At 46.3% G+C, this 57,671-nt stretch carries 43 protein-coding genes (1 of these 43 running past the window's edge); 8 read left to right on the plus strand and 35 right to left on the minus strand.

Translation table 11 applies throughout. The features are described from left to right. Nucleotides 1–215: 215 nt before the first annotated feature. Genes mfd through pheT form a run of 3 tightly spaced genes read right to left on the minus strand, consistent with a single transcriptional unit; the run spans nucleotide 216 to nucleotide 6,798 of the window. Entirely contained in the window at nucleotides 216–3,542 is a 3,327-nt protein-coding gene (mfd, locus tag IX315_RS02565; RefSeq protein ID WP_211837129.1) for a transcription-repair coupling factor, read from the minus strand. Between the two features lie 57 nt (nucleotides 3,543–3,599). Continuing rightward, a complete protein-coding gene (locus IX315_RS02570; protein ID WP_018358141.1) occupies nucleotides 3,600–4,322 on the minus strand; it encodes a YebC/PmpR family DNA-binding transcriptional regulator in 723 nt (240 codons plus the stop codon). 22 nt (nucleotides 4,323–4,344) lie between these two features. Then, a complete protein-coding gene (pheT, locus tag IX315_RS02575) occupies nucleotides 4,345–6,798 on the minus strand; it encodes a phenylalanine--tRNA ligase subunit beta (protein ID WP_211835740.1) in 2,454 nt (817 codons plus the stop codon). A gap of 701 nt (nucleotides 6,799–7,499) precedes the next feature. On the opposite strand from pheT, the gene IX315_RS02580 reads away from it, so the two are divergent. From IX315_RS02580 to IX315_RS02590, 3 genes are all read left to right on the plus strand, one after another. Continuing rightward, complete coding sequence (locus IX315_RS02580; RefSeq protein ID WP_244973061.1) at nucleotides 7,500–8,798, plus strand: acetyl-CoA hydrolase/transferase family protein; 1,299 nt, start codon at nucleotides 7,500–7,502, stop codon at nucleotides 8,796–8,798. Between the two features lie 6 nt (nucleotides 8,799–8,804). Then, on the plus strand, nucleotides 8,805–9,461 hold the full coding sequence (locus IX315_RS02585; RefSeq protein ID WP_134849820.1) for a cytidylate kinase-like family protein: 657 nt from the start codon (nucleotides 8,805–8,807) through the stop codon (nucleotides 9,459–9,461). Between the two features lie 67 nt (nucleotides 9,462–9,528). Further along, nucleotides 9,529–11,679 (plus strand): ATP-dependent Clp protease ATP-binding subunit, encoded by a 2,151-nt coding sequence (locus IX315_RS02590; protein ID WP_211635221.1) that lies wholly within the window; start codon nucleotides 9,529–9,531, stop codon nucleotides 11,677–11,679. A gap of 81 nt (nucleotides 11,680–11,760) precedes the next feature. On the opposite strand, the gene IX315_RS02595 is transcribed toward IX315_RS02590, so the two are convergent. The 18 genes from IX315_RS02595 to IX315_RS02680 all read right to left on the minus strand — a co-directional run bounded on the left by IX315_RS02595 (nucleotide 11,761) and on the right by IX315_RS02680 (nucleotide 32,189). Next, a complete protein-coding gene (locus IX315_RS02595; protein ID WP_156808656.1) occupies nucleotides 11,761–12,126 on the minus strand; it encodes a TfoX/Sxy family protein in 366 nt (121 codons plus the stop codon). A gap of 76 nt (nucleotides 12,127–12,202) precedes the next feature. Further along, nucleotides 12,203–14,611 (minus strand): family 20 glycosylhydrolase, encoded by a 2,409-nt coding sequence (locus IX315_RS02600; RefSeq protein WP_211635219.1) that lies wholly within the window; start codon nucleotides 14,609–14,611, stop codon nucleotides 12,203–12,205. 227 nt (nucleotides 14,612–14,838) lie between these two features. After that, entirely contained in the window at nucleotides 14,839–17,058 is a 2,220-nt protein-coding gene (gene pnp, locus IX315_RS02605; RefSeq protein WP_211635257.1) for a polyribonucleotide nucleotidyltransferase, read from the minus strand. A gap of 39 nt (nucleotides 17,059–17,097) precedes the next feature. After that, nucleotides 17,098–17,547 carry a GatB/YqeY domain-containing protein gene (locus IX315_RS02610; RefSeq protein ID WP_018357881.1) on the minus strand — a complete coding sequence of 150 codons (450 nt, stop codon included), beginning with the start codon at nucleotides 17,545–17,547 and terminating at the stop codon, nucleotides 17,098–17,100. Between the two features lie 12 nt (nucleotides 17,548–17,559). Then, nucleotides 17,560–18,918 (minus strand): cell division protein FtsZ, encoded by a 1,359-nt coding sequence (gene ftsZ, locus IX315_RS02615; protein ID WP_018357880.1) that lies wholly within the window; start codon nucleotides 18,916–18,918, stop codon nucleotides 17,560–17,562. An 11-nt stretch (nucleotides 18,919–18,929) separates the two neighbouring features. After that, nucleotides 18,930–20,432, minus strand: coding sequence for a cell division FtsA domain-containing protein (locus tag IX315_RS02620; RefSeq protein WP_018357879.1), 1,503 nt, complete (start codon nucleotides 20,430–20,432; stop codon nucleotides 18,930–18,932). Nucleotides 20,433–20,677: 245 nt separating this feature from the next. Continuing rightward, nucleotides 20,678–22,066: a sodium:proton antiporter NhaD gene (nhaD, locus tag IX315_RS02625; protein WP_244973063.1), complete on the minus strand. Its 1,389-nt coding sequence runs from the start codon at nucleotides 22,064–22,066 to the stop codon at nucleotides 20,678–20,680. Between the two features lie 169 nt (nucleotides 22,067–22,235). Further along, nucleotides 22,236–23,897, minus strand: coding sequence for an Rne/Rng family ribonuclease (locus tag IX315_RS02630; RefSeq protein ID WP_018357877.1), 1,662 nt, complete (start codon nucleotides 23,895–23,897; stop codon nucleotides 22,236–22,238). Between the two features lie 355 nt (nucleotides 23,898–24,252). Further along, nucleotides 24,253–24,537 carry an HU family DNA-binding protein gene (locus IX315_RS02635; RefSeq protein WP_018357876.1) on the minus strand — a complete coding sequence of 95 codons (285 nt, stop codon included), beginning with the start codon at nucleotides 24,535–24,537 and terminating at the stop codon, nucleotides 24,253–24,255. 178 nt (nucleotides 24,538–24,715) lie between these two features. Further along, complete coding sequence (locus tag IX315_RS02640; protein WP_134849741.1) at nucleotides 24,716–26,701, minus strand: DUF4954 family protein; 1,986 nt, start codon at nucleotides 26,699–26,701, stop codon at nucleotides 24,716–24,718. Nucleotides 26,702–26,726: 25 nt separating this feature from the next. Next, nucleotides 26,727–27,248 (minus strand): nitroreductase family protein, encoded by a 522-nt coding sequence (locus IX315_RS02645; RefSeq protein ID WP_240704067.1) that lies wholly within the window; start codon nucleotides 27,246–27,248, stop codon nucleotides 26,727–26,729. After that, nucleotides 27,235–28,503, minus strand: coding sequence for a nucleoside permease (locus tag IX315_RS02650; protein WP_018357873.1), 1,269 nt, complete (start codon nucleotides 28,501–28,503; stop codon nucleotides 27,235–27,237). The genes IX315_RS02645 and IX315_RS02650 overlap by 14 nt, the downstream gene beginning before the upstream one ends. 20 nt (nucleotides 28,504–28,523) lie before the next feature. Beyond that, nucleotides 28,524–29,444 (minus strand): 4-hydroxy-tetrahydrodipicolinate synthase, encoded by a 921-nt coding sequence (dapA, locus tag IX315_RS02655; RefSeq protein ID WP_134849740.1) that lies wholly within the window; start codon nucleotides 29,442–29,444, stop codon nucleotides 28,524–28,526. 361 nt (nucleotides 29,445–29,805) lie between these two features. Continuing rightward, nucleotides 29,806–30,258, minus strand: a complete 453-nt coding sequence (locus IX315_RS02660; RefSeq protein ID WP_018357871.1) for a DUF2141 domain-containing protein — start codon at nucleotides 30,256–30,258, stop codon at nucleotides 29,806–29,808. Nucleotides 30,259–30,298: 40 nt separating this feature from the next. Then, on the minus strand, nucleotides 30,299–30,583 hold the full coding sequence (locus IX315_RS02665) for a winged helix-turn-helix domain-containing protein (RefSeq protein ID WP_018357870.1): 285 nt from the start codon (nucleotides 30,581–30,583) through the stop codon (nucleotides 30,299–30,301). Continuing rightward, on the minus strand, nucleotides 30,580–31,200 hold the full coding sequence (locus IX315_RS02670) for a hypothetical protein (RefSeq protein ID WP_018357869.1): 621 nt from the start codon (nucleotides 31,198–31,200) through the stop codon (nucleotides 30,580–30,582). Before IX315_RS02670 ends, IX315_RS02665 begins: the two co-directional genes overlap by 4 nt. Nucleotides 31,201–31,329: 129 nt before the next feature. Beyond that, on the minus strand, nucleotides 31,330–31,932 hold the full coding sequence (locus IX315_RS02675; protein WP_018357868.1) for a LysO family transporter: 603 nt from the start codon (nucleotides 31,930–31,932) through the stop codon (nucleotides 31,330–31,332). Further along, nucleotides 31,929–32,189, minus strand: coding sequence for a LysO family transporter (locus tag IX315_RS02680; RefSeq protein WP_018357867.1), 261 nt, complete (start codon nucleotides 32,187–32,189; stop codon nucleotides 31,929–31,931). Before IX315_RS02680 ends, IX315_RS02675 begins: the two co-directional genes overlap by 4 nt. Before the next feature lie 131 nt (nucleotides 32,190–32,320). Here IX315_RS02680 and IX315_RS02685 point away from each other — a divergent pair, with 131 nt between their 5' ends. From IX315_RS02685 to IX315_RS02695, 3 genes are all read left to right on the plus strand, one after another. Beyond that, entirely contained in the window at nucleotides 32,321–33,856 is a 1,536-nt protein-coding gene (locus IX315_RS02685) for a THUMP domain-containing class I SAM-dependent RNA methyltransferase (RefSeq protein WP_211641031.1), read from the plus strand. 6 nt (nucleotides 33,857–33,862) lie between these two features. Next, complete coding sequence (locus tag IX315_RS02690) at nucleotides 33,863–35,548, plus strand: DEAD/DEAH box helicase (protein ID WP_211837130.1); 1,686 nt, start codon at nucleotides 33,863–33,865, stop codon at nucleotides 35,546–35,548. An 87-nt stretch (nucleotides 35,549–35,635) separates the two neighbouring features. Then, nucleotides 35,636–36,976, plus strand: a complete 1,341-nt coding sequence (locus tag IX315_RS02695; protein WP_018357864.1) for an MATE family efflux transporter — start codon at nucleotides 35,636–35,638, stop codon at nucleotides 36,974–36,976. On the opposite strand, the gene IX315_RS02700 is transcribed toward IX315_RS02695, so the two are convergent. Together IX315_RS02700 and IX315_RS02705 are read right to left on the minus strand one after the other, a co-directional pair. Next, the gene (locus IX315_RS02700; RefSeq protein WP_244973064.1) at nucleotides 36,967–38,700 is read right to left on the minus strand and encodes a DUF4091 domain-containing protein; all 1,734 of its coding nucleotides are present in this window, start codon (nucleotides 38,698–38,700) and stop codon (nucleotides 36,967–36,969) included. The genes IX315_RS02695 and IX315_RS02700 overlap by 10 nt on opposite strands. After that, nucleotides 38,681–41,197: a glycoside hydrolase family 84 protein gene (locus IX315_RS02705; RefSeq protein WP_244973065.1), complete on the minus strand. Its 2,517-nt coding sequence runs from the start codon at nucleotides 41,195–41,197 to the stop codon at nucleotides 38,681–38,683. The genes IX315_RS02700 and IX315_RS02705 overlap by 20 nt, the downstream gene beginning before the upstream one ends. 678 nt (nucleotides 41,198–41,875) lie before the next feature. On the opposite strand from IX315_RS02705, the gene IX315_RS02710 reads away from it, so the two are divergent. Further along, nucleotides 41,876–43,135: an ATP-binding protein gene (locus tag IX315_RS02710; protein ID WP_211635208.1), complete on the plus strand. Its 1,260-nt coding sequence runs from the start codon at nucleotides 41,876–41,878 to the stop codon at nucleotides 43,133–43,135. A 182-nt stretch (nucleotides 43,136–43,317) separates the two neighbouring features. Here the strand turns inward: IX315_RS02710 and IX315_RS02715 are convergent, their stop codons facing one another. From IX315_RS02715 to IX315_RS02750, 8 genes are all read right to left on the minus strand, one after another. Further along, nucleotides 43,318–43,695 carry a RidA family protein gene (locus IX315_RS02715; protein WP_018359277.1) on the minus strand — a complete coding sequence of 126 codons (378 nt, stop codon included), beginning with the start codon at nucleotides 43,693–43,695 and terminating at the stop codon, nucleotides 43,318–43,320. A 28-nt stretch (nucleotides 43,696–43,723) separates the two neighbouring features. Beyond that, nucleotides 43,724–44,443 (minus strand): 23S rRNA (guanosine(2251)-2'-O)-methyltransferase RlmB, encoded by a 720-nt coding sequence (rlmB, locus tag IX315_RS02720; protein ID WP_026215788.1) that lies wholly within the window; start codon nucleotides 44,441–44,443, stop codon nucleotides 43,724–43,726. Between the two features lie 288 nt (nucleotides 44,444–44,731). After that, nucleotides 44,732–46,396 carry a DNA repair protein RecN gene (gene recN / locus IX315_RS02725; protein ID WP_211833409.1) on the minus strand — a complete coding sequence of 555 codons (1,665 nt, stop codon included), beginning with the start codon at nucleotides 46,394–46,396 and terminating at the stop codon, nucleotides 44,732–44,734. Next, nucleotides 46,393–47,286, minus strand: a complete 894-nt coding sequence (locus IX315_RS02730; RefSeq protein WP_134849072.1) for a type IX secretion component PorD family protein — start codon at nucleotides 47,284–47,286, stop codon at nucleotides 46,393–46,395. Before IX315_RS02730 ends, recN begins: the two co-directional genes overlap by 4 nt. Further along, on the minus strand, nucleotides 47,287–48,501 hold the full coding sequence (gene coaBC, locus IX315_RS02735; protein ID WP_211837131.1) for a bifunctional phosphopantothenoylcysteine decarboxylase/phosphopantothenate--cysteine ligase CoaBC: 1,215 nt from the start codon (nucleotides 48,499–48,501) through the stop codon (nucleotides 47,287–47,289). It lies immediately after the preceding gene. Continuing rightward, nucleotides 48,498–49,265, minus strand: coding sequence for a 3'-5' exonuclease (locus IX315_RS02740; protein ID WP_211638074.1), 768 nt, complete (start codon nucleotides 49,263–49,265; stop codon nucleotides 48,498–48,500). The genes coaBC and IX315_RS02740 overlap by 4 nt, the downstream gene beginning before the upstream one ends. 5 nt (nucleotides 49,266–49,270) lie before the next feature. After that, nucleotides 49,271–50,401 (minus strand): DNA polymerase III subunit beta, encoded by a 1,131-nt coding sequence (gene dnaN / locus IX315_RS02745; protein ID WP_018359283.1) that lies wholly within the window; start codon nucleotides 50,399–50,401, stop codon nucleotides 49,271–49,273. 149 nt (nucleotides 50,402–50,550) lie between these two features. Further along, a complete protein-coding gene (locus tag IX315_RS02750) occupies nucleotides 50,551–53,754 on the minus strand; it encodes a TonB-dependent receptor (RefSeq protein ID WP_211635709.1) in 3,204 nt (1,067 codons plus the stop codon). A 432-nt stretch (nucleotides 53,755–54,186) separates the two neighbouring features. Between IX315_RS02750 and IX315_RS02755 the strand changes: the two genes are divergently transcribed. Beyond that, nucleotides 54,187–55,281, plus strand: coding sequence for a tetratricopeptide repeat protein (locus IX315_RS02755; protein ID WP_211837132.1), 1,095 nt, complete (start codon nucleotides 54,187–54,189; stop codon nucleotides 55,279–55,281). A 59-nt stretch (nucleotides 55,282–55,340) separates the two neighbouring features. On the opposite strand, the gene IX315_RS02760 is transcribed toward IX315_RS02755, so the two are convergent. The 4 genes in view from IX315_RS02760 to IX315_RS02775 are tightly spaced (each overlapping or abutting the next) and all read right to left on the minus strand, a layout consistent with a single transcriptional unit that may run on beyond the window. After that, on the minus strand, nucleotides 55,341–55,847 hold the full coding sequence (locus IX315_RS02760; protein WP_211837133.1) for a 3'-5' exonuclease: 507 nt from the start codon (nucleotides 55,845–55,847) through the stop codon (nucleotides 55,341–55,343). Further along, the gene (locus IX315_RS02765) at nucleotides 55,834–56,214 is read right to left on the minus strand and encodes a dihydroneopterin aldolase (RefSeq protein WP_134849076.1); all 381 of its coding nucleotides are present in this window, start codon (nucleotides 56,212–56,214) and stop codon (nucleotides 55,834–55,836) included. Before IX315_RS02765 ends, IX315_RS02760 begins: the two co-directional genes overlap by 14 nt. Further along, entirely contained in the window at nucleotides 56,214–57,278 is a 1,065-nt protein-coding gene (locus tag IX315_RS02770; protein WP_211835343.1) for a bifunctional 3-deoxy-7-phosphoheptulonate synthase/chorismate mutase type II, read from the minus strand. The genes IX315_RS02765 and IX315_RS02770 overlap by 1 nt, the downstream gene beginning before the upstream one ends. Further along, nucleotides 57,271–57,671 carry the 3' portion of a DHH family phosphoesterase gene (locus IX315_RS02775; protein ID WP_211635715.1) on the minus strand. It continues 625 nt past the right edge of the window, so 401 of the gene's 1,026 nt are visible here — the last part of the coding sequence; its start codon lies beyond the right edge, outside the window — the gene reads right to left on this strand; its stop codon occupies nucleotides 57,271–57,273. Before IX315_RS02775 ends, IX315_RS02770 begins: the two co-directional genes overlap by 8 nt.

The following is a 57,671-nucleotide window of genomic DNA, read 5'->3' on the forward strand; positions in this document are numbered from 1 at the left end:
AACCCTCGACCTTTTCAAACAAAACCCTCGACCTTTTCGAACAAAACCCTCGACCTTTTCGACCAAAACCCTCGACCTTTTCGACCAAAACCCTCGACCTTTTCGACCAAAACCCTCGACCTTTTTTTCGTCTATGGTAAACCAATAGGAAAAAGCATCTCTGATTTCTTCTCTTTCGACCTTCCAATAGTCTTTGCTACAAGGGGGCGCTCTGGTTACTGCACGAGCTTCTCTACAATGTGATAGGCTTGGGTAACCGTGGTAATGCCTTTGACGGAGATAGACCGTCGCCCTTGCTCTTCTTTGAACCGAAGCTCCCTACCCCACGCAGTAGCATTGGCTAAGATGCGGCTAAAGACAGCACTTCGGTAGTAACTGCTATTGAGATCGGAGACCAAATACAGCTTGAGCAAGCCCTGCTTCTGCACCACTCGCTCGATACCCGAACGCTTTCCGAGCAACCTAAGCTCCACCACCTTGAGGAGCTCCTCGGCCTCCTGAGGGAGTGCGCCAAAGCGATCTTCGAGCCTCAGACGGTAGGCCTGAATGTCTAGGCTTGTGGAGAGACGCTCCAACTCCCGATAAAGCGTGATGCGCTCATTATCACCCGGCACATATAGCTGAGGGAAATAGGCTTCGGCATCGGTCTCTACCACAGTCTCGTACACGAAGTCTCGGGGCTGAGGGGCGTCGCCCTGCAGGGTATTGAGCTCTTCTGCGAACTCGGAATCTTTGAGCTCCATCACCGCTTCCTCTAGAATGCGCTTATAGGTCTCAAACCCGAGGTCGGCAATGAAGCCACTCTGTTCGCTTCCTAGGAGGTTCCCAGCACCACGAATATCCAGGTCTTGCATGGCAATATGGATGCCCGAACCAAGCTCGGAGAAGGAGGTGATGCTCTGCATACGTCGCTTGGCATTGGGGGTAAGCTCCTCTATCGGAGGGGTTAGGAGCAAGCAATAGGCTTTGCGATCGCTTCGCCCTACCCGACCTCTGAGCTGGTGCAGGTCACTAAGCCCAAACCTATGGGCGTCATTGATAATGATGGTATTGGCATTGCCTACGTCTATTCCGTTCTCCACAATAGTGGTAGCGAGGAGCAAATCTGTCTCATGATGGACAAAACCGAGGAGCACTTTCTCCAGCTCCTTTGCCGACATCTGCCCATGCCCTATAGCTATCCTTATCCCTGGCACTGCCTTGGCAATATCTCGGGCAATGTCATTCATATTGTGGATACGGTTGTGGATGAAGTACACCTGACCCCCTCGAGCCAATTCGGCATTGATAGCCTCGGCAAGCACATCTATATCGTAGAGCAAATGCTCTGTTCGGATAGGGTAACGATTGGGCGGAGGGGTGAGAATATTGGAGAGATCGCGCGCACCCATCAGTGAGAACTGAAGGGTACGTGGGATAGGTGTGGCGGTCATGGTAAGGGTATCGATATGGGCACGTAGCTCGCGGAGGCGCTCTTTGATAGCGACACCAAACTTTTGCTCCTCATCTATAATCAGCAACCCTAGGTCTTTGTACTCTACACCCTTGCCCGTTATCGTATGAGTGCCCACCACAATATCAATTTTTCCCTCCCTGAGCCCCTCCAATACCTCTTTGCGCTCCTTGGCACTCCTCGCCTGACTGAGGTAATCGACCCGAACCGGGAACGCCTTTAGTCGCTTGCTGAAGGTACGAAAGTGCTGATAAGCCAATACAGTAGTGGGGACTAAGACTGCCACTTGCTTGCCATCTGTGGCAGCTTTGAAGGCAGCTCGGATGGCAATCTCTGTCTTGCCAAAGCCCACATCCCCGCATATCAATCGGTCCATAGGTATGGGGCGCTCCATATCTGCTTTGACCTCCTTGGTCGCTTGCTCTTGGTCTGGAGTGTCTTCGTACATGAATGAGGCCTCGAGCTCTTTCTGCAAGTAGCTATCTTTGGAGAAGGCAAAGCCCTCTATCCTCAATCTTTCGGCATAAAGCTTAATGAGGTTGCGCGCAATATCCTTGACCTTTTTCTTGGTGCGCTCCTTGAGGTTGTCCCAAGCAGAACCTCCTAGCTTGCTCAGTCGTGGGGGCTCTTCGTTGTCTTTGCTCTTGTATTTGGAGATATGATGCAGAGAGTGGATGGAGACATAGACCGAGTCACCGCCCTGAAAGTTGAGCCGCACGGTCTCTTTCTGCTTGCCATTCTGCGCAATCGTAAATAGTCCGCCGAAGGTAGCGATGCCATAATTATGGTGCACCACGTAGTCTCCATATTCGAAGCTCTGTATGTCTTTGAGCGTCATCACCGCTCTCGACTTACGAATCTTATCGCTCTTGAGCTTAAAATTATGGTAGCGCTCGAAGATAGAGTGGTCGGTAAAGAGCGCTATCTTCAGTGTGTCATCGATAAAACCACTGTGTAGTGTGGGGGTAATGGGCTGGAAAACGACGCCCTTAGCCTGCTCTGAGAATATCGACTGTAGCCGCTCTATCTGCCCCTCCTGGTCACTCATGATGATTGTATCGTAGCCTGAGGACTGATACTTGAGTAGGGCTTCGGAGAGAAGGTCGAAGTTTTTGTGGAAGATAGGTTCGGGCAACTGTCCGAAACGGACCACTTTCTCTGCCACCTTGGGATTGGTCAAAAGGCACTGATGCTCGTCGATTTCTGCCAAAAGGCTCGTGGGTTCGACCAGAGAAGCTTGAAGGTCTTGGAGGGTTGCGAACTGGTTGTCCTCGGGATGAATAGGCGCAGTGGTATAGGTCGTCTGGAGGCTATCGGGGAGAAAGGCTGCCTGATCTACATAGATGAGTGTATCCTTTGGTAGCAAACTGATCAGGGAGTGACCGGCTCGCTCTTCAGGTTTGAAGGAGGAGAGAATGGTAATCTCCCCTATTTGCTCTTGGGATAGCTGGCTCTCGGGCTCAAAAAGACGTATGCTCTCTAGCTCGTCATCGAAGAAATCGAGACGCGCTGGGTACTCCGCAGCGAAGGAATAGATATCGATAATACTACCACGGACGGCGAAATCGCCAGGGGCATAGACGTAATCCTTCTCCTCGAAGCCCATCTCCCAGAGCTTCTCTCGGAGGGCTTTGCGATCCATCTGAGCGCCCACTCTCAGCTCCAATCTACCTGCCTCGTATGCCTCTGCCTCCACAACACCCTCTATCAATGCTTCGGGATAGGTGACAATGACCTTAGGAAGCGCCGCATCACGGATGAGCTCCAAGAGTTCGCTTCGGATAACCTCATTGGCTAGGTCTTTATGACCGTAGCGTATCGCCTTTTTATAGAGAGAGGGGAAGAATGATACCTGTTCATCGCCAAGGAGAACCGCTAGGTCATTTTGCAGATACGCAGCAAGCTCTCCCTCTCGAGCTATTGCAAGAATGGGACGCTGAGCATCGGTCAATGCGTGTAATAAAATAGCTGTAGCGGAGCCTTGCAACCCCTCTACAGCTATACTTCTGGTTCCCTTGGAGAGCGCTTGCTTCAAGGAAGCGAGTGACTTACCCTCTGAAAACCTCTTGACTATCTGATCAATATTCATCCATTATGGGTGCGAATATGGGCAATAGCTACACCTATTACCCATATTGCAACGTCTTTATTCCTCTTCGTCAGCCATATTGTGGAAGACATTCTGAACGTCTTCGTCCTCCTCTAGCTTATCAAGAAGCTTCTCTACATCGGCACGCTGCTCTGGAGTCACCTGCTTGTAGTCCATTGGGACACGTACAAACTCCGAACTAGTGATCTCATAACCCATCTCCTCGAGGTGCGCTTGGAGTGCAGCATTCGAAGCAAAGTCTGCAGAAATCACGAGCTCCCCTTCGTCCTCATCAATCTCTTCTACACCGTAGTCGATAAGCTCAAGGAGCAATTCCTCTAGGTCTGCATCCTCTTTCTTTACCACATGGAAGACGGCTTCATGAGAGAACATGAATTCTACACTACCTGTGGTGCCCATAGAACCACCGGTTTTATTGAAATAACTACGCACATTGGCAACCGTACGAGTATTGTTATCCGTAGCCGTCTCAACGAATATGGCGATGCCATGAGGTGCATAGCCCTCAAAACTCACCTCCTTGTAGTCGGCAGTATCCTTGTCCGTGGCTTTCTTAATAGCACGCTCCACGTTGTCCTTAGGCATGTTTTCCTTCTTAGAGGTCTGAATAAGCACTCTCAGACGTGGATTGGTGTCGGGATCAGGGCCGCCTGCTTTGACCGCCATAGTGATCTCTTTGGATAGTTTGGTAAACACGCGAGCCATATTTCCCCAGCGTGCCAACTTACGAGCTTTACGATATTCAAATGCTCTTCCCATACTTATTACTTGTGTGTGTAAATTATCTTAGTGTAGCACCCAACTGCTTATTGAGCGCTTCGTAAATCTTATTCATCGTCTTCTCTATCACCTTATCGGAGAGCGTCTGCTCGGCATCTTGCAGACCGAACGCCACTGCATACGATTTCTTGCCCTCTGGCAGGTGCTTTGGGTCTTCGTAGACATCAAAGAGGGTCACCGTTTTGAGTAACTTACCTCCTACCTTCCTCGCTGTAGCCTCTACATCGGCAAAGGTAATGCTCTTATCTATCAGCAAAGCGAAGTCACGCTTCACCATAGGGAAGCGAGCAATGCTCTTCATCTTTATGTCCTTTCGGAGGATACGCTCCATGATTGGTCGCCACTCGAGCTCTGCAAAATAGACGGGTACATCTATGTCATGGAGTTTGAGGGTCTCCTGACCCACGAGTCCCCATGTAGCAATCGTTGCCCCACCCTTTAGAGCTATTCGCTCAGCCGCCTCAAAGCCAGTGGTATCATCGGCACGCTCTACGAAGTATTCGCCCTCATTAAGTCCCATACGGCGGAGGATATTGAGGACAATAGCCTTGAGCTCGAATACACTAGCACCATACTCAGCGCGTGCCCAATGGGTAGGTTCGGCATCGCCAGTCATCCAGATACCCAGGCGATAGCTCTCTTTATACCCCTCAAGGACAGTCTTTTCCCCCTCCTCAGCACGACGGTAGGTATTGCCAAACTCATAGAGTCGCAGACCATGGGCTTGACGATTGAGGTTGTAATTAATGACCTCTAGACCACCATGAAGCAGGGTCATGCGCATGGTAGATAGGTCTTGCGAAAGAGGATTCATCACCTGCACAGCCTTGCCCGAGGCGATTTCCTCCTTATAATAGCTTGCGCTGGATAGAGAATTATTGAGGATCTCATTGAAACCTGCACCAGTAAGCTGCTCACTGATACGCTTCTGCATCGCCACACTCATATCGGTAGGCGTCTTGACACTAATCGTACTGCGGAGGTTCTCATCCTCGGGGTACTCATTATAGCCGTAGATACGGAGGATATCCTCAATCACATCTATATCACGAGTAACGTCAAAACGGTAGCGTGGCACGAGTAGTTCGAGCTTGCCTGCCTTATTCTCCACCACCTTAATCTCGAGTGCCTCCAGAATCTCTATAGCCTTTGCCTCTGGAATATCTAGCCCGGTCAACTGATGAAGTTTCTCCATTGTGAGCGTTACCTCATAAGGCTTCTGCACCTCAGGATACTCATCGTATATCTTACTCTCGACCTTTCCTCCTGTAAGCTCTGTGATAAGGGCTACTGCTCTCTGCATTGCCTCTGGCAACTGAGCAGGATCTAGACCACGCTCATAGCGGAAAGAGGCATCGGTATTGAACCCATGTCTTCTTGCACTCTTGCGGATATAGGTAGGATGGAACGTAGCTACCTCTAGGAACATATCGGTGGTTCCCATTGTAACCCCCGAGTCTGCACCACCCATTACACCAGCTAGACAAAGTGGTTTGGTCGCATCAGCGATAACAAGATCCTTATCGGTAAGCTTGAGTTCGCTTCCATCAAGAGCAATCAAGCGCTCTCCCTCAGCGGCAAGACGCACATGGATTTCGTTGTTCTGAATCTTGGATAAATCGAAAGTATGCAGAGGCTGTCCGAGCTCAAATAACACATAGTTCGCAGCATCTACTACACTATTGATAGAGCGCTGTCCGATGGTCTCAAGAGCATCACGGAGCCACTTTGGGCTCTCTGCCACCTTCATACCCTTAATCACCACACCCATATACCTTGGTGCGGCTACTGGAGCATCGAGAAATAGCGCTATAGGTTCGTCATTCGTAGCCTCCACTTTGGGGCATTCTGGCTTACGGATTGCAGTACTGTAACCATGTGTCTTGAGAAAAGCATACAAGTCTCGTGCTACACCGTAGTGAGAAGTAGCATCGACACGATTAGGGGTAATGTCTACCTCTATTACATAGTCGCTTGTAATACCAAAATATTCGGCAGCAGGCATACCTGGCTTTATGCCCTCCTCAAGCACCATAATTCCAGAGTGGTCACCACTGAGACCTATTTCCTTGGCTGAGCAAATCATGCCTACCGACTCCACACCACGGATCTTACCCTTCTTAATGGTAAAGCTCTCATCACCATCGTAGAGCACTGTCCCTACCGTAGCGACCACAACAGTCTGCCCCGCAGCAATATTAGGAGCACCACAGACAATCTGAAGTGGCTCACCACTGCCGATATCAACGGTGGTGACGTGGAGATGATCAGAATTGGAGTGCTCTACACATGTAAGCACCTTACCTATTACCAGACCTCGCAATCCGCCACGTACGGACTCACGCTCCTCTACGCCACCTACCTCCAAGCCAATAGAGGTAAGCACCTTGCCTACTTCATCTGGAGTTAGATCGAAATCGACATACTTCTTCAACCACGAAAATGATATATTCATATAGTCTCCTATCTATTGATTATCAACCGAAAAGGAGCAAGCCTTACACCTCAGATGTAAGACCCACTCAAAAACTCCTACAAAGGTAACAAAATAAGGCGATATAGCTAAAATGGCTCGTACCCTCTCGCCCTACAATCTAGTCTCGTTTCTTGAGGGTAAAATGTGAATACCAACAGCGTTTCATTTACCAATGCATATCCTTCTTCATAGAATTGAAAATACTCCTTCTTATAAGGGTTACTGTAGTTAGTCGAGGAAACATTACTCTTATCCTCAAACCTCTCAGGCTAAAACATCGCCAACACCTGATGATTAGCCTTGCTATAAATGAGTTGTTAGGAGGCTAGCATAGGGCTCATCCCTCAGGGTGTGTACACATTTAGGATTGCAAAAAAGAAGTGTATACAATAACAGGAATAACAAACAAACTGTGTACTATTTTCAGGAATACCATATTTTCCAAAATATTTTCCATGCTTGGAAAGAAATCTTTCCAAGCATGGAAAACTTCTGTTCCCTCCTTGGAAACTTTCCTTTCCAACGTAGGAAACTTTGGGCTCTATCCCAAGAAGCCAAAGGGAGTTAGGCTTATTCTGAAGTGTTTGTTGCACACGATAGCCAATTTTGGTAAATTTGTGGGTGGAGAGGGAGTACAACCTAACCTATAATAATTTTTGGATACCGAATTAAGTAGTAATATGCAAAGAGCTAAAGTAATGCCACTCAGCGAGGCAGTAGCAGAGATTAAGGATGGCGAAAAGCTAGTGCTCGGACATGGAGCAGTAACCCCCAATTGTGTGGTAGAAGAGATTGTAAGGCAAAAAGAGCGCTTTACGAACCTTAGGCTATTCCACTTGATATACCTAGGTACACCAGTGCACTTGGAGCCAGGGATGGAGAAGCACATAAGGGTTTGCTCACCTTTCATGAGTGGCAAAGCGATGCGCGATGCAGTGAATGAGGGACGTGCTGATTTTATCCCACGTCACTTCTCTCAGGTACCATCTCTATTTGCTCCTGGTGGTACTTTTGAGCCGGACTGGGCTATCCTACAAGTAACACCTCCAGACAATCAGGGCAGATACAGTTGCAGCCTTTCTAGCGACTTTGGACTTCCAGCTGCAAGATATGCCAAGAAGGTAATGGCAGTGGTCAATAATCAACTTCCTTTTGTAGGTGGAGATAATTTCCTTACCGCTGATGAAATAGATGTCATCGTGGAGCATAGCTCACAGCCACACCTTGTTCCTAGTGCTGAGCAAAGCGATTTAGACAAGAAGATTGCGGCATTCTGTGCAGAACTCGTACCCGATAGGGCTACCCTACAGATTGGTATTGGGGCGCTACCTGATGCGGTACTATCGCTACTAACCAACCACAGCGACCTTGGTATTCACACTGAGCTACTCACTCCAGGTGTGCTAGGGCTATTCAAGAGTGGTGCAATCACTGGTAGATACAAGGGCATACACCAAGGCAAGATGACTGCTGCCTTTACGATGGGAGACCAAGCACTGTATGACTTCCTAGATGGCAATGAGCTTTTCGAGCAATATCCTGTAGACCTGATGAATGACCCTTATATTATTGGTAAGAACCCTCGCATGATCTCTATCAACTCATGTATTGAAGTAGATCTGTATGGACAGGTATGTGCCGAGAAAGTAGGTGGCAAGATGTTTAGTGGCTCGGGAGGTCAGTTTGACTATGTCCGTGGTATACGCATCTCTGAGGGAGGTAAGAGCATCATCGCTATTCAGTCTACAGCAAAGGGTGGTGAGATATCCCGTATCGCCCCTACCCTAAGTAATAGAAACGTAGTCACTACCCTACGCAATGATATTGACTACGTGGTAACTGAGTATGGTGTGGCAGAGCTTTCGGGACGCACCGAACTAGAGCGTGCAGAAGCACTAGTGAGCATCGCCCACCCTAAGTTTAGAGAAGAGCTAGAGCGCTCTGTAATGGAGCAATTCCCTGCCAAGAAGTTTTTTTGATGAATTATGGAGAATGAGATGATTTACCCAGACAATACCTTCGCCATCTGTATTGGACGCTCTTTCGGAAGCGGAGGCTATAAGGTTGCATGTGAGCTACAGAGGAGACTCAAGGTAATGCTCTACGACAAGGAGATACTAGACAAGGCTGCCGAGGACAACAATATCCGCAAAGAACTCTTCGAGAAGGCAGACGAAAAGAATGTCTACGAGCTTCCCCTAGTAGTAGGCAGTACTCTATGTATGCCTAATCCCTTCTATATGTACACCAATAACTACCTCTCCAATGATCATCTCTTCACACTCCAGGCTGAGACCATCCAAAAACTAGCGGCGAAGGGTTCCGCCATATTTGTCGGCAGATGTGCAGACTATGTACTTCGCGAACATCCCCACTTGCTGACTGTTTATATTGCAGATGATATAGAGCTGAGAGCTAAGCATATCCAAGAGCGTCTCGGAATGGAGACTATAGACGATGCTACAGCAGAAGTGGAAAAGGTGGACAAAGATCGTAGAGAGTACTACAACTATTACACCTCTCGGAACTGGGGCAGGGCTGACAATTATGACCTGTCTATTAAGCTATCGTCTGTTGGCATAGATTATGCGGTAGATATGATAGTAGGACTCATGAGGAGACGTGGTTTCCCTATGGAATAGGATGATTTCATAATTATACCAATCCCCTCATGAGTATACGTTGATACTTATGAGGGGATTTTTAGATATGAAAGATAGAGCAAGACAATATAGACTAGATATGATGGCATCGATGCCCAATTATCCTGACGATGACCTCGGCGAACTATTCAGCAAGGACGAGGGCAAAGGTGAGGAGCATGAGGGCAACAAGGAGCCAAGTAAGGATAAGGGCACCACAGGCGGAGGTAAAGGCAAGTCGGATACCCCTACCCTAGACCAATATGGCACTTGGCTCAATGACCTTGCGAAGAAAAATAAGCTCGACCCAATATACGGACGTGATGGAGAGATCCAACGCGTAGCACAGATATTAGCACGGAAAAAGAAGAATAACCCAATTCTTCTAGGAGAGCCCGGTGTGGGTAAGACAGCTATTGTGGAGGCTTTAGCCCAAAAGATAGTAGCCAACGATGTACCTATTACCCTACTGAATAAGCGCATCATATCTATAGATTTGGCAAGTATGGTAGCGGGCTCGATGTATAGAGGTCAGTTCGAGGAGCGTATGAAAGGGATGATCAAGGAGCTAAGGGCTAATCCCGATATTATCCTCTATATCGATGAGATACACACGCTCATGGGTAGCGGCAATAGCCAAGGTGGGCTCGATGCAGCTAATATTCTAAAACCAGCTCTCTCTAGAGGCGAGATAAAGGTAATAGGTGCTACAACTTTGGAGGAGTACCGCAAGACTATCGAGAAGGATGGTGCTATGGAGCGCCGTTTCCAAAAGATTGTCGTGGAGGCTCCTGATACTAAAGAGACCCTGGAGATACTCCACAAGCTACGCCCTAGATATGAGGAGCACCACCACGTAACTTATTCCGACGATGCCCTATTGGCAGCGGTAAAGCTCACCGATCAATATGTAACGGATCGTTTCTTCCCCGATAAGGCTATCGACGCTATCGATGAAGCTGGGGCTTATGCCTTCATGGCAAACCAAAAGCCGGTTGACCTCTCTCACTTCGAAGCAAAGATTAACGAGGCACGTGCCCTTAAGCAAAAAGCCGTAAGTGAGAGCGACTACGAGCTAGCTATAAGGTACCGCGATGAGGAGAAGGAAGCAATAAGTGAGTTTGACCAATACAAGGCTAGACTGGAGCGTGGCGAGATGCTTACACAGAAGGTAATGGTCGGTGTGGAGGAGATACAAAAGGTGGTATCGCTCACAAGCGGAGTGCCAGTGGAGTCATTTACCAAGGACGATCTGGCATCGCTAGCAGGGCTGGCTGATAGGCTCAAAGCAAAGGTAAAGGGTCAGGATCATGTAATCGATGCCATAGCTAGTGCTATCCAGAGAAATAAGATAGGGCTACGTAATCCGAAGAAACCAATTGGGTCATTCTTATTCCTTGGCTCTTCAGGTGTGGGCAAGACCCACCTAGCCAAGAACCTAGCTAAGGAATTATTCGGAAGTGAGGATGCCATGATCCGAGTGGATATGAGCGAGTTTATGGAACGACATACGGTTTCCCGTCTTGTAGGAGCACCTCCAGGATATGTAGGTTATGACGAGGGTGGTGAACTTACGAAAAAGATTAAGCGTAGGCCATACTCTGTGGTTCTCTTTGATGAGATTGAGAAAGCTCATGCCGATGTCCACAATATCCTCCTGCAATTGCTGGACGATGGTGTGCTCACCGATAGTAATGGTAGAAAGGTCAATTTCAAGAATACCATTGTCATCATGACTTCCAATGTAGGTACCCGCCAACTCGATGACTTCGGTACGGGCATAGGATTCCGTGATGCAAGCGCAGAGGAGATGAGCAAACTATCTCAGGAGGTAATACAGAAGATGCTTAGGAAGAGCTTTGCTCCTGAGTTCCTTAATCGTATAGATAAGATTGTAACCTTCAATGCTCTGAGCCCTGAGGTTATCCGTTCGATTGTGGACATTCAGCTGCAAGAACTTGCGCCTAGACTGGATGCCTTGGAGATTACAGTTGAGTACAGCGAAAAGGCACGCGCATTTCTTGCTAAGAAAGGATATGACCCTAAGCTCGGTGCCCGACCTCTCAACCGAGCCATTGCTCAGTATGTAGAGGACTTGATTACCCAAGCTATTATCGATGGTGAAGCTATCCCTGGTGGGCGCTATCTTATCGACGTAGATCATGGGAAATCGCCTGAAAAACTACGGTTGCTACAACCAGAAATAGCAGCACAGTAAGAAGATGAAAGGACTACGCAAAAGCAAGATTTGCGTAGTCCTTTTATGTTGCACATAGGCAAGGTCTCAACCATTTTACCACTAGCGTTCATTGATAATCTTCTCAAGTCCATCGCCTTTTATAGGTTTCTTAGGTCTTTTAGGCTTGGGCATAGGGAGTGCTTCGTATGTAGCCCGTACGATATCCGACATGTACCGATGATTATCAATATCTGTAATACAGAAGAAGCCCTTGGAGCCTGGGAATAGCTCCTTCTCCTCCACCTCTTTGAGTAGCGGACGAACCGCCTCGGTAGGCTTGAGCAAAAACTCATCGTGAACAAGAAAAGCCACTACCTTATCATTGCAATATAGGCAATAAGCTCCAAACATCTTGCGCAGCCTTATCTCTCCAGCGCCAGAGCACTGATCGGCTACAAAGCTTGCATATTCTTCTGATACATTCATACGGCAAAAGTAATAATAAAGGCGGGCAGCACCAAATGGATACTGCCCGCCTTTATCATTAAGCACAAAACACTAGTTACTTCACTGAATGAAAGAAATCTTCATCTGGAATAAAGTCGAGAGCCTCGCCCTTATCCATACGAGACCAACGGAGACGAACATCGTTCCAGAAAGTAGGCCATCCGCCTTGGATCTCTCCAATAGTCACAATCTTAATCTTATGTAACCCCTTACCAAGCGCTACAGAAATATCGTGGCGAGCGGTCTTCATCACTTCTCCTTCATTATTGACGACTAACTGATCATTGAGCCAGAGCTTGTGGTGCAATGAACAAAAGCGGTACACGCCGTCTTCTGGGATATTGATATAGCCCTCATAGATTCCGCCAAAGTGATTTACATTAGACATAAGGTGCTCTAGTCGATCCTCGATATAGAATGGCTGACCTGTCTTAGAGAAGGCAATACCCTCCGTCCAGTCTAGACTATCAGTAGGAAGTGCTAGTACCTCATCGGTATTAGTGAAGCGACCATGCTTGATACCGAAGTTAATACCCTTGGCGATTCCAGCATCCTCTGGCTGAGCAATAGCTGGTTCATAAGACTGCTTGAGAATATTGATCTCACGTACTGGGCTCATCTTGCCCCCTAACACAAGCGACCTTATCTTTAGAGTAGCATCATCTGTAAAGGTGAGTGGCTTCGTGTACTCGGTACCATTATCTGCGGTTGGCTCCGAACCATCGAGGGTATAAATGATCTTGTACACATGTCCACTGGTCTTAAACTCCTGGGTAGTGCTATCCACAAATGCTACTGTATTGATGCTTCCGCCCAATCCTTGTTGCTCAGGCTGTGGGATGTAATACATCATATCGTGGTAGTCGAGTCGCTTCTGCATATTCTGAAGTCGACGCTCAAAGTCGGCGAAGTCTTTTTTCTCTAGCGGAGTCCAACCTACTTCTGCGACAGCTATCTCACGAGGGAAAGCGTGGTACTCGTTCTGCCAACTCTCATAGAAGTACTCTGCCCATAGGTTCGCCTGCACTCCAAGCACATGGTGACGCTTATCTGCATGAATAGCTTCAGGGATTGGATTGTAACTATACACCTTCTCTAGGGTAGAGAATCCGCCAATAGCTTGTGGCTCAATAGCTGGATCTCCCTGATAATGATCGACATACAGTCCTGCGCTCGCAGGAGTCATTATTACGTCATGTCCCATATTTGCAGAGGTGATACCACCCTGTTCACCAGTCCAACTCATCACGATAGCACTAGGAGCGAGACCGCCCTCGAGAATCTCCTCCCAGCCTATCATCTTTTTACCGTGTTTTAGTACGATCTCCTCTATTCTATGGATAAAGTAGCTCTGTAGCTCATATTCATCCTTGAGACCTTCGGCTTTGATACGAGCTTGGCACTTAGGACACTTAGCCCAAATACGCTTTGGTGCTTCATCACCACCGATGTGGAAATACTCACTATCAAATAATGGTATAATCTCATCTAGAATCTTCTCGGCAAACTCAAAGACTTTGTCATTACCTGCGCATAGAACCTCGTCGGAGATACCCCAGATATTACGCACCTCATAAGGGAACTCCTCTCCCCAGCACCCTAGTTCAGGATATGCAGTAATCACACCTACATTGTGCCCAGGGAACTCGATTTCGGGAATTACCTCTACATAGCGCTCCTTGGCATAAGCCACGATGTCTTTAATCTCTTCTTGAGTATAGAAGAATGGTCCGTAGGTACTGCCATCGCCCTCTATACGTTTGCTTGCAATCTCGTTCAGCTTAGGGAATACCTTGCTCTCGACCCTCCAACCTTGATCATCAGTGAGGTGCCAGTGCATTTTATTGATCTTGAGCATAGATAGTACGTCGATAAACTTCTTGGTCTCCTCTACAGTAAGGAAGTGACGGCATGGATCAAGGTGCTGTCCTCTATATCCAAATCGAGGCTCGTCTATGACAGACACATAAGGAATCTTCCAATCCACGTTACGAATCACATCACGATTCTCAATCTCGGCAGGAAGGAGTTGGAGTAGTGTCTGCATACCCCAGAAAATACCTCTAGGTGTCTGAGCTTGAATCTTGATACCCTCACTAGATACATCCAGTGTATACCCTTCCTCAGCTGGTACAATATCGGCACCAACAAGAGCAAAAGCAATCTCCTGCTTTGGGTTCTTACTTGCGGGAATTGTCTGTAGCTCAAAACCAGTAGAGCCCTTAATTTTCAAAGCAAAGAACTTAGCAATCTTCGTTAGCTCTTCACCATCAGCAACGAAAGAGACATTTTTGGTTAGCTCGAAGCCACCCTCACCTTTAGCCTCTATAGATGCAGGCATAGGTATGACGTTGATCCCAGCATTATACGGGTGATCCACGATAGTGCTAGAGCCTTTACCACAAGCTACCAAAGCGATAGTAGTTGTCGCAACAGCAAGCACAACCTTCAATACATTCTTCATATCAAAACTATATTTAATGTTGATTATTAGTTACACTCTTACCCATCACAAAGTTACTAAATATTTTTAGGAGAGAGCATTATCATCCGTTCTACTTGAGTATCAATAAAATCTCCACTACAGAGGAGACAAAAGCCCTCTATAGCGGAGATATCTCAAATACTTAGAGTGATTATGAGGTCTCTAAACCTACAAATAATCACTCATTAAGTTTATATGGAAGACGATTAGTCGTTGTTGCGATGGTTATTGTTACGATCACCACGGTCGCCACGTGGACGGTCATTACGAGGACGATCGTTGCGAGGGCGCTCTGGACGGTCTACCCACCCCTCTGGCTTCTCCAAGAGAGACTTACGAGAGAGACGGAACTTGCCTGTCTTTGGATCAATCTCAAGAAGTACTACATTGAGCTTCTGACCTTCCTCTACACCTGTCTCCTCGATGGTATCGAAGCGCTTCCAATCCCACTCAGAGATATGAAGTAGACCTTCCTTGCCAGGCAAGAACTCAACGAAAGCACCGTAAGGCATAACGCTCTTTACCTTACCCTCGTATACCTTACCAACCTCTGGAATAACTACGATAGCATTGATCATCTCAAGTGCCTTATCGATAGGAGCCTTACCTGCAGCGGCAATCTCGATGAGACCTACATTGTCTACCTCCTCGATATTTACACTAGCGCCACTCTCCTCCTGTATGCTCTGGATAATCTTACCACCAGGACCAATGACAGCTCCAATAAACTCCTTAGGTATACGCATAGTCACGATACGAGGAGTCTGAGGCTTGAAGTCGGCACGTGGCTCAGCAATTGTTGAGGTAATCTTATCGAGGATATGCATACGTCCTGCCTTAGCCTGAGCCAATGCATTCTCCAGAATCTCATAGCTAAGACCATCTACCTTGATATCCATCTGAGTAGCAGTGATTCCATCACGAGTACCAGTTACCTTGAAGTCCATATCACCAAGGTGATCCTCGTCTCCTAGGATATCGGAGAGGATAGCATAGTTCTGACCCTTATTCTCTGAGATCAGACCCATAGCGATACCGCTCACTGGCTTCTCAATCTTCACACCTGCATCCATAAGTGCTAGGGTTCCAGCACATACAGTTGCCATTGATGATGAGCCATTACTCTCTAAGATATCACTAACGATACGGATAACGTATGGATAGTCGGCAGGAATTACTGCCTTGAGTGCACGCTGTGCAAGGTTACCATGACCAATCTCACGACGACCTACACCACGCTGTGGGCGTGCCTCCCCCGTAGAGAATGGTGGGAAGTTATAGTGGAGTAGGAAACGATCCTTTCCATAATTAAGAACATCATCGACAAGCTTCTCATCGCTCTTAGTACCTAGGGTAACAGTTGCTAGAGCCTGTGTCTCTCCACGGGTAAAGATAGATGAACCATGAGGTGCTGGTAGTGCGTCCACTTCACACCAAATTGGACGGATGGTCTTGGTATCACGACCATCAAGGCGCTTGCCTTCGTCTAGAATCATACGGCGCATTGCCTCTTTCTCTACAGCATGGTAGTAACGGTTAATCATACCCTCTTTCTCAGCTAACTCTTCCTCAGTAAACTGAGCCTTGAAGTCTGCTACAATCTGCGCGAAAGCATCGGTACGCTCGTGCTTAGAAGTACCTGAAGTTGCTACAGCGTATGCCTTATCGTAGCAGAACTCATGTACCTTATTCCTTAGCTCTTCGTCGTTATCTTCGTGGCTGTAGGTACGCTTCTCGTTAGTACCACACTCATTCATCAAGTCGATCTGAACCTGGCACTGCTCCTTGATAGCCTCGTGAGCAACCTTGATAGCCTCGAGCATATCTGCCTCCTGAACCTCTTTCATCTCACCCTCGACCATCATGATGTTGTCCAGTGTGGCTGCCACCATTAGATCCAGATCAGCTCTATCGAGTTGCTCCTTAGAAGGATTTACTATGAATTTACCATCAAGCCTAATCACACGCACCTCAGAGATAGGTCCTTGGAAAGGCACGGTACTCACTGCGAGTGCGGCTGAAGCTGCCAAACCAGCTAACTGATCAGGAAGCTCATTCTCGTCTCCACTAAAGAGGATGATATTAACAAATACCTCGGCGTGGTAATCCTCTGGGAATAGTGGACGGAGTGCCCTATCTACCAAACGACAAATCAAAATCTCATAGTCGGAAGCCCTACCCTCTCGACGAGTAAAACCTCCAGGGAAACGACCAATAGCGGAGAACTTCTCCTTATACTCTACCTGAAGAGGCATAAAATCTACCCCAGGATTAGCATCCTGTGCAGCAGTAACCGTTGCCAACAATACGGTGTTGCCCATGCGAACAGTTACGGCACCATCGGCTTGCTTAGCTAGCTTGCCAGTCTCAATTGTAATGGTGCGTCCATCACCCATTGTGATGGTCTTAGTGATTACATTCATGATAAAAAACGTCTATATAAAACAGCTTATAATATGTCTCGCTTATGATAATAGCTTCTTTACTATTTGTGAGATTACCTTACCCTCTGCCGAAGCTCCTAACTCCTTTGTAGCAGCGCCCATGACCTGACCCATTCCCTTGATATCGGTTACACCAAGACGTGCAATAATCTCTTTTACTTTTTCCTCTATCTCAGACTCGGAGAGCTGTGCGGGGAGGAACCCCTTAAATACTTCTGCCTCTGCTTCCTCTGCTTCGGCAAGTTCTAATCGGTCAGCATCGCGATAGAGACTAGCGCTCTCCTCTCTCTGCTTCACCAGCTTAGCCACAATCTTAAGTGCTTGATCGTCACCTAGCTCATGCGTGGCACCTTTGGCAGTCATTGCCTCGAGAAACTCTTTCTTCATAGCACGCAGAGCCTCTAGTCTTACCTTGTCACGGCTCAGCATTGCCTGCTTAATTCCTTCGTTTACTTGTTCTACAAGTCCCATATATTCTATTATTTAATCGTCACCAAACTTAATTACTCCACCGGTAGTAGCACCAGTATTTGACTTTGTTACAGGCTTATTCTCCCTTGGATAGGAGATTACTGGTTGTGCACTCCAATTACCAAATCCATTATCCCCATCAAGGAACTGCTTGATAGTCTCAAGCTGCTCCTTAGAGCGGGTAAGTGTAGGGCGCTGATTAACAAGTGAGATAAAACCATTATTGACCATCAGTTCGTCAGTGAAGATCACAGTCTCATACTCCTTGTAAGTATTAGCTTGCGATAGGTCACTACCGTAGTAATTACCAATCGTCTTCTCCTCCTCCTCTTTGCTTCTACGAGGTATCTCATCCTGATATTCATCTGCAATCATGACACTATCGTCGAAGCCTGAAGCAAGCAATATGAAGCCCAGGTCATTCTCCATCGTATCATCATTACGCTCACTCATACCCCAGATAAAGTCGAACTTAGTCGTCACCTTGGCAGTCATATCCTTGAGCTCCTCCGCCATCTTGGTCGTTGGCTCATGATCATGTTTATAGGTCACTTGTATCAGCAACCTAGTAGCCTGGCTAAAGTTAGAAGTATTGAGAAGTGGAGAGTCTAGAGCCTCTTGCATCGCCTTTTTGAGACCTTCCTCCTCGCTAGCGAAGCCGCGAGTAATAATCGATACCCCGCCCGACTCCAAAGTAGTCTTAACATCATTAAAGTCGAGGTTCACGATACCAGGAATAGTAATCATCTCAGAGATAGAACGGGTACTCGTGGTAAGTGTCTCATCCGCCTTACGAAAGCCCTCAGTCATCCTTAAGTCGGGATAAATCTTATTCAACAACTCGTTATTGACCACAAGTATGGCATCTACATTCTTCTTAAGCTCCTCTACGCCATCGATAGCCTGAAGAATCTTACTACGTCCCTCAAACAGGAAGGGAATTGTCACGATACCTACCGTAAGGATACCCATACTCTTAGCGATGCGAGCAATTACAGGAGCTGCTCCCGTACCTGTGCCACCTCCCATACCAGCCGTAATAAAGACCATCTCAGTACCATCGCTAAGTGCTTCACGCACCTTTTGCTCGCTTTCTTCGGCAGCATCATGTGCTAGACGAGGATTATTGCCAGCACCAAGACCTTTAGTTGTCTTTTCTCCGAGGCATATAGTATGAGGCACATCACAGGCATTGAGATGCTGCTGGTCGGTATTACAGAGCAAATAGGAGACATTCTCCACATCCTGCTTATACATATAGTTCACAGCATTGCCACCACCGCCACCTACGCCAATTACCTTGATGATTGTACGCTGGTTCTTAGCTTTATCCTTTATTGGCAATACGCCTTCTACAAAATCTCCCATCATATTCTCCTCTATCAATCCTCATCATCAGACAGTTGTGACTCATCACCTTGCATTGCAAAGAGGTCTGTTATCCCCTTACCAATAGACCCCCAAAAGCTACCCTTCCTTGCAGCTTTCTTCTTTGTCTTCTTCGGTGTAGGCAGAACCTCTTTTACTGGAGTTTCATCCTCTATCATCTCCTCCATCTCCTCTTCGTCGAATAGAGTAGCAGTTTCTATAACAGTAGGAGCCTTTTCATTGTTTTCAGTCTCGACCGGTGTAACTACAATTGGCGTCTCTGGCTGAGTCACATGGGCAGGTCGTTCTACCTCCACAGCCAATGTTGCATCCTCATCGGCTTGGTATAATAGTGCATAGACAGAATGGAACTCGGGATTATTGATAAGCTCCTCATTATTAGCATCAGGAAAGAAACCTGTTCCTACCTGCTTTACACTCAATTCTCCTCCGAACTGTTCCTTAACATACTCTACAAGTCCTGCAAGTCGAGAAGCACCACCCGTAATAACAATACCTCCAGGCAGTCTATAATCGTCATCGGCGCCCTTTGCACGAGCGATAATAGCCTTTACATTATCAATAATCTCTCGTGTGCGCGCCTCGATAAACTGGTTGACCTTATAGCGAGAAACCCTCTTATCCGTACGCATATCTGGAGCCTTAACCGTTAGCTCCTCTTTATCGCTGGTATCCAATGTAAGCGAACCACTAGTAAGCTTGATGCGCTCCGCTTCCTCAGGACTAATATCCAGTGATGTAAGGTCATATGTCAATTGATTACCACCCATCGGTAGCACTCTTAGTGACTCTAGTACTCCGTGATTGAAGTAACAAACAGTAGTAGTCTCTGCACCGAAGTCTATCATAGCCGAACCTATCCTCTTTTGTTCTGGCGTAAGAGCTCTCTTGCTAAGTTCAATAGCGCCTACAAGAAAAGGAGGTAATCCAAGCCCTAGCTTTCCTGATACGACTTCCTCCACGTTGTCTCCTACAAAAGACTCTGTCACTACAGCCTGAATACTCATCTCCAGTTTCATAGCCTTAACACCCACTGGACGCTGCACAACACTACCATTGACTACGAAACGAGCAAAAGCAGGATCAGAATAGAGATAAAGCTTACCTGGTTCCTCGTCCAGAGCACTCCAGATATTCCGAATATCCTCATCAGTTATCTCGTGAGGTGATGAATACTCCTCCGACATCTTTGCCAGAAGCGAGTGCAAACCCTGACCTGAAATATTAGCATGCACATTGGTAATCTTAACCCCTATCTCCTCCTCGGCACGCACCAATAGGTTACGCACCTTCTCAGAAGTCTCAGAGAGATTAAATACTACGCCACGCTGCACAGCACCTTCAGAGGGCTCTGTATCAAGATAAATCACCTTGAATCTATCTCTTGGAATCTTTGAGTCTCCCGACAGCTCCTTCTCTGCAACAGCCAACTTGATAGCACTACTACCGAAGTCTAGCACCGCTACCACCATTTTCTTATCCTTGCTATCCATCATCAATTATATATCCAACTACCACAAAGCTACCTCTCCCAATAGCCGAGCACTATAATTCCCACAAAATTACAAATTTATCCCCACCTATCCTACACTTTTTGGCACAAATAACGAGTGGAAATAGGTGATTATCAAATTTGTAATCACGATATAAGCAATTACTCCTCAATAGAGATGTATCAACGTCGCTATTGAGAAGTAATAAGTGACCTAAATGTATCGTATTCTCCCTAGACTAATCTGCTTCACACTAACATCAAAGCGACCATAGCCCCTGCTATGTAGCCAACCAGAGCGAGACCGGAAAAGCGTTTTAGATAATAGCCAAAGGTCACGCCCTCTAGTCCCATCACAGTAACTCCAGTAGCAGAACCGATAATCAGCAAACTACCACCCGTGACCGCTGCATAAGCAAGGAAGAGCCAAAATGAGCCATCCACGACCATAGCGGCATTATATCCAGTAGGAAACATACCCATCGTAGCGGCGACAAGAGCCACATTATCTACTGCGGAGCTCAGTACACCTAAGATAGCAGCGAGAAATGAAGTATCAGCAAATTGGTTTCCTGATAGAGCAGTAACTCGCTCTAAATACCCACCAGCTACTGCCAATTGCCCTCCAGTGATAAGAGCTGCCACAGACATAAGCACCCCGAGGAAGTAGAAGAGAGAAGAGAGATCGGCATCCTTGAGCAAGTGAACTACCTTTAGATCCTCTGCATTCTCCAAACGAAGCTGCATCCGATCGGTGTAGATCCAGAGGATGATTAGACCAATGATAGCTCCCATATATGCTGGTATACCAAATAGCACTTCATAGACTGGCACCATAACGAGCGACAAGAACCCAATAATAAAGACGGTTACTCGAGTAGTGCCTGGCAATTCTACTTTGTGCTTATTGGCAAAGAGAGGAGGAGTCACTTGACGTAGCTGATCACCTTTTCTAAACAACCAGAAGTGACTAATAGTAAGAGGGACTAGTAGATTGACTAAAGCTGGAATAAACAGACGACTAATCTGTACAAAAGGAGTGATATATCCGCTCTGCCAAAGGAGCAATGTGGTCACGTCACCGATTGGGCTCCAAGAGCCTCCTGCATTACACGCGATTACAGAAATACAAGCATACTTCATGCGATCTGTCTTATCCGGCACCAGTTTTCGAATAATAGCAATAACCACAATGGCAGCTGCAAGATTATCCAAGAGAGCTGAGAAGAAAAAGGCAAGAAAACCAATATGCCATATAAGCCTACGCTTATTGGCTGTAGCAAGCTTCGCAGCAATCTCTTTGAATCCTCCATATCGGTCTACGGTATTAACAATAAGCATGGAGCAAAGAACAAAAAACAAAGTCCCCGCCACATCGCCCAAGTGGATGTTAAGAGACTCTGCAACATAAGCCTGAGCCTTATCTATCCGAGAGGCATCGGCAAGAGCAGGATTGTGCTCTAGGAAAGTACGAAAGAGTTCGTTAGAATAATTCCCATGGTAAGTTACAATAAGCAGCCCCCAAAGAATAACGCACATAAGAAGCGCTATTGCGCTCTTATTGATATGCAGTTTATCCTCAAAAGCGATACCTATAACACCTAGCACAAAAACAATTGGCATTAATATAAAAGTCATAACCAACAGTATTAATTGTAATTTAGAGCCGCAAAGGTACAAAAAGAGCATCAGCAACCAAGCACAATATCAAGAAGAAGTGGAACTGTCGGTGATCTCCGATAGCTCCACTTCGAGTAGTTACGCTTAAATTCTCCCTATGGGAGAAGGTTGGAAAAGCGATAATTATCTATTTTCCTAAATCCTCTTTGTCCTCTCTCTCATTGTCATCCTCAGGCTCAAGGAGATAAGAGAGTTCGTTTTTATCAGAGTCGTAGAACTCATAATCAAGCATCCCCAATGACTCATCAGGTATCACATTAATACCCTTGCCGTACTTCGAACGCCATGATGTGAGTATCGACCCACCTAGGAAACCTTTTTTCTTAGTAAGATAGGCAGCCACATATGGATGGAGATGGAGGGCAAACTTATTGATCTTCTCTTCATTAGCCAGCTTACGCACCATCTCTTCTACCTGATCGGTAAAGAAAATAGTGGGCTGTACTTGTCCCTTACCATGGCAGGTAGGGCATACCTCCTCTGTCTCAATCTTTGTAGCTTGGCGCACACGCTGTCGTGTAATCTGCATCAGACCAAACTTAGTAATAGGCAAAATAGTATGCTTTGCACGATCATTTCGCATGTACTCATTCATATGCTCAAATAGCTTCTGCCTATTGGCGGCTTGAGCCATATCGATAAAGTCGATAATAATGATACCACCTAGGTCTCGCAGCCTCATCTGACGAGCAATCTCCTCTGCTGCAGAGAGATTGACATCTACCGCAGTCTCTTCCTGTTCTTTAGAACCTCGAGAGCGATTGCCACTATTTACATCGACTACATGCATCGCCTCTGTCTGCTCTATCACAAGGTATGCTCCACTCTTGTAAGTAACAGTCTTACCAAATAGATGCTTGATTTGTCGGCTTACCTCATAGTAATCAAAGATGGGCTTCTGTCCCTCATAGAGCTTTACGATATTACCGTGCCCTGGATCGATTAGATCAATGTAATCAGCTGTCTCTTGTACGAGCGATTTGTCATTGATCCATATCTCCTTAAATGACGAGCTATAGGTATCCCTCAATAGACTCAGAAGGCGAGTGCTCTCCTGATGTAGCATCCACACTGCAGGCTTATTATTCTGCTTCCCCTTCTTGCCCTTGGGTTGCTCCTGCTCTGGTTCTTTACCTAAGTTCTCTACCGTAGTCTGCCATTTCTTGACAAGCGAACGCAATTCGTGGTCAAGCTCTGCCACCTTTACGCCCTCAGCCGATGTCCTTACTATTACGGATACATTGGTGGGCTTAATACTGAGGATTAATTGCTTGAGCCTTTGCCTCTCCTCAGCTGCTCTTATCTTTTGTGAGACCGACACCTTGTCGGCAAATGGGATAAGCACGAGGTATCGACCCGCAAACGACAGCTCCGAAGAAACTCTTGGTCCCTTGGTCGAAATTGCCTCTTTGGTAATCTGCACCATCAGCTCATCACCCTGCTGAAGCATATCTGCGATAGCCCCAGCCTTGTCAATCTCCTTTTCCAACCTTACCCTCTCGGGAGAAAAGCCCTTGCCATACTTCCTCTGTGCCTGGATAAAGATCTTTGCAGTCCTGAAGCTAGCTCCTAGATCACGGTAATGGAGAAAAGCCTCCTTCTTGTGCCCGATATCTACGAAAGCCGCATTCAGACCTGGCATGATCTTCTTCACCCTGCCGAGGTAGATGTCGCCCACGGAGTAAGCAATATTTTGCTTCTCCCTCTGGAGCTCCACCAGTCGCTTATCCTCCAGGACAGCAATGGAGACCTCCTTAGGTCTAACATCTATGATTAGTTCACTTTTCACGCGAGTTTTGGTAAATAATAAATTAATAAACTTCAGTTCTCCAGTATATTCCCTTTCCCCAATAAAGCAGATAAGCCCTTGGAGTCGTCGCTGTACCTAATACAAGTAGGCGGCAACCTCTCCAAGAGCTTATGCTTTCTTAGCATGCCTGTTGTAGCTTCATAGCCACCAATCTATGCCCAGTTGGGTACTCATGCTGGAGTCACACCATATTCAAAAGTGTTATTACTTCTTCTTATGGCGGTTCTTACGCAGTCTCTTCTTACGCTTGTGCGTGGCCATCTTATGACGCTTTCTCTTCTTTCCGCTTGGCATATTACAAATCTATATTAGTTGTTATCAATTTTGCCTAGTCTTAGGCATTCTTCTTATCTACCTTTACAGACAATGTCTTAGAAGGCTTAAACGCTGGTACCTTACGTGCAGGCAATTGAATCGTAGTATTCTTAGTGATATTACGAGCGGTCTTAGCTGCACGCTGCTTGATGATAAAACTTCCAAAACCACGGAGATATACCGGCTCACCCGCTGAGAGGCTATTGCTCACTACATCCATCAGGGTCTCTACGGTATCCATCACCTGCTTTTTCTCCAGACCTGTCTTTCTTGAGATCTCTCCTACGAGCTCTGCTTTAGTCATGATATCTATGTCTTTACAATCGTTATATACTTCCCACCGCTCCCATTCCGAGCAGCGTTATTCTCGTCCACAAAGTAATCGGATTGCAAAGATAGCATTTTTAATTGGCTTTCCGAAATCTTGAGCTATATTTTTGTGCCGTAACACTCTAATTCCCTTTATATTGGTAGAAAATTAACTAGCATAATCCGGATAATTGAGCCAAAACAGCCGAAGCTAGGGCTCGCTTGCGCTCAATATGCTCTTGTACTGAGAGCACAATAGAATTGTGACTAAACTCCTCTTCTATCTGCTCTCCATAAGATCTATTCATCTCATTATCAGGCTGAATACCAAGGTTTACCCTACCTATGATATTATACTCCTTATGCGCATCATTCAGTAGTGCCTGGTCTATCGCAACCACAGCACGAAGCCACTTTTCTATTATCTCCACTACCTTAGAAGCTGACAATGGTTCTCCGAACCACCGGCACAGCAGTTCATAGCTCCAGTCCCATTCCAAATCGTAGTACCGACTGTGGAGATCACGCACCGCACTATTTACTTCCGGAAGTGTGGCAAGGGCGCCAGACTTTATCTTACGAATAATCTCGTGTATCCCCTGGATAGGAGCTATCATACCACTCATATCTATCCATTCACCTGTTCCTTCTGTATGATCGGGGCGAAGGGCTGTGAGCAACTCCTCTTGGGAGGAGATGGCTTTATCTCCAAATTTATCTTGTATTCTCTGGATAAGGGAGTTCCCGACAAACTTCTCAATACCCCAGCGATAAGTCTCCAGACCTCGCTTTAGGCTACTCGACTTGATGAAGATATTATTAAAAGCATAGACGTGGTCGTGTAGTCCAAGAAAGTCTTGAAGACTTTTTAGTTTGTTGTAGGCACACTCCATCTTGCCAATGGTAAAGGGGCTAAGGAGGTTGTAGTTGATACAGTCTGGACGAGAGCTCTTGGGGCGTTTATCTCTTGCTGGCCACTTCTTAGCGTCACGCATTGTACCCACACTAAGTAGGCTACGACCAGGAACAAGGAAACTCTTATTTTCCGACTCTATCAGATAACTAAATGGGAAGTCGGTTGTATCTACATTATGTACGTGTCGCCCCATAACCAAGGTGAATGCACCAATCCGAGAGGGCCATAAGACATACGAATCCGAACTTGTCTTGGAACCACGCTCTACTACGCCCTGATGGATAGGACCTAGTTTATAGAGGTGATTGCTCTGATTGGAACCACTACCTGCATTGAGGAACGAGAAGTGCCCAGCTATCAGCAAGCTACTCTTGTGGCTGGAGACAGTAAATGGTCCAGCGAAGATAGCACAAGCCTCACCGTTCTCTAGATTACAATTGGCAAATATCAACGAATCATGAGCCGAAAATAAGTGGTCTATATGGCACGATTGACCTACAAAGCAGCGCTCTACAATGGAGCTACCACCAATCATTGCGCCCAAAGAAGCAATAAAATCACGCCCCTGAACATTGTATCCTATACGTATCGGGTGCTCCACACTACTACATAGACTACAATTTTCCAGTTTAGTAGCGCCTTCAATTGTGGCATAAGCCCCCACGAAAGCATTAACAATGGAACCCGTGTTTTTTATCTCCACATGTTCCTCGATTATCCCCCTAGTAGAGCGCACCGCTTCAGACTCTGCATCAATCAGCTCTATTAAGCGCACTCTCAACGCTCTATCTTGGAAGCTCATCAAGGTAAGCATATAGGCTGTTTGGGCATTTAAGTTCCGAGAGATAGGCACCTCGATACCGCCTGTCTCATTTAGCACAGAAGCTCTTACACCTACACCGAAAGAACTCTCTCCCTTCATTGCCACCACATCCACATTGGTTATGGTTACATGGTCTCCAATATCATAGCGAGACAAGCAGTCGTGTATATGGTCAATACATACACCATCACCAATAGTACACTCATGAATACGTGCCGAACGGATTCCATTAGGTATAGGCACGCCGTATTCATTGGTTCGGCTCCCACTTAGGTCTCCGATAGTACACTGCCCTATGAATACAACATCCCTACAGCACATAGGGTCGAACCCCTCTGCCACTGTTATCAGAGTCCAATCATCGGAGTGGCAGTTATTGTGCTCCAATACTACCACTTCATCTTTTGTCAATGCTCTCATAAGTATTAAATTTATATGGTGTGTTTTAGAGTATGGTTAGGATCTCCTCCATTTTTTTCCGCTTGAAAGGCAGTGTAGAAGTATCCTCATCGGGGTAGCCTATAGCGAGGAAACTTATCGGGCGTCGGCTATTGACATCCAGCCCAAACAGCTCACAGCACTTAGGTCTATCAAAATTACAGATCCACAAGGTCCCTACCCCTTCGGCTGTTGCCTGTAGCATCATACTAGTTGTTGCAATAGCACAGTCGGTATAGAGTGATGTATCGCCTAATCCATCGGGATAAGTCCAACACTGATCCACCTCGCCTGTAATCAAGACATAGGCATAAGCATCCTGTACCCATGGTCGATCATAGCATGCCCATACCTTTTCCCTAGCCTCCTGACTCTTGATCAGATAGAAATGCCAAGGCTGTTTATTGCATGCCGAAGGTGCTATATGCCCTGCCTCTAAGATGCGTTCTAGTATTTCGTCTGGCACAGCCCTACTCCTATCAAACTTACGGATGGAGCGGCGTGTCCTCAATAATTCAAGCATGTTCATACGCTATTTTGTCTTTGGATTTATCTTGAAATAAGAAATAAAATGCAATCGTAATTGTCAGCGCATAGGCAGCAAAAATGTACCACGAGTAAGGATAACCCCACTTATCTACGACCCATCCTGCCACATACGAACCTATAAACGAACCAAATCCATTGGTCATCATCAGGAATACGCCTTGGGCACTACTGCGCAGGCTTACATCCGTATTCTTGTCCACATAGAGTGAACCAGAGATATTGAAGAAGTCAAATGCCACTCCATAGACGAGCATGGAGAGGATAAGTAAAATCACCCCGCTTCCAGGATTACCAAACCCTAGGAAGCCAAACCTCAAAGCCCAAGCGAATAAGCTTATCAGCATCACTGCCTTGATGCCATATTTCCTAAGAAAGAAAGGAATCATCAAGATGCACAACGCCTCGGATATCTGAGAGATGGATATCAGTGTACCTGAATACTTCACCCCAAAGCTATTGGCATACTCGGGCATCTTGCCAAAGTAATTGGTGAGGTAGTCGTTGGCGTATCCATTGGTTATCTGCAAGCAAATCCCCAAAAGCATGCTGAAGATAAAGAAGATAGCCATCCTCCGCTCCTTAAAGAGCGCAAAAGCCTGCAAGCCGAGCTTCTCTACAAGCGTGCGATTGGCTTTTTCCACTTTGTCGACTATAGGAGTAGGTCTGAAGGTAAGCATAAATAACGCCAGCACAAAGGAGAGTCCAGCTGAGATATAAAACTGAATATTGGTCATCTTCACACCACTCCAGTCTACTACGAGCATCGCTACAATAAAACCAATAGTACCAAATACCCTAATTGGGGGAAAGTGCTTCACGGTATCAAGATTGGCTTCATTGAGCTTGCTATAGGCAACCGCATTGGTAAGCCCCAGTGTGGGCATATAGAAGCAGACACTAAGTAGGACAAAGGTGTACAGCCCGAAATAGTCTACTCTCTGAGCAGCGTACACCATTAGCACGCCTGCAAAAAGATGACAGATGGCAACCAATCGCTCAGCAGGAATCCATTTATCTGCAATTATACCCATCAGAGTAGGCATAAAGAGAGCCGCAATACCCATCGTAGCAAAGAAGCTACCAATCTGTATTCCACTAAACTGTAGTGTGCCTCCTAGGTATGCGCCCAAAGAAATAAGCCAAGCCCCCCAGACTGCGAACTGCAAGAAATTCATCGCTATCAACTGTAGCGTTACGCCCCCCGCTCCTGTCTTTTTTGTTGTAGTGTGATCCATTTAATCTTGTACCAAATTAATTATTCTCCTTTAATAATCTCCGAAGCACATAGTAACTTCATCTCCTCCACCATCTTCTCTCTATTAGGGCTTTGCATCTCCACAAGTGGCAATCGCAAAACTTCCTCTAGAAGTCCCAACTGAGCCATAGCGCACTTCACCCCCACAGGATTACCATCCACAAAAAGTAGTCCATAAAGCTCCTTAAAGAAGTGATGAATCACCAACGCTTCCTCATATCGCTTCTCCTGCATTAGGTGCACCATGCGCCCAAATTGCTTTGGGAATACATTGCCAATTACAGAGATGACGCCATCTACACCCATCGCCATAAGTGGGAATGTGATGGTATCATCTCCCGCAAGCACAAAGAAGTCCTTAGGGCGTTGCTTAGACACCAAGTCTATCTGCCCTACAATCCCACTGGCCTCCTTAATTCCTATAATATTAGGGCACTCTGTAGCCAATCGCAGGGTAGTGGCTGGAAGCATATTCACCGCTGTACGTGCAGGCACATTATATAATATAACAGGAAGCGGAGAAGCCTCAGAGACAGCCTTGAAGTGCTGAAAGAGTCCCTCCTGAGAGGGCTTGTTATAGTAGGGGCATACAACGAGCACAGCATCGACGCCCTCTGTTGGCATGGTCTTGAGCCTATCAATTGTCCTCAAAGTGCCATTGGACGAAGCCCCAACGACAAAAGGAACTCGCCCATTATTGACCTTTACACAAGTATGGATAATGACATCTTGCTCAGCCGTGCTAAGCGTGGGAGTCTCAGCAGTAGTACCCAAAACGACGAGGAAGTCGGCACCACACTCTATTTGTCGCTCTACTAGAGCCTCTAATGTATTATAATCTACACTTTTATCTTGCTTAAAAGGGGTTACGATAGCCGTACCCATTCCCTTGAGGAATAATCTCTCTCTCTTGTTGCTCATATATTAATATATATAATGTGTCACCCTCTCACCCGAGCAAAATTACAAAAAACTAAGCATCTGCCCTACTTCACCTCTTGGAAAACATATCTTGCGGTAGTCTAGAGAAATAGACACGGATGAATACTCTCGGTTCATCCACTCAGGAAGAAGCACAATCATTCCCCACCCCAGTGGATTAGAAGAGAGTTCAAAAGGAACTCATGCCATGCTAGTTCCCTGAAAAGACATCACGGCTCGCGCAAGTAGAAAAATTTATTCCTAGGAATAAATAAAATTATCTGTACAAATAAAAATATTTATTCCTAGAGATAAATAAATTTATTTGTACAGATAAATTTTGGTCTGACGCCTGATATTGCTATCTCATAGATATCATGACGGTAGTGTCTTCCTCTATTTCAAAGGAACAATCCTTAAAACTAGGCGGACCCGTCACAGGTTCAACATCATTGCTAAAACCATACTTCTCTGTAGGGATACCGTTGTTTCCAATATCTAATATTCCGTTGTTATTGGCGTCCTGAAATAGTGCGATAGCATATATTCCTCTAGGAAGATTTAGTGATACTGGGATGGAAGATATACTATCTGCAGGAATAGCAATTGCTTTGATTGGCTTCAGGAGAAAAAATTCTGGGGAATCAAATACCGCTATCATAATTTGCCCCTCATTACACTCAAGACCTTTTAGAAAAATCTTAAGATTAGCTTCGATAGTCTCCTGCTCACTTTGAGCGAAAACTTTGGCAACACCTCCTAGGCACATAGCTAAGATAGCCAGTGGGAAGATCATTCTTTTTATCGCATTCATATTATTATCAAACTTACATTACTGATTTCTTATTATTTTACTACATAGGGAAGTAGTCCTCCTTGAGCACCCTGATATAAGTCTCTAGTGCGGCACGACCTTTAGCTGTTAGGCGACAACTAGTGCGGCTAGATCGCCCTGCATTTTCCTTCTCCACCTCTATATAGCCTGCCTCGGACAGCTTATCGAGCTGCACACTGAGGTTTCCGCTGGTGGCTCTTGTCTTCTGGCGGAGATAGACGAAGTCTGCCTCGACTACACTCAGCAAGATAGAGACAATAGAGAGCCTCAACTGAGAGTGTAGTAGTGGATCCAAATCTCTCATAACTTACGTCCCTTCCTTCTATTGTAATAACTCCCTGGCACCAAGAATAGAAGTCCCAAAAGCACACCCGTTGATAGGTGTAGGACAGGAGAAAAGTGAGGCAGCGACAGTACAACCTTGCTCATCAGTAAGATACCTGCAATCAGTATCACCATCGAAAAGATAAAGTAGCCTTTCTTCTTCGCTAAGCTCCACACTTGCATAGAGGTATGCGCCACAATTATTACAGATAATGGTGCCATCAGCTGAAAATGACATTCCCCTTTGGCAAATAACGTAATAAAGAATGCCACACTAATGGCAGCGAAACAGAAGCCCATCGCACCTAGCACTTTGGAGACACTCTCCTCTAGGTAGGTAGTGACATGCTCACTATTTCCTTTACCACGAGCCGCAGGGATAAGTAGCAATAGAAATAGGAGGAACCACAGCATATTCCACCAAGGACTGGTAAAATAGGTAGTGGCAAAAAAGGCACCTAAGCCAAGTAAGAGACAGGCACTGCCCCATACCCTAAAGCTCGCACGGATACCGCGTACATCGTCACTCTTTGTAGCCTGTAGCATTTGTTCTATCGTCTTCAGGCTCTCATACTCGTTCATCTTCTTATCATCCATAATCTCACATAGTCAAAGTAAGTTTATATTATAAACCATTCACACAATAAAAAAGGGTGCGCACCACCTTTCTCGATGCAAAGGTATATAAGTTTATAATATAAACCAAATGTTTGGAGGATTATTTTGCTACACTAATCCTACGAAGAGTGTGACAAGGATAGGCACACTAAAGTCACAGACAAAACCATGGTATATCGAGGGCACTAAGTATTCAGCGCCTGATGCTCTGAGGATCGGCGCAAGCGTAACATCCATGGTAGTAGCTCCACCTGCTGCAATCGGAGCCAGAGGTCCGATATACTTAGCCAACATAGGGGCAAGTACAATGGTCAATAGTTCGCGTATCACATTAGCCAGAAGTGCAATGGCGCCTAGCGCTATCCCTAATCGCTCAGTGATGATGATGCTGGAGAGAGAATAATAGGCTTGTCCCGAAGCTATCGCCATAGTGGAGAAAAAGCTACCTCCGAGGATAAGCGCAGCCGCTACGCCCCCTAGTAAGCTACCTACAATAGAGAGAAATGGTAGTGTTACGATGCGCTTTGGCAGTTTGCGAAAGCCCTTGAGTGTTTCGGCATCATTACCAACACTCATCCCCACTGTGAACATCAGAAGATATAGAAGGTAATTGCTAAGGTCAGACTCTATAACCTGGGGTGGAATTAATTCGTAAATACCTAGTACGAGTCCGAGGAAAAAGCAACCTAGGAGTATAAAGTTGTCTCTCATTTCTGCTCCTTCCTGTGCAATATATGGGTAAGCAATACGCTACCAGTTATGCCAAGAACGGCAACAAGGAGTGCACTACCGACCACTACAAATACGTTGTCAATACCATCTCTAGACCAACCGACTTCTGCTCCGAGGACAATGAGTAGTAAGCAGATAAGCAACATGGTTACCTGACTAATCCACTTCATCCTCCATCGTCTGAGTAGCCAACCAGTCCCCACGCCTAAGAGCATAAATGCTACGACTTTGAACATATATTCTACCTTATATAGTTTTGCAAATTAGTGACAAAGATACTCAATCTCGCTGTATGCTATTGATATTCCCCTGATTATTTGTACCTTTGTGCCCGAAATTGATTTTAAGAGTCTGTTAGGAACCAAAAATGGTGAACGAAGTGATTACTGGGGAGTTTGATATGCTTGCCAAGACCATGTATGGTCTGGAGGATATCTTGGTGGATGAGCTTAAAGAGTTAGGCGCAAAGGATATAGTACCAGGAAGGAGAATGGTAGCTTTTAGAGGAGATCAAAAGATGCTCTACAAAGCCAATATCCACCTCCGAACAGCGCTTAGGATACTCAAGCCTATTGCTCAATTCGAAGCAACCAATCCCGATGAAATCTACCAATACCTCTACGATAATATAAAGTGGGATCAATACCTCACTCCTCGTACTACATTCGCAGTAGACACAGTCGTTTACTCAGAGCAGTTTACTCATAGTAAGTTTGTAGCCTATCGAGCTAAGGATGCTATTGCAGACTATTTCAATGATGTCGCAGATCGCCGTCCGAATGTATCGGTAGCGGATCCTGATGTGCTATTCCATATACATATAGCGGATACTACTGTAACCCTGGCTCTCGACTCTAGTGGGGAAAGTCTGCACAAGCGTGGCTATCGTCTAGGACAAAACGATGCGCCTATCAGTGAGGTGCTAGCTGCCGGTATCTTATTACGAGCTGGCTGGGAAGGACAGTGCGATTTCCTAGACCCCATGTGTGGTAGTGGGACATTCCTAACAGAGGCTGCGTTGATTGCGCTAGGCATACCTCCAGGTATATTCAGAGCTCAGTATGCCTTTGAGCGCTGGACAGACTTCGACAGCGAACTATTTAGTGACGTCCTTGAGGACTGGGAAGAGAAGCCTTTCGAACATAAGATATATGGTTCGGACAATCATCCTAAGGCTATTGCTATCACGAGAGGAAATATCAAGAATGCTGGTATCACAAAGTATGTAGACCTTCAGGTAAAGGCTTTTGAGGAGTACACTCTAGAGGATAGACCTGCAAGTGAGGGTATCATCGTCATGAATCCTCCCTATGGCGACCGTATGCGCCCCAATGACCTTGAGAAGCTTTATAGCAATATTGGGTCTACCCTTAAGCATGTATTTACAGGGTGGAAAGCGTGGATTATAAGTGGCAGCCTAGAGGAAGGGTTCAATGCCATTGGACTAAAGCAATTCCATAGAGAGAAGCTCTACAATGGGATGATTGAGTGTGAACTCAGAGGCTACGAGATGTTTGAGGGCAAGCGTAGCGACCACCTAGAGGAGCTTAGTGAACAGGGGTTACTTCCATCACTCGAGGAGCGTGAGCGGTACTATCGTGAGCGCGAGGCGATGAAGCGTGAGCAACAAGCTTTCCGTATGAGTAGCCGCCGACCAAGACAAGACAATCGCGACGATCGCAGACGCGACAACCGTAACAATCGCGACGACAGACGCAGTTCCCAACCAAGGGAGGAGCGTGGAGAACGTCGTAGTTTCCAAGCCAATCATGCCAATGAAGCGTATGAGAAGCAGAGGTCTATGTTCAGCTCTCGCCACCGCGAGGAGTGTGAGCCAGTTCGCTTCACCCCTAGAGCCAATCATGAGCGTAAGCCTGGAGACAACACACCTTCTGAAGAATAAAACATTATGACGTTTGCAGAATTGGGGGTATCTCGTCCCCTACTCGAAGCCATCAACAAGATGGGCTTCCAAGCCCCTATGCCTATACAAGAAGCAGTAATACCACTGCTCTTAGGCGAAGCCCGAGATATTATTGCACTCGCACAGACAGGTAGTGGCAAGACCGCCACTTTCGGACTTCCGATTCTGCAAAATCTTGATACGACTCAGCACCATCCACAAGCGCTAATACTAGCTCCTACCCGTGAGCTATGTATGCAGATTACTCGTGATTTAGCCCAGTTTGCTATCCACCTAGACGATGTTAATATTGTAGCTGTGTACGGTGGAGCCTCTATAGAGGATCAGATCTCACGTATCCGAAGAGGGGCTCAGATAGTCGTTGCTACGCCTGGGCGTTTGCTCGATCTCCTGAGGCGGAAAGCGATTGACCTAAGTCAGGTCTACGATGTCGTACTCGACGAAGCCGATGAGATGCTCAATATGGGATTTAGCGAGGATATTGATAGTATCCTTGAGAACATTCCTTCCGAGCACCATCTACTACTCTTCTCTGCTACAATGCCCGAGGAGATAAGAAAGATTATCAGCAAGTACATGAAAGATCCTACTGAAATCTCGGTGGGTAATGAGCAGAGGGTCAATCACAATATACAGCATCTTTACTACGTAGTGTCTTCGGATGACCGTTACTTAGCGCTCAAACGCATTGCGGACTACTACCCCAATATCTATGGTATCATCTTTTGTAAGACACGTAGGAGCACCCAGGAGATAGCGGAAAAGTTGATCGCCGATGGCTATAGTGCCGATGCACTCCATGGGGAGCTATCCCAAGCACAGAGAGACAACGTGATGAATCGTTTCCGTCACGGAATGATTCAGTTGCTTGTAGCCACAGATGTAGCAGCTAGAGGACTAGACGTGAATAACCTTACGCACGTCATCCACTATGGTATCCCTACTGAGGTCGAGAACTATACCCACCGTAGTGGTCGTACAGCTCGTGCGGGGAAAAAAGGTATCTCTATAGCTATCTGCCACGCAAGAGAGAGGGGACAGATTAAGCGCATAGAAAAGGAGAGTGGCATCACTATCGAACGGGCAATGCTCCCTAAGGCAGAAGATATCTGCGAGAAACAGCTAATGCAATTTGTCCATCGCATGGAACATACTGTGCCAGACCTTGAGGCCATAGCTCCCTATATGGAGGCTGTAATAAACCGCCTCTCATGGTTGGATAGCGAGGAACTATTACAAAGGCTAGTGTATATAGAGATTTCTCGGATGCTCGACTACTACAAGAATGCTCAGCAGATAGAAGAAATTCCCGATAGAGCACCTCGAGAGGATAAAAGGGAGAGACGTGATAGGCAGGAGAGACCTGAGCGACCTGAGCGAGGCAATAAACGAGAAAGGAGTGAGAAGCCAAGGAAAGGTAAAGGGCGAGAGAATATGGAGCTCCTTCAGATTAACTTCGGGAAGAAAGATAAGCTCTACCCAAATATCCTGATAGATATGATTGAGCACTGCACTGGCCGCCGAGTGCCTATAGGCAAGATAGATGTCTATGACCGCAATGCTACCTTCGAGATACGTCCGCACGATGCTGAGGATGTGCAAGAGGCGCTCAATGAGTTTGAATACCGAGAGAAACCCATCAGGGTTACCCGCCATAAGCGCAAGAAGTAATAGAAGCCCGTGGAGCACCCTACTCCACGGGCTTTTCCTATTTATATTGGGTATATTTGCGTAGGAAACAAACATCCAGTGCGATATATGTCGGAATATAAACTAGATCTTACAACCCAGAATATACTCAGGCTATCGTGGCCTGTCTTTATCTCCCTAATAGCTCAAAGCCTTATTGGGGTAGTGGATACTGCTTTCATCACCCGTGTGGGAGAAATTCAGCTCGGCGGTACCGCCATGGGCAGCTTGGTATACTTTAGTATTTACACCATAGGATGGGGATTGGCAAGTGGTACTCAGATCCTCACCAGTCATCGTTACGGAGCGAATAACAAAGCCGACATCGGCAGGGTATTGGGGCAAAGTATCAAACTCCTCATCCTAGCAGCACTTACCGTTACCACCATCGCTATAGTTGCTGGTCCGACCCTCTTCAGAGGGCTACTCAGTAGCCCAAGGGTTGCGGAAACAGCGATAGAGTATTGGACATATCGCAGCTTCGGTTTTGTATTCGCCTTTCTCTCTGCCACCTTCCGCTCCTTCTTTGTAGGCATTGGTCGCACCAAGGTACTTACGCTCAATTCAGTAGTGATGTCCATTGTCAATATCGTACTAGACTACGGACTTATCTTTGGCAATCTAGGGTTCCCAGAGATGGGCGTAAAAGGAGCAGCTATAGCGAGTGTAGCAGCCGAAGCAGCATCCGTGCTGTTTTATATCCTCTATATCCGATTCAAGGTAGATACCGAAGTATTCGGCATCAATAGATCTAGCCTATTGGCGTTAGATAGACAGCTCTCCAAACAACTCTTCAATATGAGTTCATACCTAATGCTACAAGCATTTGTTAGCCAATCGGTATGGGCAATATTCTTCTTCATGCTAGAGAGTTTGGGCGAGAGGCAGCTGGCAGTGGCATCTATTACCCGACAGATCTATGTCCTTATATTTATGCCGATGAACTCATACGGAACCTCAGTACGTACCACCGTAGGGCATATCGTAGGAGCTGGACAGCTAGAACAATTATCACGATATATGGCACGCGCAGTACGTCTCTCCTTTGGCACGATGCTCATTATCTTTACCTTCATACAATTATTTCCTGAGCTACCGCTCCGCATATTTACAGACAATCCGGATCTTATCCATGATGCAGTAGCCACCCTAAGGGTATTTTCACTTGCAGCACTCATTGCCTCTGCAGGTAATATGTACTTCAATGCAGTGAGTTCGACCGGAAATACCAAGATGGTATTCCTGATCGAACTCATCAATACTGCCTTTTATCTCGTATACGGAGCCGTAATGGTCTATCTCCTAGGTGCTACAGTAGCCATGTGCTTCACCGTAGAGGTGATCTACTTCCTCTTCATTGGTATCATGAGCTATCGCTATATCACGAGGCTCACAAAGTCTTACAACTGATTGATAAGTACCCCAAGCGCCTCTATCAGTTCCTCTGCACTCTCTTGTCGCTCATTGGAGACAAATCTCTCGAGGAGCTTTTCTAGGTGTGGATTGTAGCCCTCTCGCCTGAGGATAAGTACCTTCTCAGCCATCTGTTTGCCTTCGAGGAACTTCTCGAAACGAATACTGCTCCTTGCCCCTGGATAGATAGTGTAAGGATCACCAGCGGCAAATGAGCGGAAACGGCTATCCCTCAATGGATCCTTGACCCAACTATTAATAGCCCACCTCAGATAGCCATCGTAATTAGCGGCTAGTGCATAGACTGCAGTAAATGAAGCCTCGGCAGGTGGCGAGAAGGTAAAGATATTGGGGAAAGCCTCCGTACAGCAAGTATACACCGTGCTGATCTGTCCCTTTGCTCTTCGCTCTTTGAGCTTTTGCTCGGGGAACTTGTGTCCATAGGGAATGCTACAATAGTAAAGGTCATCAATAATCTCCTCATGATAGTTGCCTGCTAGCGATATCTTAAAGTCAGCATCGGCACTCTTAATAATCTTGATAGCCTCACGCATAGCCTCCATAGGGCGCTCATCCATGGCAATCATAGTGCGGTCGAACCACCCTTTCTCTCTTAGATGCTTAGCAAAGTCTTTCAGGAAGGGGTACCAATAGTCAGTATATGCCTTATCTCCTGGTTTTGCCTTTACGTATTCTACCCTAGAGGTAGCTTGGTCGTAGTAGTCGAAGCTAAGCTGCCAAGGTATCATACTGTAGCAACTAATGATCCCATCTATACCTACTTCCTCGAGCATAAAGGTCACCCATCTATCAAATACCGTATAATCATAGCGCCAAGTACCATCAATATTAAGAGTACGACCAATCATACTATCGTAGTGATCCTCGGTCTGTCCATTCCAAGGCTTGTACAGTATAGTTGTTGTGATAGCCCGCTGACCTGCATCACGTAGCATACCAAATAGGGGCTTCATCAGTTCGAAATGTGCCTTACTCCACAGCGGAACCTGATGATATCGTGCTACGGCATAAGGGTTTTGCCAAAAGTCAAGATGCTGTTGCCACTCCGAAGGTGGAGGAAGCTCTCTCACCCCTACCCTTACTTTTAGAGTCAACTTATGTCCTGCTACTCCAATACTCCCCGTATATAGTCCTGGAGCCACCTCGCTCGGCACAGCCACTTGTACCCAAATGGGTTGGACGGTATATGCCTGCACATCCCGAGTTGCAATACTATCTAGTACGTCAGCCACAAGGATAGAGTCCCACTGACTCTTGTCGGGTCTCTGACCACAGCCTCCGCTGCCCGAACCTTCAGGATTTAGCTCATCACTCATCACATAGCGTACGAAGTGGGTACGTATAGCATCCGAAGGTATTAAACCTTGCTCACCTCTCAGGTCACTCACTTCCACCTTTACTTGATGAAGGGGCACCCGAGTATACAGTACCGCTTGGGCATTAACCCGCTCTCCTCGCCACGCCGATAGTTCTACACTCTTACCCCTTATCTCTCGTGGGAGATCGTGCTTAGGATAGCGGGTATTAGTCGAACCCCACTCCACAGCCATCTTTTCTTGCAAACCCTTATCCCATACCTGCGCACTATCGTGCGGTTTAGGATCGCCCAGCTCCACATAGTCCTGAGCAAGTAGTGCTGGTGACGAAAGAATCGCCACCAGCCACACACCCATTGCTAACTTATCTAGTAATAACCTCATAGATAGTTCCATTACCACTTATCAATAGTTTGGTCACCTGAGGACTCACCTTATCCAATTGAGTATACGGACTCGTAACCCTATCAGTTGCCACCACTTCTCCCTTGGCATTAAGCTGCTTCACCTCTATTGGTGCGGACACCTCACCGAGGAGCAATACCAGCTGCTTGGCACCTGAAGCAACCTCCAACTCGAGAGAACCATTCAGATCAAGCGCCGTAGAAAGACTGCAATCCATTGCTGCATTGTACCCCTCCATAGGGTTAATCTCGAAGCTACGCACGGCAGCATAATTGCGGCGCTCAGAATTGAGACGCATGAGACGTACATACCGTGCCTGCACCTCTTTGCCCTTCCACTCTATCTCATACTTCTTCTCTACTTCAGGAATCAGAGTATGCCACTCCTTACCGTCTACTGAGTATTGTAGCGTAGCATGGTCGAAATAGTCTACATCATCCACACTATTACGTCCCTGCAATATACGTATCTCACGGACAGGACGAGCCTCTCTAAGATCTACTCCTATCCACGAACCAGCTTGCTGAGATACCGCTGATGTGTAATAGGTACTATCATTTCTATCCAACATCAGCTTGGAAGTAGCCCCACCACTATTGGCAAACGAACTAATGCCCTTATAGTCGTGAGGAATTTCATTAGTGAGCTTTTGGTAAAATAAGAAAGCGAGATCGGCCATCATATGGTCATAGAAAGGCTGTAGCTTCATGGTCCCTGACTTATGCGCTTGGTAGTTCTTTACCTCGTCATCACTCATTACATTGGCTACATACCTATTCCAGAATAGAGCATCACTGTGCCCATCATTATAGATTTGCCCAAGCTCAATAGCACGCTGTCCACGGGCTCCTAGCTTACCCAACTCTATAATCCAAGGCTTCAGCTCTGAGAGCAAAAGGGGATTGATACCCACACTCAGTAGGCACTTCGCTGCTTCTTGGATTTTGATGAACTCCACATTCAGTGCACTTACCTTTGCAGGCTCCCATTGCTCCATCGTAAAGGTCTCGGTCTCCCACGATTCAATTCTACGATAGCCAGTCTCCGTATCTGTAGCGTGGATAGCAAAAGTACGGAAAGCCTCTGGAGCCTCTGGCACAATCTCTACCAAACCGCGCTCCCAATTGTCCATAGAATTGAAGTCCTGCACATTCCAACCATAGTCCGCAGCACCATAAAGAGCCAACTTGCTGGCCTCACCATGCTCCATTGGATTGCTCAGGACACCCACTACTTCATTGCTCGTTAGAGTAGTATCCAAACCATACGAAGGTCCCATCATAAGCACCTGACGAGCATAGTCGGTGACAGGGAAGTTCCACCAAAAGTAAGCAGGGCGCTTGATACGGCTATTTACAAACTCTAGCGTGGAACAAGTAAGATCGGCACACACGACATCGCCCGTCCAGAATACCTTAATCTCGGGGTTCAATGTCTTACCATATACAGCAAGGGCACCCTCCTCCGTAGGATTAGCCCACAACTTAGTATAGTCGGTGGGGCAAACAGTAAGCGGAGATACATCGCCCTTCTTATCTACGAAATCCGTGGTCAAACGATTGAGCCACTCCGTTTGCTTATACGGATTGGTGCCATCACCACTAATATCATCGAAAAAGACAGCAAAGTGGCGCACCCCAAGGTCGTACATCATCTCGAACTTACGCACAATATTATTGAAGTCCTCCTCATTCCAATGGATATCCTGACCTGGATGGATAGCCCATACGAAGTCTACGCGAGCTCGCTTGCTCGCTTCAACTAGCTCAACAATCTTCTTCGCATCTTCCTCTGGGTAAGGTAAGCGCCACCCTGGAGTACGATGGTAGGTATCATCTTTAGGGCCATAGAGGTAGATATTCATCTTATTTTTACCGTAGAAGTCTATCAATGATAGCCGAACCTCGTGCGACCAAGGTGCTCCATAAAAGCCCTCTACTACGCCACGATTAGGTAAGTCGGGATAGTCATTAATGGTCATATAAGGTAGCACTCCACCACGTAAATAAGGGCTAGAGAGTAACTGACGAAGCGTCTGCAGTCCGTAAAATGCGCCCCTATCGTCGTAGCCTGTAATAGTAATACCCTTCTTGCCTATTGAGAGGAAATATGCCCCCGACACGGCCTTAACACCGGCACGCTTCGCAATACGCTCTCCATAGTCGACAGTCACCCGAATAGTGCCCTTTCCACTTCGTATTGTAAGAAAGTCTATGTCACGACTATAACTCTTCTTGGGATCACGGATAGAGAACCCATTTCGGATACTAAGACTATTACTCCAATCAATCCTCATCTCTTGAGGTGTTGGATTCAAGACAATGCCCTTGTGATCCACCTTCTTTCCTGGCACTGTACTGACCACTTGCGACTCACGACGCTGGCTTCCGAGGTCAAAACTATCGGTCTGTGCCAAGACACCATAAGTAGAAAGCATTCCCACTAGACTGATACCCAAACAAACTTTTCTAATCATAAACCTAACTATGTGTATAACAACAATGAACTCTTCTGTTAGAGAGCTCTACAAATTGAGAGACAATATACCAATTTTTCCCTACTTAATACTACAAAAAACGCACTATCTAGGCTCTGAAAGAAGCGTCTGCCCTGCCCCAACTAACCGATCTCCTATTTTGTCTCTCCCTAGAGGAACAATAATGACTAGGCATAGTACTGAAAGTCCCTCAGGAGAGAAACTGGAGTCCCTCTAGGGAGAAACTGGAGTCCCTCTAGGGAGAGACTGGAGTCTCTCTAGGGAGAAACAGGAGTCCCTCTAGGGAGAGACTGGAGTCCCTCTGGGGAGAGACTTTCATTACTCAGGCGAAGACCTAAAGGTACAATATATTGATCCTGAAGGAAGGATATGGTCTACGTATTAATATAGTTAGAATCTACACATCTATTAAGTTGTACCTATAAGAGTCTACAAATACAAAGCTTACAGATCCGTATTAACCTCCTGGTTTCCTCGTTGACATTGTTTCCTCTCTTTTGATTGCAGACTTTCTCTACAACAAACCGAAGAGCAAGCTCTGTTAGTTATAACACAGAGCGAATTTTAAGCATACTTGAAATTATTGTTACAATGATAGAATTTTCAAGTGTACTTGAAATTATCTATATTTGCAAAATAATTTCAAGTACACCTGATATGGTTACACCAATACGAAAATACAACTTCTGGGATGAGAACCCTATTAACTTGGGTTACCCACGCACATTCTACACAGGAAAGATTAGTCAATACATTGATAACAAACTGATCAAAGTATTGGTAGGTCAGCGACGTGCGGGGAAGAGCTACATCCTAAGGCAAATAGCGGCACAACTAATTGCCAACGGCGCCTCCCCCAATAATATCCTTTATATCAATAAGGAATACCTTGAGTTTGCAGACATTCATGACTATCAAGATCTTGAGAGTCTCTTTCAGTTGTATAAGAAGGAACTCAATCCGCAAGGGAAAGTATTCCTCTTCATCGATGAAATACAGGGAATTGAAGAGTGGGAGCGGTTTGTCAATTCACACTCTCAAGACTTTACTGAGCCTTGCGAGCTATTTATCAGTGGCTCCAACTCTAGTCTGCTATCCGGCGAACTTGCGACTCTGCTTTCAGGAAGATATGTAGCGTTTGAAATACTCCCTTTTAGTTTTTCAGAGTTCTGTGGCATTAGCCAGAAAGAGCCTAACAAAGAGAGTTACATCGACTTCCTTCAAACTGGTGCACTTCCCGAGCTATTTAATCTGCCCAATGAAGAGATGAAGCAGAACTATGTCTCTTCAGTAAAAGATACGGTTATGCTTCGTGACATTGTGGCAAGGTATAAAGTAAAGGATGTAAAGCTCTTGGATGACCTCTTTGTGTATCTGGTCAATAACGCATCCAATATTATCTCCATTGCCAACATCGTCAACTTCTTTAAGTCACGAAACAGGAAAACCAACTACGAGACACTCTCCAATTATATCTCCCACCTCGAGAGTACCTTCCTAGTACATAAGGTAGAAAGATATAACATCAAGGGTAAAGAGACTATTTCAGCCAACAACAAGTACTACCTAAATGACTTGTGCTACCACAATTATCTCTATTCAGGATTTGGCTATGGGATGGGGTACTTATTGGAGAATGCCGTCTATTTAAGTCTTAGGAGGGCAGGATATCAAGTCTATGTGGGGACTAATAGAGATACGGAGGTCGACTTTGTTGCTATCAAAGGGGGCAAGAGGTTGTACTTCCAAGTCTCCTTACAATTAACTGAGAAAGAAACAATAGAGCGAGAGTACCGGTCTCTTTTGTCGATAGAAGATAATTTCAAGAAGTACGTGGTCAGTTTGGATGACTTCAAGCTTCCAACAAACGAAGGCATCGACCATATTTCGGCTTGGGAACTCGACAGTATTCTGTAACGTATAAAGTGGGGAATCATCCCTAACACACAGCTCATCACTTCACTTGGCCTGTGCCTATTCCCTATGTTCAAACCGACAAGGGGTTCTTGTTTTTACTATATGTAGAAAAGGGGCGTACAAAAGTGTACGCCCCTTCATATTAGGAAGATTGCTGCCTATACAAGCACAGAATTGCTGGCTTACTCAGCAGCAATTACCTCAAGCTCTACTAAACCACCTTTTGGTAGTGCACAAATCTGGAATGCGCTACGTGCTGGATATGGAGCCTTGAAGTACTCTGAATATACTTCGTTTACCTTGGCGAAGTCTGCGATATCTGTTAGGAATAGTGTGGTTTTTACCACATTATCCAATGTCAGACCTTTTGTCTCGAGGATAGCCATGACATTCTTAAACACTTGGTGCGCCTGACCTACGACATCCTCGCTGGCAAAGTTGCCAGTCTTAGGATCTAGTCCAAGCTGTCCTGATACAAATACCAAACCATTGGCTGCAACTGCCTGTGAATATGGACCTACTGCTGCAGGGCCATTGGGTGTACTGATAATCTCTTTCATCGTTGTAAATATTTATTGTGTATATAAACTACTTTTTCTGTCTTACGGCTTCATAAAGAAGGATACCTGTAGCAACCGATACATTGAGTGAACCAATCTCGCCAAATAGTGGGATACGTACAAGATCGTCACAATTACTGAGCGAGTACTCCGATAGACCTGTATCCTCGGCTCCCATGACTAATGCGAGTGCACCTTTCATCTGCACATCATACATCTGACCTGTAGCCTTTTCGGATGCACCGATAACTTTTATCCCAGACTCCTTGAGGAAGTCTATAACGGACTCTACTGACTTTTCCCGACATACAGCAATACGAGATAACGCTCCTGCAGAGGTTTTGACGGCATCGGAAGTAACTGAAACGGAGTTTTGCTCAAATATAACAATGGCATCAACACCTGCACACTCGCAAGTACGAGCAATGGCTCCGAAGTTACGCACATCGGTAATACCATCCAGCACAACAATGAACGGGTCTCGACCTGCTTCGAACAGCGTAGGGATGACATCCTCTAGGGTAAAGTAGTGTGCAGCTGCCTTCACCGCAATAATGCCCTGATGGTTGCGGTTGGTAAGGCGATCAAGCTTTTCTACTGGCACTCGGCGGACTGGTACTCTGCGCTCCCCTATAGCATCTAGTAGCTCCTTCATGGTATCACTATTGGTCTCGCGCTTCACGTAGATGAAGTCAATCGGATCACCTGCTTTAAGAGCCTCACGAATAGCGTGTATACCAAAGATCATCTGATCTCTCTGCTCACTTGGTTGGTTGTACATTGGCTTCGTTTGCCTTTGCCTATACTGTGTCTGCCTTGGAGCTCCTTGTTCTTCCCTAAATTGCCTTGGGGCACGAGGTCTATCACCAAAGTCTCTTTTCGAACCACTGGGTCTATCGCCAAAGTCTCTTTTTGGACCACGAGGTCTATCGTCAAATCTTCTCGAGCCTTCACGTCTCTCGCCACCCTGCCTTGAACGACTATTGCGCTCTCCATCACCGCCTCTACGGTAGTTATCATCTCTCTCCATTCTTATTTACTTACTTAGTAATTCTCTTGCATTAGCAAGCGCTGCATCAGTCATCTCCGCCCCTGTGAGCATTGTAGCCAATTGTCGAACTCGCTCTTCGCCCTCCACCTCATGTATCGTGGTGAAGTATGTATCTTTATCTTCCTTCTTTGCCACTACCAACTGATGCTTTGCCAAAGCTGCTATCTGTGGTAGATGTGTAATGGATAGCACCTGAATATGCTCTCCCAATCGTGCCATTACCCTTCCTAGCTTCTCTGCTACCTCTCCGCTAACACCAGTATCAATCTCGTCGAATATCACCGTAGGCAATACCGTATGCTCTGCCAAAATAGTCTTGAGAGCAAGCATAAATCGTGAAATCTCTCCACCAGAAGCAATTTCCCGAATAGGCTGTAAGGTAGTCTGCTTATTGGTAGCGAAAAGGAATTGTACCCCATCGAAGCCATTCGCTCCCAACTGCGGTAACCGCTGTAAATCTGCTTTGAAAGTAGCTCCAGCAATACCTAGCTCAGACATCAGCTTGTGCAACGGAGGGAGTAACCTATCAGCTGCTTTTTCTCGAGCAATAGACAGTTGTTCAGCGAGACGTGTTGCCGTGTCTAGCTTTTGCTGAACCTCATGCTCTAACTGCAAGAGACGCTCGTCTGAATTAGTGATTTCCTCTAGCGCCCGAGTATATTGATCTCTCAGCGTTATAAGATCATCGTGCTCTGTAAGCTTAAACTTAAAGAGCAAGCCCTGAAGCAGATCGAGACGCTGTTCTATCTGCTCCAATTCCTGGGGGTCTACCTCAATATTATCGAGTAGGTTATCTGCCTCTCTGGTGATATCTCGCAACTCTACCTCTAGTGATTCTAGTCGTCGGTGTAACTCTCCAACTTGCGTGTAGTGCTGAGCAACCCTACCGATAAGCTTCGTAGCACCATGCACCTGCTCTACCACCCCCTGTCGCTCCTCATCACCTTCGGCAAACGAAGAGACGAAATGTAACGCTTCTGCTATCTCTGTGCTATGCTGAGCCATCGCCTGCCTCTCCTCTAGCTGATCCAGTTCTCCAGCTTTGAGGTTCGCATTATCTAGCTGCTCTAGCTGGAATGCTATAAACTCTTGCTCCTTGGATTGTTGCTCTATCCTCTTTTGCTCTGCCAAAAGTGCCTGTTTGGACTCAGAGAATGCAGCGAAAGCAGCAGTATACTCCTCCAATAGAGAGTGGTTATTGGCAAGTGTATCTAGTACATTTATTTGATAGTCTACATCACCTATCAGCATATTGTGGTGCTGGGAATGGATATCTACGAGATGTTCTCCAACGGCTTTCATCACCGCAGTCGTTACTGGGGTATCATTAATGAATGCACGACTTTTGCCATTGCTGGTTAGCTCACGACGAAGTATACACCGCTCCTCAAAGTCGAGATCGTTATCAGCAAATATGTGTTGCAATCCCACAACTCCCGTAAGATCACAATCCGCCTCAATGATGGCTTTATTCGCTCCCTCTCGTATAGATTTTATATCTGCTCTATTGCCCAATATCAGCCCAATAGCTCCTACTAGAATAGACTTACCCGCGCCAGTCTCTCCAGTGATGGTAGTGAAACCATCTTGAAGGGATAGCTCAAGCTCCTTGATTAGAATAAAGTCCTTTATGTATAACCGAGTAATCATCTGCTAAAACTTATCGATGGAAATAGATCTTCTGAAAGCCTACGTATCTCTGTAGCAGTAGGGGTCTGCTCCGCTTGGAGATATTGACTAAGCTCAAGTGCTTTGGCATCAGAGAAAAGGGTAAAGAAGGATAGCGAACTATTGTATTCTCTCAGTTGCTTCACCCCTTGCAACACGACCTTGGTTACCTCACCGTAACCTGTAGTGACTTCGCTATCCAATGCCTCTCTATGGTACAGGTACCACAACTCCCTGAAACGGTCTCCCCAGTCGGAACGAAGCTCTTCGAGGTGCCTTGATGGTGCATACTTTGATTGTTTTTGTCCCAACAAACTGAGCTCTCCTTGCCACGATGTCTCAAATATACTGCGGTGCTCCTGTAAATAACTCAGGAAGGGCGCCCCTCCATAGAGTGAAAAGCTATCGTAGTAGTACATAGCTCCAAGGGTAGCAAAGTAGTAAATCATGCGACTGATCTGCTCCTCGGGAATATCTCTTCCAATAAAAGCAGGACTCTGCCGTGGTTGGAACCTAAAGTTGATTTCCTGCTCTTGAAGCAATAACAGTAACGACTCTCTATCTCTTCCAAAGCGTGGCCGATAAAAGGCCATTTCTATACTACCCTGATACTGATATCCTATGGCTTGTTCTACAAACAGCACCATGGTAAGACGAATCGGCTGCTTGGGAGTATACTCCACAGAGATATCTGGGGCATAATTGACCAGCATTGTCTGGAGTTGTTCCTGTAGGTGGTTCAGGTCTTTCTGAGTATTCTCTGGTAGACCATACGCATTGACGATCACCTCTGGAGCGAAGAATGTCTGCCCCTGTGCCATAACGACTACAATACAAAATAGTATTGCAAAGATGAGTCGTCTGCCTTTCATTTACTCCTCAGCCTGCAACTGCTCCAAACGATCTAGTATAGCTTCAGCTACTTCTCGTTTGCTCATCAAAGAAAGCTCCTGAGAGTGCCAGCCATCATCGTCGTAGAGCGTTACCTTATTAGTATCTACGCCAAAACCGGCCCCCTTATCTTGAAGCGAATTGACGACAATCATATCCAGCTTCTTTCGCTCCATCTTATCACGGATTGCCTCCTCGTGCACCTCTGTCTCAAGAGCGAAGCCAATATGCCACTGACCTTCTTGTTTGCGTTCCCCCATAGCAGCAGAGATATCAGGATTGGGAACTAAATCTAGAGACATAGCCCCTCGTGTCTCCCTTTTTATCTTTTGCTGTTCCTTTGTAGCTACACGGTAGTCGGCCACAGCAGCGCAAAAAATAGCAACTTCATATTCCTCAGTGGCAGCGACACAGGCATCATACATTTCTTGTGCGCTCTCCACCTTTGTGATACGGACATTAGCGGACTCTGGAAGGGTAGAGACTGGTCCAGTGATAAAGCGTACTATCGCACCTCTTTCGGCTGCGGCTTCCGCTAAAGCCTTACCCATCTTACCTGTAGAATAGTTACCAATGAAGCGCACTGGATCTATCTTCTCATAGGTTGGACCCGAAGTAATCAGCATGTGTACACCAGAGAGTGTTTGCTCATGCTGCGGCTTAAAAAAGTTCTCTAATGCCTTTACAATCTCTTCGGGCTCCGCCATACGTCCCTTTCCCACCAAGTGGCTAGCCAATTCGCCTACTCCAGGCTCAATGGTCGTTACACCCCAATCCTGTAGCATATGGATAGACCGAGTGGTAGATGGGTGAGCGAACATATCTAAATCCATTGCTGGTGCAATAAAGACAGGTGCTCGACAAGAAAGATAGGTGGTGATGAGCAAGTTATCAGCAATTCCATTTGCCATCTTGCCCAAAGTGCTAGCTGTGGCTGGTGCTATAACCATTGCATCAGCCCACACGCCTAAGTCCACATGACTATTCCATGCCCCATTTCTCTCATTGAAAAACTCTGAAAGAACAGGGCAGCCCGTAAGGGTAGATAATGTAAGTGGCGTAATAAACTCCTTAGCTGCTGGAGTCATTACGACCTGTACCTCTGCCCCAGCTTTGACTAATTGACGAGCTAGTATAGCACTCTTATACGCTGCTATGCTCCCAGTCACGCCCAAAATAATATGCTTTCCTTTCACCGCTTACTATTTATTGCAATCTTCTGTAAATGCATCTTGGTATCCAATGGGAAATCTCCTTGCATTATCCAATCGAAATACCCTTTATCTCGAATAAGTACTTCCTCCACTGGCAGTCCTTTGTATTTACCAAAGTTGAAACAAGGTATGCCTTTAGTATCATATACCATACGTCCGCCTAGGTCTACATTATCATTGAGTTTGGTATAGGCATCAAGGTGCTCCACATCTCTTGGGAGATCGTCATACATCTTTAGCTGACCTAAGAGCACCTCATACGTAGCACGCGTGTCAGCATCAGCTGAGTGAGCACCTTCTAGCTCCTTATCGGCATAATACCTATAGGCTGCAGTAAGTGTTCGTGGTTCTCTTTTATAGAATATAACTTGGACATCCACTACACGGCGACTACTGAAGTCCACAGGAATACCTCCCCTCTGTAGTTCCTCAGCCAATAGTGGTACATCGAAACGATTACAGTTATATCCCCCTAGGTCACAATTCTCGATAAAGGCTGCCACCCTCTTGCCTATCTCTGCAAAGATAGGCTTATCCGCTACCATCTCATTGGTGATACCATGTACCGCAGACGACTCGGCTGGAATAGGAATCCCTGGATTGACCAACGTATGGAAACTCTCTTCCGACCCATCGGGGTTCACTTTGAGAAGCGCAATCTCCACAATTCTATCCCTTACTACATCCAAGCCAGTAGTCTCTAAATCAAAAAAGACTATCGGGCGCTTTAGATCCAATCTAGACATACCGATTAGCTGTAGACAAATGGCATCACTGCTATCACAATCTCCACACCTGCCTCACTCTCTATAGGAGAGATAAGAGCGGCACGTGAGGCATCGCCTATCTTCATCACTATCTCTTTGGAGGGCATCACTCCTAATATCTGAATCAGGTGCTCAGAGCGGAACGAGAACCTAGCCTCAGTGGAGGAAAAAGAAACAGGCAAGACCTCTTCAGCTTTTGTACTAAAGTCGATATCACTTGCCTTAAGGGTCAACTGAGTAGGAGCGAAGTCGAAACTCACGAGATCCATTCCTTTATTAGCAAAGACAGATACACGGCGGGTGGCTGCTAGCAATTGCAGTCTATCTGCCTCCAATGTCTTGTCATTCTCCTTTGGAATCACGGTCTCGTAGTTAGGATATTTCCCTTCGAGCAGACGGCACTGAAGCTCTACTCCAGGCGTCCTAAAGAGAGCGAAGTTGGGATAAAGCTCTATTTCCACTATCTCGTCATCCTTTTTCTGGAATACCTGAGACAAAAGCTGCGCAGGTTTCCTTTGCAGGGTAATCTTGTAAGGCTCAGTCACCCCTAAGTCTAGCATAGAATGACGATAGTAGGCAAGAAGGAAACCATTCGTACCTACAAATGTAATATGCTCAGGACGAATATCTAAGTGGACACCTGTCATAATAGGGCGCACATCGTCTGTACTCGTTGCATAAAGAGTATTCTCAAGACCCTCCAAGAAGTTGGTTACCGGCATCTGGATCTCTAGCTTATCATCGCCAAGAGACTCTACAGACGGGAAGTCTGCACCTTGCACTACAGGGAAAGAGAAATGACCATTATTGTACTTCGCCTCTAGCTCATTATCCTCACTAAGCTTAAACTCTATAACCTGATTTGGTATTTCCTTAAGAGGCTCTAGTAGCTGACGCACTCTTACACAGAAGCTCATATCCTCTCCCTCCTTAGCGTTTAGGGGAAATCGGGTCACAATACGAGTCTCACCATCAGTAGCAGTTAGGCTAAGGCTATCACCACTCACCTCAAATAGGGCAAACTCCATGATAGCAAGAGTATTCTTGCTATTCACTACACGCCCAACCACCTGAAGGTGGTCACGTAGCACATCACTCAGAATTGTAAACTTCATCTGTCTCTATATTTATTATTCGTATTATCTATATAATGTCCTCAAAATTACCAAATCTTTAGCACTCTCCCTAACTAAAGGACTAAAAAGAGCGGTGGAGAAGCCATAAGCTCTCCACCGCTCTACCATATATTATGAATATATATTTATTAGAAAATATACTTCACTCCTATCTGTGCCTTCCAGCGTGAGCCGAAATCGCTTAGATAGTAAAGAGTGTCGCTAGATGGCATATTGAATGTGTAAGAGACCTCATTTCCCTTACGACTAACTGCCATTGGGTTATAGTTGTATCCAACAGAGTTCTGAATACCCCATGCTGGGTTAATAAGGTTACCAATGTTCATGACATCAAAATTAACCTGAAGGGTATTCCTCCTACCCATAACATTGAAGTAGAAATCCTGTGCCAGATGGAAATCAAACTCGTGCTCGAAAGGAGCCATGAGTGCATTACGTGGGATATATGTTCCTCTGTACTGAGCGTAGTCCTTTTCAATCCACTTAGCGAAGTTTGCTCTTTGCTCCTCAGGATCGGTCTTGACCGTCCTATTGGTTACAAACTTCATACCTTGTAGCTCCTGCTCGGTAGGAATATACATTAGGTCATTACCATTTGCGCGGTCGCCATTGATATCGCCATTGTAGACCATAGAGTAGTTACGCCCACTGAGACCTGAGTAGAAGAGGCTCACTGACGTTGCAAAGTTCTTAGCATACTCTACTCGATAAGCTATATTTGCGATGATGCTATGAGGGCGATTGAAGTCGGCAAACGAGATGGTTTGGTCATCATCACCATTATATATCTCATTGTACTGCCAGTTTGAATAGGCTTGGCTTGAGGTTCCGTCATTGATAGCTCTTGCATCTCCATAAGTATAGGCGAGCATAGTAGACAGACCGAAGTCGAAATTCTTCTCAAGCTTAGCTGTAATATTATAGCTATACCCCTTGCTAGAATTTGTTAGGTAGATGATTCCATTGTACGCTTTGGACTCTGCCCTCTGGGTGTACAAGAATCTCTTATCCCCTGTGCCGTTGTCTAGCTGACCATCCCTCTCGAAAGAGAGATTCTTAAACATTATGTTATTAAGCGTTTTGGAGTAGATTCCTTCGAGTGTGAAACGGATATCGTAAGGCAATCTTTGTTCCCAAGCCAAGTTCAGACGTAGTACTTGTGGGAACTTGAACTTCTTATCCAGCACATCGATCTCAGAATTCCAAACTTTTGAAGGCTTGTATTGATTAGCTGGGTCCATCTGGAACTTGAATCCATCGGCGATAGCACCTGCAAAATCATTCTTCTGAAGTCTAGTTCTGTTGTACTCAACACCAGTATTGGAGAAGCTATTAGAGATCCACACAAATGGTACTCTACCTGTGAAGACACCTACACCACCTCGAAGAAGTGACGCTTTGCTCTCATTTAGGTTCCAACGGAAGCCTACTCTAGGTGAGAATAAAGGAATAGAGGCAGGCATCTGATCGGTTGCCACCTGGAAGTCTTTAGCAATATTGGTAGCATTGAATGCTTCATTGACACTTGGCTTATCGAAGAAAATTGGCACGTCTACACGAAGACCATAAGTGAGTCTGAAGTCATCGGACACTCTCCAGTCATCCTGAGCATACAACCCTACTTGTGCAGCACCGAACCTTGGAGACCATCTACGGTTACCATCCACGTCGGAGAATGAGTAGTCATACTGCTTTGGGGCAACCTCTTGAGGAGTTCCCACAGAGAGCCAGTCCGCAATACTACTGTACCTATATTCGCCTGTGTTTTGGCGAATAAAGAGGTTCCTCATCTTGAAGAACTCGTTGTGGGTACCAATAGTCACGGTATGGTCGCCGAGGAATAAAGAGAGGTTATCAGCAAGAGTAAAGATGTCTTGGTCTAGCTCATTAGCTGATGAGTAGGGCTCTGAACCGAAGGATATCCTTCTATTGCCATCAAGCTCGATTGATACAGTCGGCATAGCAATACCTACCATCTCACGGAAGTCCCTAACACGGGTAAAACCAAAACGGAACTCATTGCTAATGGTCTCGGAGAATCTAGACTGAAGCTCTGTAACCAATGAGTGTGTGGTACTATTCATGTAGTAACCATTGTCCCCAAGCCTCAAATTGTCCTTACCACGGCTGAAGTTTAGCTTACGACCCTTTGTGAAGTTGTATCTAAGGGTCATCTTATGGTTGTCGTTTATGTTCCAGTCGAACCTCGCTAGGGCTTTGTAACCACGTGTATCCACGTTCTTGGCGTCGTATCCACCACCGTCGTACCCATTAGCTAGGGTCTTGAGGTGATTAATAACTTGGTCTGCTTCATCCTTAGTAATCAAAGAAACACCTGGCGAAGCAACATACTTCTTGCCATCCTTCTTGGCATCACCCATATTATAAGAGGTTGGGTAATCATCTCCGGTGTACTCGAAGTTAGTGAAGAAAAATAGCTTATTCTTTACAATAGGGCCTCCTAGGGTAAAGCCAAAAGTCTGGCTATTCTGCTTCCCTAGGCGCTCTCTGTTCTTCACATCCTTACCTGGGGTCTTACCAATCAGGTTTTGGTTCTGATAATAGGTATAGGCTGTCCCATGGAAAGTATTGGTACCGCTCTTAGTAATCGCATTGATACCACCGCCGGTAAAGCCACCTTGTCTTACATCGAAAGGAGCGATAACCACCTGAATCTCTTCAATAGCATCGAGTGAGATAGGTGTTACACCTGCTTGGTCACCGTTGGTACCAGCGCTAGAGAGACCAAACACATCGTTATTGACCGTTCCGTCTATCTGGAAACTATTGTACTTATTGCTCGAACCAGCAAAAGAAGTACCGTTACCAGTAGAGATTGCTGAAGGAGTAAGCTTTGCCACGTCAAAGATACTCCTGGAGATCATAGGTGTAGACTCGATTACTTTGGAGGTAAAATTGTTGGCAGCTCCTGTCCTTTGTGAGTTGAAGACTGATGAACGGTCAGCGAGGACGGTAACCTCTCCTAGCGAGAACGAGGTCTCGTTCATCTTGATATCAACAGAGTTGGTCTCGCCAAGGGCTAGATTGATATTCTCCACCTTGGTGTCTTGATAACCCAAGAATCGACCAACCAATTCATAAGGACCGCCTGGTCGCATACCAATGATACGGAAGTACCCCTCCGCATTGGAGATAGTACGATACACTGTACCAGATGGTGTGTGGGTAACGGTAATCGATACGCCTGGAAGGAAGTCGTTGTTCTGGTCAACGATCTTACCTGAAATTCCAGAGGTAGTTACCTGTGCCATTGATGGGATACTCAGGAGGAGTATCGCCAGCATGGCAAAAAGCATTTTCTGTAGTTTCATACAAGAAAAAAGTTAGTTAATATACTCATTATACATCCGCTCAATTAAAATATATTCACGTGGGGGTAGCCACCCACCCGATATAGCGACGCAAATTTAACGAAACATTAAGACTTAGAGGACTCTTTGGGATTACCAAAACAATACAATTCTGTTACGACCCCACTAAAGAGAGGTCTGAAGCAAGACATTTGAGGTTATCCAACGCATAACAGAGGGTATATTTTCGGAGAACAAAGATGTTCCGCGAAAAGGGTCGAGGGTTTCGGGCGAAAACGTCGAGGGTTTCGGGCGAAAACGTCGAGGGTTTCGGGCGAAAACGTCGAGGGTTTCCGCGAAAAAGGTCGAGGGTATTTCTGCCATAGGTAAGATTTATGCTATATTTGCCCAAAATACGAGAGACCAAATACAACACCTAATAGTAATAGACTCATGATGAAAAAGATGATTTTCTCAGTGGTACTAGCACTCATGGGCATGAGTGCTCAGGCGCAAACGGTTTCCGAACTGGATAGCATCACCAAGCACTTGGAGGAGATTGGTTATTTCTACGAAGCGCTCGACCTCTTGGATCAGTGTGAAGAACGCACGTCCGACCTTTCCCGAAGGCGAGGTACCCTACTCTACGCTATCGGAGAGTACCCTGCATCCATCGGGGTGATGAGGGAGCTTGTTGACGCAGATACCACGTTCAATATCAAAGACTACCTCCTACTCGCAAATAGCTATCAGGCGCTGCTCATACCCGATAGCGCTATTTACTATAGGGAAGCGATTGCGAAAGCGTACCCCTTTAACGAAAGCAACCTGGTGATTCTGCTCCAGCTCGCCCGGTCAAATAACATGTCAGAAAAGTACTTGGGGCTATTGACCGACTTCCTAAAGGTACACCCTGGTTCAAAGCCTATTCGGCGTGAGCTTGCCCATACGCTATACGCCATGAAGGATTACAGCGCTTCGCAGGACGAATTCCAAACACTATACGATGCTGGTGATAAGAATGTGAATACCCTTTACTACCTAGGGAGCCTCCTTCTGATGGATAAAAGTCTTAGGTCTTCGATGAGAGCAGAGAAGGTACTCGCAGAAGCGGTGGAGTATAGTCAGGGTGGAACGCCTCTGATTCTCTCCGATTTAGCTTTAGCAAAGACTCGACTTAAACTGTTGGATCAGGCGATGACCCTGATAGAGGAGGCAGACTCCCTAACCTTTCGTACGCCCGAAATACTTACCTTTTCGGCGCAATTGGAGGAGCGAAGGGCGCAAATCTATCTGGAGCGTCAGCAATGGAAGTCGGGGGTTAAGTACCTAAAGCGTGCCTATGAGATAGACCCGAGCAATAGGCGAGTACTCTACATGATAGCGCGCACCTACAGAAAACTCAACGATTGGGACAATGAGGAGCGCTACCTCAATGCACTACTCAAAGAGACCGACCCGAATACCATAGAGGGTAGCGAATGGGCAAAGTATGCTAAGAGCCGTCTACTCTCTATCAAGGAGGAGCGATTCATGCAGAAAAAGTAAGCACAAGGAAGAGCCCCACTGACGCAACTACACCAGTGGGGCTCTTCTCTGTGCTTAATCTAGAAGTCGAGATGAAGTGCGATATGTGCGCAAGCCTCCGCATCGGCAAGGGCATCATGGTGATTTTCCAGACAAAAACCACAATGCTGTGCTACGAATGGCAAGCTATGAGAGGGCAGCATATCATCCCGAAATTGTCTACGAGAGGTAACTAGGGTGCAATAAAAGGGATAATCTGGATAAGGCATCTCGTAGTATTCGAAGACGGACTTGAGACAGTTCTCATCGAAACTCTTATTGTGGGCAACCAATGGCAGACCACCTATATAGGGCTCAATCTCTTGCCATACCTCTGGGAAAGGTGGTGCCGTATCGGTATCTTCCGCCGTGAGACCATGGATTTCGGTGGTCCATTGAGTATAAAAATTGGGTGCAGGGCGCACCAATCGGCAGACCTTTTCTACAATCTTACCATTGCGGACTACTACAATACCCACGCTGCATATACTATGGCGGTGCTGGTTGGCAGTCTCAAAGTCTATAGCGACAAAGTCAGTTAGCTTCATAATTTGCAGTAGCAGAGAATGAGATACCCGCGCCATCGAAGCCCTCAATAGGGGGCGCGAGCTTGGTGATTGAGAGGGAGGCTTGGGAGATAAGCGGAAATTCTTCCTTGAGGTGCTCCAGCATACGATAGCAAAGCACTTCCAATAGTTCTGTAGGAATCGCCATTTCACGCTCTATAAACTTATAGATAAGCGCGTAATTGATGCCCTCAGCGAGGTCTCCTGTTACCATTACTTCAAGCGCTGGAAAGTGGAACTCCAGAGAGACTTCAAAGTCATTACCCACGCTCTTCTCCTGCTCCAGTAGTCCATGGTAGCTATAGAAGTGCAGCTTTTCCAGCTTAATAGAGGTGTGTGTCAGCTTCATTATTTCTGTAGTGCGACTGAATCATCATGAATAATTGCATAGAGGTGGCGAAGGAGCCCTTCGGGAAGGTCGTACAACCCGGCAGCAGAGGTTAGGTCTCTGAGCTTGCTCAGGTATTGCTCCTCCTGATAGGGGGTGAAGCCGTAGACCCGCTTCACGGCACCTATCTCGTGCGATAGTTTTCGGCGAATGGAGAGTAACAATAGGAGTCGTTCGTCAATCCCACTCAGCTCATCGCGGAGTAAATGAAGCTGTCGCTCCGATGCCTCGGGCAGTTGCGCCATCGTCTCTGCTAGCTTGGCAGGCGTTATCTGCTGGTTTCTGTCGCTCCACGCCTCATCAGGATTGAGATGACTTTCGATCATTATGCCATCATACTTCAGGAGGTGGGCCACTTGGATGAGCTTATCTAGATAATCCCTCCGCCCTGCAATATGACTTGGATCTAGGTAGATGGGAAGATGGGGGAGTTCTCGCCTCATATCCGAAGCCACACTCCAAAGAGGGGTATTGCGGAGGCTTTGGGGCACACCGATGTCGAAGCCCCTATGGATAAGCCCTACCCGACGTACACCAGACTCTATCAGACGATACACTGCACCTTTCCAAAGGTCTACTGAAGGGTTGAGCGGGTTTTTGATCAAGACTGGGACATCACACCCACCAAGTACCTCGGCTATTTCCTGAATGGCAAAGGGGCTAGCTGTGGTACGTGCGCCTATCCATAGATAGTCCAACCCAGCGGCAAGTGCCTTCTCGGCATGAAAAGCAGTACCGACCTCTGTACCCACAAGCATGCCTGTCTCCTCTCGAGCCTCTATGAGCCAAGAGAGAGCTTCCTCTCCTACGCCCTCAAACCCACCTGGGTAGGTGCGCGGTTTCCAGACACCTGCTCGAAGAACCTTTATGCCATTACTGTGCAACGCTTGAGCTGTGGAGAGGAGTTGCTGGCGGGTCTCTGCGCTACAGGGCCCAGCTATCAGAAGAGGTGATTCTCCTTCCTTCCGGACACCCTCCGCCCAAAGTGGCGCTGGAGTATAGTTATGGTACTTATCCTTAGTCATTATCCTCTGGGTGCATCAGCTTTACCGCCTCCAACACCATATCATATACGCTATTAAGTGAGGCATATACCTCCGCACCAGCCGCATTGTGGTGCCCGCCACCATTGAAGAACTTGCTGGCAAACTCGTTTGCAGGGAACTTTCCCTTGGAGCGTAGCGATATCTTGGTATACTTCGCCTGCTCATGAAGGAAGATGGAGAAGTGAATATCCTTAGCCGCTAAGGGCTCATTCACTAGTCCTTCGGTATCCCCAACCTGATACTCAAACATAGACTTCTCCTTCATACCCATGGTGATAATCGCAGTATGGTACTTAGGAAAGAAGGTGAGGTTATTGGCAAGGAGGTAGGCATTGAGCCTGACCTTATCGACCGAGAAGCTACGAGTGATGA

It is taken from the genome of Porphyromonas levii, assembly GCF_018206105.1.
GTDB lineage: Bacteria > Bacteroidota > Bacteroidia > Bacteroidales > Porphyromonadaceae > Porphyromonas_A > Porphyromonas_A levii.

Bases quoted from the DNA above. Each gene is read 5' to 3' on its own strand.
- mfd (WP_211837129.1), bottom strand. From the start codon at position 3,542: ATGAATATTGATCAGATAGTCAAGAGGTTTTCAGAGGGTAAGTCACTC.
- IX315_RS02570 (WP_018358141.1), bottom strand. From the start codon at position 4,322: ATGGGAAGAGCATTTGAATATCGTAAAGCTCGTAAGTTGGCACGCTGG.
- pheT (WP_211835740.1), bottom strand. From the start codon at position 6,798: ATGAATATATCATTTTCGTGGTTGAAGAAGTATGTCGATTTCGATCTA.
- IX315_RS02580 (WP_244973061.1), top strand. From the start codon at position 7,500: ATGCAAAGAGCTAAAGTAATGCCACTCAGCGAGGCAGTAGCAGAGATT.
- IX315_RS02585 (WP_134849820.1), top strand. From the start codon at position 8,805: ATGGAGAATGAGATGATTTACCCAGACAATACCTTCGCCATCTGTATT.
- IX315_RS02590 (WP_211635221.1), top strand. From the start codon at position 9,529: ATGAAAGATAGAGCAAGACAATATAGACTAGATATGATGGCATCGATG.
- IX315_RS02595 (WP_156808656.1), bottom strand. From the start codon at position 12,126: ATGAATGTATCAGAAGAATATGCAAGCTTTGTAGCCGATCAGTGCTCT.
- IX315_RS02600 (WP_211635219.1), bottom strand. From the start codon at position 14,611: ATGAAGAATGTATTGAAGGTTGTGCTTGCTGTTGCGACAACTACTATC.
- IX315_RS02610 (WP_018357881.1), bottom strand. From the start codon at position 17,547: ATGGGACTTGTAGAACAAGTAAACGAAGGAATTAAGCAGGCAATGCTG.
- ftsZ (WP_018357880.1), bottom strand. From the start codon at position 18,918: ATGATGGGAGATTTTGTAGAAGGCGTATTGCCAATAAAGGATAAAGCT.
- IX315_RS02620 (WP_018357879.1), bottom strand. From the start codon at position 20,432: ATGATGGATAGCAAGGATAAGAAAATGGTGGTAGCGGTGCTAGACTTC.
- nhaD (WP_244973063.1), bottom strand. From the start codon at position 22,066: ATGACTTTTATATTAATGCCAATTGTTTTTGTGCTAGGTGTTATAGGT.
- IX315_RS02635 (WP_018357876.1), bottom strand. From the start codon at position 24,537: ATGACTAAAGCAGAGCTCGTAGGAGAGATCTCAAGAAAGACAGGTCTG.
- IX315_RS02640 (WP_134849741.1), bottom strand. From the start codon at position 26,701: ATGAGAGCATTGACAAAAGATGAAGTGGTAGTATTGGAGCACAATAAC.
- IX315_RS02645 (WP_240704067.1), bottom strand. From the start codon at position 27,248: ATGAACATGCTTGAATTATTGAGGACACGCCGCTCCATCCGTAAGTTT.
- IX315_RS02650 (WP_018357873.1), bottom strand. From the start codon at position 28,503: ATGGATCACACTACAACAAAAAAGACAGGAGCGGGGGGCGTAACGCTA.
- dapA (WP_134849740.1), bottom strand. From the start codon at position 29,444: ATGAGCAACAAGAGAGAGAGATTATTCCTCAAGGGAATGGGTACGGCT.
- IX315_RS02660 (WP_018357871.1), bottom strand. From the start codon at position 30,258: ATGAATGCGATAAAAAGAATGATCTTCCCACTGGCTATCTTAGCTATG.
- IX315_RS02665 (WP_018357870.1), bottom strand. From the start codon at position 30,583: ATGAGAGATTTGGATCCACTACTACACTCTCAGTTGAGGCTCTCTATT.
- IX315_RS02670 (WP_018357869.1), bottom strand. From the start codon at position 31,200: ATGGATGATAAGAAGATGAACGAGTATGAGAGCCTGAAGACGATAGAA.
- IX315_RS02675 (WP_018357868.1), bottom strand. From the start codon at position 31,932: ATGAGAGACAACTTTATACTCCTAGGTTGCTTTTTCCTCGGACTCGTA.
- IX315_RS02680 (WP_018357867.1), bottom strand. From the start codon at position 32,189: ATGTTCAAAGTCGTAGCATTTATGCTCTTAGGCGTGGGGACTGGTTGG.
- IX315_RS02685 (WP_211641031.1), top strand. From the start codon at position 32,321: ATGGTGAACGAAGTGATTACTGGGGAGTTTGATATGCTTGCCAAGACC.
- IX315_RS02690 (WP_211837130.1), top strand. From the start codon at position 33,863: ATGACGTTTGCAGAATTGGGGGTATCTCGTCCCCTACTCGAAGCCATC.
- IX315_RS02695 (WP_018357864.1), top strand. From the start codon at position 35,636: ATGTCGGAATATAAACTAGATCTTACAACCCAGAATATACTCAGGCTA.
- IX315_RS02700 (WP_244973064.1), bottom strand. From the start codon at position 38,700: ATGAGGTTATTACTAGATAAGTTAGCAATGGGTGTGTGGCTGGTGGCG.
- IX315_RS02705 (WP_244973065.1), bottom strand. From the start codon at position 41,197: ATGATTAGAAAAGTTTGTTTGGGTATCAGTCTAGTGGGAATGCTTTCT.
- IX315_RS02710 (WP_211635208.1), top strand. From the start codon at position 41,876: ATGGTTACACCAATACGAAAATACAACTTCTGGGATGAGAACCCTATT.
- IX315_RS02715 (WP_018359277.1), bottom strand. From the start codon at position 43,695: ATGAAAGAGATTATCAGTACACCCAATGGCCCTGCAGCAGTAGGTCCA.
- rlmB (WP_026215788.1), bottom strand. From the start codon at position 44,443: ATGATCTTTGGTATACACGCTATTCGTGAGGCTCTTAAAGCAGGTGAT.
- recN (WP_211833409.1), bottom strand. From the start codon at position 46,396: ATGATTACTCGGTTATACATAAAGGACTTTATTCTAATCAAGGAGCTT.
- IX315_RS02730 (WP_134849072.1), bottom strand. From the start codon at position 47,286: ATGAAAGGCAGACGACTCATCTTTGCAATACTATTTTGTATTGTAGTC.
- IX315_RS02740 (WP_211638074.1), bottom strand. From the start codon at position 49,265: ATGTCTAGATTGGATCTAAAGCGCCCGATAGTCTTTTTTGATTTAGAG.
- dnaN (WP_018359283.1), bottom strand. From the start codon at position 50,401: ATGAAGTTTACAATTCTGAGTGATGTGCTACGTGACCACCTTCAGGTG.
- IX315_RS02750 (WP_211635709.1), bottom strand. From the start codon at position 53,754: ATGAAACTACAGAAAATGCTTTTTGCCATGCTGGCGATACTCCTCCTG.
- IX315_RS02755 (WP_211837132.1), top strand. From the start codon at position 54,187: ATGATGAAAAAGATGATTTTCTCAGTGGTACTAGCACTCATGGGCATG.
- IX315_RS02760 (WP_211837133.1), bottom strand. From the start codon at position 55,847: ATGAAGCTAACTGACTTTGTCGCTATAGACTTTGAGACTGCCAACCAG.
- IX315_RS02765 (WP_134849076.1), bottom strand. From the start codon at position 56,214: ATGAAGCTGACACACACCTCTATTAAGCTGGAAAAGCTGCACTTCTAT.
- IX315_RS02770 (WP_211835343.1), bottom strand. From the start codon at position 57,278: ATGACTAAGGATAAGTACCATAACTATACTCCAGCGCCACTTTGGGCG.